We start from the raw sequence: 57,671 nt of genomic DNA, 5'->3' as shown, positions 1-57,671 counted from the left end.
CCAGCGGCAGCCGCACTGCAGATGAGGCAGAAATAAGCTGCAGCATCCGACTACAGACCGAAAACAGAATAATATATCCGCCAAGCCGGGTAATGGTTGCGAAACTGTCCATAATACAGGCATCCAGCATCGGAAATGTAAGCCGCTGCATGGGGGCCTGTTTTTTTGTACATATATTCCGGTCGTAAGGAAAATGATAAAATGGTCTTGTCAGTATCCCGTAGCAAACCGGAAGAGCATAGAATAGCAGTACAATTTTCCATGGAATCTGATGATATCCAAGCGCATACATACAGATATAGTTCATAAAAAAAGCCGGACTTACATTGTTGCAAAATCCAAGAAGATAAGTGCCTTCCTCCCGTGTAAGATGTCCTTGTCGTACCAGATCAGCGGTTGTCTTGGCACCCATTGGAAATCCACACAGAAAACCCATCAGGACAGCATAACAGCCCTCCTCGGAGATCCGGAACAGTCGTTGAAACAAAGGTGCATAGAAGCTGTTCAGGAAGTGAAAGAGGCCTGTATGGATCAGTAGGCCGGATACAATCATAAACGGAAGCAGTGAGGGCAGAACTGCCTGATACCAGAGCGTAAGTCCTGCTGTACAGCCTTCTGCTGCCAGAACCGGATGAGTAAACAGAAGAATACAAAAGCCAAGAGGCAGAATCACTGACAGTATTTTTTTCACGTACGTCCCATATAATAAACTGATTTTGTACATTTTATGGAGTTGACCGTAATTTATGCGCATTTCCAGACAACATGCCTGCTATCTGATTGCCATTTTGTTCCTCTGCTGCCTGATTCAGTCTGAAAAAGAATGGATCGAAAATCTTATAGACCGGCAGGCAGGAAACCTTTCCAAGACCACAGAGAGCCTTCTGGAGCAATATCAGAGACAGATCGAGTCTGTCTGGGAAGAGCTTATCTATTTTCCGGTACCGGATTCTGCCTTGTCCCCAAATGTATCTGTCTCCTTCCAAAATACCTGGCAGGCGGAACGAAACTACGGCGGCAAACGAAAACACGAAGGAATTGACCTGATGGCCGACCCTGATAAAAGCGGCTATTTTCCCATTGTGAGCATGACAGATGGAACCATTGAACAGGTGGGATGGCTGGAAAAGGGAGGCTGGCGGATTGGAATCCGATCTATAAGTGGCAATTATTATTACTATGCACATTTTCATTCGTATATCAAAGGTTGGAAAAGGGGAGATCCGGTGAAGGCAGGAGATGTGCTGGGATATATGGGTGACACTGGATATGGACCGGAAGGGACGACGGGGCAATTCCCGGTGCATCTTCATCTGGGGATCTATCTTCCGGCTGCGGAAAGTGGCGAGCTGGCCATCAATCCTTACTGGATGCTTCTGTATCTGGAAAGCCAAAAGCTTTCATATATATATTAATGTGACTGTATAAGAAGAAAACTTGACATCCTCACTTCATTGTCGTATAGTAAGAAAGCAAAGTGAATAGAAAATAAGTACCGGGGAGCCTGCGGAAGTGGGCTGAGATCTGACTGATACCGTCAGGACCCGTATACCTGATTTGGATCATGCCAACGTAGGAAGTAACTGTGAAAAGATAGAAAAGTGGAAGTACGTTGGTATTTCCACTTTTTTTATTTACCTGCGGCGGTACATTGGGGGCACCACCTTGCATCGCCTAACAAAAGTTATTGATGCCTGAAAGGAGAATTTTTATGAAGACAGCATTAACAATCGCCGGAAGTGATTCCAGCGGAGGCGCCGGTATCCAGGCTGACTTAAAGACCATGATTGCAAATGGGGTATATGCCATGACTGCAATTACGGCTCTGACAGCACAGAACACCACCGGCGTCCAGGGGATTTTCGAGGTAACCCCGGAATTCCTGGAACAGCAGATTGATAGCGTATTTACGGATATTCGTCCGGACGCAGTGAAGATCGGAATGGTTTCTTCTGTGGGACTGATCGAGTCCATCGCAAAGAAACTGAAACAGTATGAAGCAGAAAAAATCGTAGTGGACCCGGTTATGGTGGCAACCAGCGGATCAAGACTCATCAGCGAGGACGCCATTGGCGCATTAAAAGAGCTTTTACTGCCCATGGCGACGGTTTTGACTCCGAATATTCCGGAGACGGAAGTTCTCTCCGGAATGGAAGTAAAGACCGCGGATGACATGATTGCAGCAGCAAAATATATCAGTGAGACCTATCACTGTGCCGTACTCTGCAAGGGTGGACATCAGTTAAATGATGCCAACGACCTTCTGTACCGGAACGGCGATTATAAATGGTTCAATGGTAAACGGATCGACAACCCGAATACCCATGGTACCGGATGTACGCTGTCCAGCGCTATTGCCTCCAATCTGGCAAAAGGCTATGATCTGGACACCGCAGTGGAGCGCGCAAAAGCTTATATCTCCGGCGCTCTGGCAGCCATGCTTGATCTTGGACAGGGTTCCGGCCCCATGGATCACGGATTTGATTTTCGTGGAAAAGGATTTGCGGAGGAAAAGGCATGACCGTTACAGAACGTCTTTTAAAAGACACAGAATCTATCTGGGCAGAATACCATCAGCACCCGTTTGTACAGGGGATTGCCGACGGAACTCTGGATAAAGAAAAATTCAAATATTATATGATACAGGACTATCTCTATCTTCTTGATTATACGAAAGTATTTGCTATTGGCGTTGCAAAGGCGAAGGACATGGAGTTTATGAAACGCTTTGCAAATTCCACCCATGCTATTTTAGATGGAGAGATGGATATTCACAGAAGCTACATGGCACGCCTTGGCATCACGCCGGAAGAGGCAGAACATACGAAGCAGGCCCTTGATAATCTGTCTTATACCTCCTATATGCTCCGTGTAGCTTATGAAGAAGGTCAGGCAGAAGTAGCAGCTTCCATTCTTTCCTGCGCATTGAGTTATGAGGCAATTGCCCGCCAGATTGTAGCTGAGCACCCGGAAGCAGACAAACATCCGTTTTATGGAGAATGGGTATCCGGTTATGTGTCAGACAGCTATCATGAGGAAAATGAATCCCTTGTGGTTTTAGTTGATCGTCTGGCAGCAGACTACAATGAAGCACAGCTTGCACATCTTTCCGAAATCTTCACCGCATGCTCCCGCTATGAAAAAGCGTTCTGGGACATGGCATGGGAAATGAGGAAATAGTGTATGCTTACATTTGATAACGTAAGATTTCAGTATGACTGTGAAGATTTTTCCATCATTGACCATCTGTCCTTTACTGTCCAGGATGGAGAATTCGTGTCCGTAATCGGTCCTTCCGGTTGCGGAAAAAGTACGATTTTTCGGCTGGTCAATAAGCTTCTCCCTCCTGCAGAAGGAAATATTCTGGTAAATGGACAGAATATCAATGGTCTTAAAAACTACTGTGGTTATATGCCGCAGCAGGACATGCTGTTCCCATGGCGGACAGTAAAAGAAAATGTTATGCTTCCCATGGAAATTCAGGGGAGCATTTCCAAAGCAGAGATGGAAGAGCGGGCAGAGCAGGCATTGGAATCTGTCGGTTTAAAAGATTGGGGAAAGAAGTCTCCACGGGAGCTTTCCGGCGGTATGCGGCAGCGTGCAGCATTTGCCAGAACTGTGCTCACCGGATCAGATCTTTTGCTTCTGGATGAACCTTTCTCTGCCCTTGATTATCTGACACGCCTTTCCATGCGGGAATGGCTTTTGGAACAATGGGAACGCGAGCAGAAGACTGTTCTTTTTATTACCCATGATGTGGAGGAGGCAGTCTTTTTATCCAGCCGAATTCTGGTGGTGGAAGAAACTCCCATCACTCACTTAAAATCCATTGAAGTTCCGGCAGAATATCCGCGAACAAGGGAAGAACTGACCCGTCCTGAAATCGTGGAGTTAAAAGAGAATTTAATTGAAATGCTCAGGAGGAATCCGTAGATGAATGAGACGAAAAAACGCGGGAATGCAAATCTTCCGGCCCTGATTCTCCTGGCAGTATTACTGATGTTCTGGCAGGCTGCTGCTATGGGAATTGATGCGGCCTATATTCTGCCGTCCCCGACGCAGATTTTAGTCCGTCTCTGGGAACTGCGAGGTCCGTTATTTACAGCGCATCTTCCGGCTACCATGTCGGTAGTTGCCATCGGACTTTCCATTTCTATTGTTCTGGGACTGGGACTTGCCGTTCTTATGGATATCAGTGAGATTGCGGAAAAAGCATTATATCCGTTAATTATTGCTTCCCAGACGATTCCGACCACTGCATTGGCACCGCTTTTTGTGCTCTGGTTTGGTTATGGTATCTGGAGTAAAGTGCTGGTAACGGTATTGATTACCTTTTTCCCTATTACCATCACGGTATTTGACGGATTTAAATCGGTAAAGACAGAGATGGCAGAATTGTTATTTACCTTTGGCGCAAGTAAACGCCAGATCTTTTTTAAACTGAAAATTCCGGCAGTGCTTCCCTGCTTCTTTTCTGCCATCAAAATGGCTGTTCCCATGTCCATCATCGGAGCTGCCATTGGCGAATGGTTGGGCGCACAGAGCGGACTTGGATATTTCAGCAGACGAATGATGACGCAGCTTGACGGAGCCGGTGTATTTGCACCGATTCTCCTGCTCTCCGTGGTAGCCATGTTCTTCACCGAACTGGTAGCGATTCTGGAAAAACGACTGATCCACTGGAGAAATGACTAAACGAAAGAGGACTACGATTGTGAAAAAAAGAATATTAGCAGCTGCCCTTGCAGCAACTTTAAGTGTAACCATGCTTTCCGGATGCGGAAAAACGGAATCAGCTTCCAATACCAATCCTTCTGAAACGGCAGAAGAGGCAGTGGAGGAGGAAGCAGTCGAAGAAGATGCATTAAGAGAAGTCAATGTGGTACTGGACTGGTACCCGAATGCCATCCATGCATTTCTTTACACGGCTATCGAAAGAGGATATTTTAAAGAGGAAGGACTGGATGTACAGATCCGTTTTCCTTCCAATGCAAGCGATGCCCTGTCTTTAGTAGCAGCAGGTAAAGCTGAGATTGGTATGTATTATCAGCATGACGTAATTCAGGCCATTGCCAATCAGAAAACACCGGTGAAGGCTATCGGTGCGATCGTGCAGTCTCCACTGTGCGTTATTCTTTCTCTGAAAGATAAAAATATCACCGGACCGGAAGACCTGGCAGGAAAAACGATTGGCTATGGTGGAACTGCCCTTAGTGAAGCTTTTATTAAATGTATGATAGAAAACGTTGGTGCAGACTCTTCTGATGTGAATATGGTTGATGTAGGATTTGATCTGATGAGTTCCATGACCACTGGAAATGTAGATGCGACGATCGGCTGTCTCGTAAACCATGAAGTACCTCAGATGGAAGAAGAGGGATTTGATGTTAACTACTTTATGGTAAATGGATATGGCATCCCGAATTACTATGAAGAGGTGTTCCTTACCAACAATGATATTTTGGAAAATGAGCCGGAAGTGGCAGAAGGATTTATCCGTGCCTGCAAGAAAGGCTTTGCAGATTTCCAGGCTGATCCGGATGGATGCCTTGCGATCCTGATGGAGAACCAGAACGAGGAGAACTTCCCACTGACGCAGTCTGTGGAGGAGCAGTCCTGTGCGACCCTTCTCCCGTTGATGGCAACAGATGATGCTGCATTTTTAAGCATGACGGATGACTGCTGGCAGCAGAACATCGACTGGATGCTGGCAAACGGACTCATTGATCAGTCTGTAGAAGTATCTGATGTAATGGTAAATTTAGGCGAATAGTAAAATGAAATAGAACAGAAAGTCCCGGGATTGGATCTGGCCACCATCCCGGGATTTTTGTTTGCGCGCCATTGTTTGAGAGGTCTTAATTGTGCTATAATGAAATATACTTTTGAACATAAGGAGCAATTGGATGGCAGCCAAACGAGGAACCTGGAAAACGAAATACACGCCTGATTATGTGGTCTTTGACCTGGAGACTACAGGCATCTCCCGCGTATATGACGAAGTGGTAGAGATTTCTGCTGTGAAGGTCCGGGGAGGAAAAGTCGTGGATGAGTTCAGCACTCTGGTCAATCCGGGACGGCATATTCCGTCAGGTGCAAGTCAGGTAAACGGCATTACCGATCAAATGGTAGCTTATGCGCCGCGGTTTGTAAAAGTGCTGCAGGAATTTCTGGATTTCACGGAAGGTTATCCTCTGGTGGGTCACAATATTGCTTCTTTTGATATGAAATTTATCTGCAGGGACGCGGAGAAATATTATGGCTCTGTTCCCGTCAACGACTATATAGATACACTCCCTCTGGCAAGAAAGCATCTTCCGAATCTTTCCCATCATAAACTGACCGATCTGGCTTCTTACTATGGTCTCACAACGGACGGCGCACACCGGGCGCTGAATGACTGCCGGATGAACCAGCAGGTCTATGAGTGTATGGTAAAAGAGATGCGGGAGGCACGGACCGGGAAATCGGCATCATCAGAAAACAATGCACCGGAAAGGAATCCTGCTGTTCCGGAAAAGCCGAAACATTCAACCATGAAACTTCGTGGCGTGGTGGAACGAATTACTTATCAGAACCCGGAAAATGGCTATACAGTACTTAAATGCGCAGTGAAGAATTATAACGATCTGGTAACAGTCATTGGAAATCTTCTGGATGTCAATGTAGGTTCGGTGCTGCTCATTGACGGCAACTGGAAGGTGGACAGTAAATATGGCCGTCAGTTCGTGGCAGAGAGCTGGGAAGAAACGCTTCCGGCGACAGTTTTTGGTATTGAGAAATACCTGGGTTCCGGTCTGATCAAAGGTGTAGGACCTAAATTTGCCAAACGGATTGTGGGGCTTTTCGGGACTGACACCATGGATGTGATTGAGTGTGATATTTCTCGGCTGAAAGAAGTGGAAGGCATCGGTGAAAAACGAATCCGGCAGATTCATGAAAGCTGGGAGCGGCAAAAAGAGATTAAAAATGTCATGCTTTTTCTGCAGGATCATGGAGTGAGTACTTCTTTCGCAGCCAAGATTTACCGTCAATATGGAAATGACAGTATCGCAAAGGTAAAGGAAAATCCATTCCGGCTGGCAGACGATATCTGGGGCATTGGTTTTAAGACGGCAGATAGCATCGCGGAGAAGCTGGGTATCGGAAAAGAAGCGTTTGTGCGTCTCCGAAGCGGTATCATGTATACGTTAAGCAGTCTGGCAGATGAAGGCCATGTTTATGCCTATAAAGGACAACTCATAAAACGGGCAACCGAACTTCTGGAAGCCGAAGAAAGCAGTATCGTCATGACCCTGGACCAGATGCTGGCGGACAAAGATGTGATCTCAGAACCGGTATCGGAAGAGAAAGGGGACGCTATTTATCTGCCGCCTTTTTACTATGCGGAGGTGGGCGTTGCTGCTAAAATCCGGAAATTGTTACAGAATCCGGCACAGGATCGCCTATGGACATCTCTGATGGAAGCGCGGAAACGGACCGGAAATAGGGCTCTTTCTATTGATGTAAAGAAGATCGAAGCCAAAATCGGTATGGAATATGATGAGATTCAGGCAGATGCCATCCGACAGGCTGCAGTTTCCAAGATAATGATTCTTACCGGAGGACCCGGTACAGGAAAGACCACGACGACGAAAGGCATTATTTCTGCTTATCAGTCCTTCGGATTAAAGATTCTGCTGGCAGCACCAACTGGAAGAGCAGCCAAGCGTATGACGGAGACAACCGGGCTGGAAGCAAAGACCATTCACAGGCTTTTGGAGTGTAAGCCGCCGGAGGGCTATCAGAAAAATGAGGAAAATCCCCTGGAAGGAGATGTGCTCATTGTCGATGAGTGTTCCATGATTGATCTGGTGCTCATGAATTCACTGCTCAAAGCCATCCCGGCGGGCATGAGAGTGGTTCTGGTGGGAGACATTGACCAGCTGCCATCGGTAGGCGCAGGAAATGTATTGAGGGATCTGATTGATTCCGGGGTGGTTCCGGTGATCCGCCTGACCCGCATTTTCCGCCAGGCACAGACAAGCCGGATTATCATGAATGCCCACAGGATCAATGAGGGACAGATGCCGGATCTCTCTAATGGAAAAGAGACAGATTTTTTCTTTACGACCAAAGAAGATCCGGAAGAAGCAGTGCGGGAGATTGTCAGTCTGGTGCAGCATAAGCTGTCCCGTTATTACCGCACGCCGTCTTCACAGATCCAGGTATTAACGCCTATGCAGAAAGGTGTCGTTGGAGCGACGAATCTCAATCTGGCGCTGCAGGAGGCTTTGAATCCCCAGGGTGACGGATTACGGCGAAGCGGTTTTATTTTCCGGCGGGATGACAAAGTCATGCAGATCAGGAATAATTATGATAAAGAAGTATTTAACGGAGACATCGGTATCATTGAATCGGTGGATCTCCAGAACCGGACACTGAAAGTCAATTTTGATCAGCATGTGGTGGAATATGAGTCTTCCGAACTGGATGAACTGGTACATGCTTATGCCACCACCATTCACAAAGCGCAGGGATCTGAATACCCCATTGTGGTGATGCCGGTGCTCATGAATCATTATGTGATGCTGCAGAGAAATCTGATCTATACGGGAATTACAAGGGCGAAGAAAATTCTTGTCATGGTGGGAACCAGAAAAGCCCTGGCCTGTGCCGTGCGGAATGTGACAGTCGACCGACGGAATACGCTTTTAAAAGAACGGTTGCAGCAGTCGGTGGACAGGATAGAAACAAGAGAGGGACGATAAATGAAGACAAAACAATTATTTGCCGTCGGAATGGCAGCGCTGATGTTGATGGGATGCGGCAGCAGTGCCGGACGCATCCGATTCGGTGCAGCAGGACTGGGCGGAATGTATCAGGTATTTGGTGATGCTTTCGCAAAGCTTGCCGAAGAAGGGGAAGGAACAGATCCAATTGAAGTGCGGACGACGGCCGGATCAGCGGCTAATATCCGGTTGCTTTCCGAGGATTATGTACAGATGGCCATTGCCCAGGCGGATATGGCGGAGGATGCATATGCAGGAACCGGCGTATTTGCAGATGGGGAATCCTATGCAAACTTCAGTGCCGTGGCCGGACTTTATACGGAAGCCTGCCAGGTTGCAGTTCGCGCAGATTCAGAGATTGCATCCATAGAAGATCTGCAGGGAAAGACCGTGAGCATCGGAGAAGAAGAATCAGGAACCGAGCAGAATGCCCGGCAGATTCTGGAAGCCTACGGTCTTGGTGACCGACTGGTGGAAATGAAATATTTTACGTATACAGAAGCAGCGGACGCTCTGCAAAAAGGTGAGATTGACGCCATGTTCTGTACAGCAGGTGTGCAGACGACAGTGCTGGAAGAACTGACCCGTCAGTGTGAGATTCGTTTCCTGAATGTGGATGGAGAGGGCGCCGGCCGGCTTCTGAGTGCTTATCCGGCATATGAGACGTATGTAATTCCGGCAGATACTTATTCCGGACAGACAGAGGAAGTCTCCACGGTAGGTGTGAGAGCACTTCTTCTGGCCAGTGACAAATTGTCCGCAAAGACAGTAAAACAGATAACAGGACTTTTGTTCGGGAACAGTCAGAAATTACAGTATGCACTTCCTCTGGATCTGGTGCTTGATGAATCTTCCTCCACCGACGGAATTTCTATTCCATTTCATCCGGGAGCCGCAGACTATTATAAAGAATGCGGCATTGACGTAACCACAAAGGAAGGAAACAAATAAATAAATGAATATGATACATCTTGATATGTATCAGACCATTGCCGCAGCGGTTGTGGCTCTGATGCTTGGAAAATTTTTAAGAAAACGGGTAAATATTCTGGAACGATTCTGCATTCCTGCCCCGGTCATCGGAGGCGTGGTATTTGCAGTGCTGACCTGTGTATGTTACGTCACCGGAATTGCAGAGTTTTCATTTAATGACATTTTAAAAGAAGTCTGTATGGTATTTTTTTTCACATCTGTAGGTTTTCAGGCGAACTTAAAAGTCCTGAAGAGCGGAGGAAAAGCACTGATTGTATTTCTGGGACTGGTCATTGTACTGATCGTGTCACAGAACTTCCTGGCAGTAGGCCTTGCAAAATTACTGCACATTGATGTGCTGGTGGGCTTATGTACCGGTTCTATCCCCATGGTTGGCGGACATGGTACTGCAGGTGCATTTGGTCCGGTGCTGGAAGACTTTGGCATTGAAGGCGCATCTACGCTTTGTACCGCAGCTGCTACCTTTGGTCTGATCGCAGGCAGTATGATGGGTGGCCCTATCGGAAAACGTCTGATTGAGAAAAAGAATCTTTTGTCTACGGCAGTTACAGAGGATGACAGCCTTCTGGTAGAAGAGGAGCGGAAGCATGAGCGTCATACCAGCATGTATCCGGCTGCTGTGTTTCAGCTGATTATTGCCATGGGTATCGGCACGATTCTGTCAGATTTTCTGTCCATGACCGGCATGACCTTCCCGATCTATATCGGAGCTATGATCGCAGCCGCTGTTATGAGAAATATTGGTGAATATACTGGAAAATATACGACTTATATGGGTGAGATCAACGATATCGGTGGTATCAGCCTGTCTCTGTTTCTTGGGATTGCCATGATTACGTTGAAGCTCTGGCAGCTGGCGGATTTGGCGCTTCCGCTGCTGATCTTACTGGCAGGACAGGTAGTGCTGATGTTTGTTTTTACGTATTTTGTTGTTTTCTGGGTTATGGGACGGGATTACGATGCAGCAGTGATTTCTTCCGGTGTCTGCGGTTTTGGTATGGGTGCAACCCCAAATGCCATGGCCAATATGCAGGTGCTGTGTGAGAAATACGCTCCGTCAGTCAAAGCCTACCTTCTGATCCCGCTGGTAGGAAGTTTGTTTGCGGACTTTTTGAACAGTCTGGTGATCACACTGTTTATTAATTTTCTGTAAATACCCGGGCAAGCATGTGGCTCTGAATAGTTGTAATAGTTTCATATAAGGAGGGATGAAATCATGTTCTGGAGAAAATTCTGGGAGAAGAGAAAAGCAAAAGAAAAAGAGCCGGATTATGATGTGGAGAGCGAAAATCTGGCCATTCCGGAGGTGCATCTTCATGGGCATCACGGACATAAAGAAGAGGCGGATGTGCATCACCACGGCGAAAGTATCAGTTACGATAACGTAGCCATTCCGGAAATTCATATTAAGAAAAAGTAAAAATTGAAATCGAATCCGGGAATATCATTGAAAACAAGATACAGAACGGGTAAAATATAAATAATATCGCTAAAAGGGAGGAAAAACCTGTGAAAATCGGATTTATCGGACTTGGCATCATGGGAAAGCCCATGTGTAGAAATCTTATGAAAAATGGTCATGAAATGGTCGTATATAATCGTTCCAGTGCATCTATGGAGGAACTTGCCAAAGAAGGTGCTGTCATGGCAAAATCTCCGGCAGAGCTTGCTGCTCAGTGTGAAACCATCATTACTATGGTTCCAAACTCTCCGAATGTCAGAGACGTAGCACTTTCTGAAAATGGCATTATCAAAGGTGCAAAACCAGGAACGGTCCTGATTGATATGAGCTCCATCGATCCGACAGAAAGCCGTGCCATTGCTGCAAAACTTGCAACAGCAGGAATTGAAATGATGGATGCGCCGGTCAGCGGCGGTGAACCGAAAGCAATTGACGGTACGCTTTCCATTATGGTTGGCGGTAAAAAAGAACTGTATGACCGTTACTATGATGTTCTGATGTGTATGGGAGCCAGTGCTGTTTATGTAGGTGAAATCGGTGCCGGAAATATTGCCAAACTTGCAAACCAGATGATTGTCGCCATCAATATCGCAGCAGTTGGAGAAGCGCTGACCATGGCAACCAAGACCGGAGCCGACCCGGAACTTGTCTATCAGGCAATCCGCGGTGGACTGGCAGGAAGTACCGTACTGGATGCGAAAGCGCCTATGATGATTGATCGAAATTTCAAACCCGGATTCCGGATAGAGCTTCATATTAAGGATCTGAATAATGCTATCGCAGCGGCACATTCTTCCGAGACAGCTGTTCCGCTGACCAGTCAGGTGATGGAGATGATGCAGTCTCTGAAAGCAGATGGCTGCGCAAAAGAAGATCACAGTGCACTGGTAAAATTTTATGAAAAAATCTCGGATACCATCGTAAAACATTAAATCTGCACAAGGATGCACTGTTTGCAGGAATTACTCATGTCTTCCTGCAAACAGGAATACCAGTACAGCGCCTGCAGCGGCCATTGCAAAGCATACAGTATTCATGGCACCAACTCCTGCATTGTCAATGAGAAAGCCTCCGAAAAGGCTTCCAAAGACGCCTCCCAGGGTATTGGTGGCTGTCATGACTGCCTGCCCTTTGAATTTATCCTGATCCAGCATTGTTTCATTCACGTAATAAACAGAAGAAGGTATATACAGGGCAAAGGAACCGATCTGTAACATGGCTGCCAGATACATCGTCATCACATTTCCTGCCAGCATAAATCCGGCTGCACGGATGGCAAAAAAGGCGCTGGATACCATGAGTAAAGTACTGCTCTTAAAGTGTTTTGAGATTCTGGAGAACAGGAACATGACTGGAAGTTCCGTTACCGCTGCAATCGAGAGCATACGACCCATATCCGCGGAGGTTCCTCCTACATTTTCAATGACCTTGATCAAATAAGCATTGTTCATATTATGGAAAGTGAACAATAACGTAATGCCTGCTAAAGTTAACATAAAATTCTTATATCTACCAGCAAATACAAGAAGGCCTGCATCGTTCTGCTCCGGCTCTTTTTCTTTCGGCCGGGAAGCGGCAGAAGAGGAGAGTACCGGCATGGACAGTACCGTTACGAGCAGTACCAAAGCCACCAAAATTCCAGTCATCAGAATACTTCTGGTTCCAAATTTTTCGACCACGATTCCAAGAATATAAGAAGCCGCCGCATAGGAGAGGGAACCAATTCCTCTCGCAGAACCAAAATCAACGGATACTCCCTGATTCACATAGTAAACGCTGACGGAATTAATCAGCGGCTGAATAACCTGAAGAAAGGTATCTGTCAAAAGAAATAAAACAGCAACAGCAAGTAATCCGTTGGGTACAAAATATAATAACACCAACAGTAAAATCATAATAACAGATAACATTGCCGTTAATTTGTGCAGAGAGATTTTTTCAGAACGGTCTGCGATGGAAGCCACCATAGGCTGCAGAACCACTCCTAAAATATTTCCGGCTGCAATAATCACGCCGATCATGGAACTCTCAAATCCACGGCTTAATAAGAAGACTGTTGCAAATGCATAGATCACACAGAAAGATGCCCAATATGAGCCCTGCAGGATACAGTATTGTATCATTAGTTTTCGGGTATTCAGTTTCATACACTTTTACTCCTTTTCTCGCAGCTGCACAATATTGGCTGCTTTTCGTTTATTTTCTTCTTTCATAGCCGCATAATGCTTCCGGGTCGTATTGACGTTTTTATGACCCAGCACATCAGCTACCAGATAGATGTCGCCGGTTTCCTGGTAAAGAGCAGTACCATAGGTACTCCGTAGCTTGTGAGGCGTGATTTTCTTTACTGTTGCCGTGGAAGCATATTTCTTTACCAGACGCTCCACAGAACGCACTGTAATCCGCGTATTATTCTGGGAGATAAACAGTGCATTTTCATGTCCCGGTGCGGGCGTCATTTTCATTCGTTCATCCAGATAATTCCGCAGCATTTCTTCAGTTTCTTCGCCAAAATAGACAATATCCTCATTACCGCCTTTTCGGATCACCCGCATAGCTCCATTATCAAAATCCAGATCCGAAAGGTCCAGTCCCACCAGCTCCGTTACTCGAACACCTGTTCCAAGGAGAGTAACCACGATGGCAAGGTCCCGTGCTTTATTCCGTTCATGCCAGACTTTTTGCTGTTTGGTCAGCTTTTCTCCCGATTCAATATTATCAATGAGTTGGGCTACCTCATTAGCATCCAGACGGATGATGTTTTTTTCTTTGACCCTGGGTACATCCACAACAGAGGGAGCATTTTTCTGAATCATTTCCTTCTTATGGAAATATCCGAAAAAGGTATTCAGCGTCGCCAGCTTTCTGGCTTTGCCTTCCTCATGATTCTGATAAATCTGACCGTCCTTTTCATAGTAGGTCAGGAAGGAGAGATACTCCTCAATATCCACCGGCTGAAGATTATCCAGGATGGATACCGGAAGTGTTCGAAGATCCTTGTCACGGAAGTAAGAATTGGTTGTCCGCAGGAAATAAAAAAAGGTACTCAGGTCGTAAGCATAATTGCGTCGGGTGTTGGTTGCCTTCTTAATTTCCATGGCGCGAAAGAAATCATCTGCGAAAGCGGGGAGTTCTTTCTGTAATTCCCGGAGTTTCATGGTGTTTTTGTAATCAATTTGTTCATGATAAGTTTGGGACATAAATAGCGTCATCTCCTTATTTTAGATGTAACGCGTCGTAAAACTGCCATTTTGCGACTAGTTATTGATCTGTCTCTATACTACTCCTGAATCGGATTTTTGTAAAGAACCTATATAAAAATTATTTTCATTTTATTTTTGCATTCTTCTCTCTTCATTTATGGTAAGATACTTTATAAGAATCTTATTATTTTAAGGAGTGACTACTTTTCATGAAATCATCCAATGATCTGCATGCGTCTCTGCGTGCCATAGACCATAAAGGTTATCCGGCATACAAATCCCTGGCCGGAAGTTATCAGTTTGAAAACTTCATTCTCTGTATTGATCATGTACAGGGAGATCCTTTCGCATCACCTTCCAGTCTTCATATCGAGGTGCTTCATAGCTATGCTAAGTTTCCAGAAGAATATTATGTAAATCAAAATTATCGCATCGCTCTTCAGGATCATCTGATCAGACTCTTTGCAGCCAAATTTGAAGCTTACCAGTTCAAGGTAAAAGGTTCCGGAAAAAGTGGTCTGATGTCCATCACCCGATGTGGACAGGAAGTTCTGGAACGAAGCGCCTGTCAGATTACCAATGACCGGATCATTGTCCGTTTTCATGTTGGATTCCCTGCCTTTGGCCGCACCATCAGTGCCGGAGAGCTGGAAAAGATCCTGTTTGATTTTCTTCCGGATTGTATCGAACATACATTCTTCTATCAGAATATTAACCAGCAAAAAGTGAAACAGGCCCTCTTCCTCTATGACGATCAGGAAGCACTTCGGCGGATTCTGAAACAGGAAAAACTGGCTGCTTTTGTGGCTGATGAGGCAGTCCTTCCGCGAAAAAGCGGTGTCTCAGATCTTCCCATGAAAAACAGCGTGCCCTTCTCTTCTCCTACTTCCATGAGGCGAACATATATTCTTCCCCATAAAGGAGCACTTACCGGTATGGCGATTCCCGTGGGCATTACTTTAATTGTAGGTGGTGGTTATCACGGAAAATCTACTCTCCTGGAAGCACTACAGACCGGTGTTTATAACCATATTGCAGGGGATGGCCGGGAATATGTCATTACAGATAATACCGCTGTTAAACTTCGGGCAGAAGACGGTCGTGGGATCCGTAATGTGGATATTTCCATGTTTATTAAGGATCTTCCAAATAAAAAAGATACCACGGCATTCTCTACACCGGACGCCAGTGGAAGCACTTCACAGGCTGCCGGTGTTATAGAAAGTCTGGAAGCAGGTTCCCGCTTATTCCTAATTGATGAAGATACTTCTGCCACAAATTTTATGCTTCGGGATGATTTTATGCAGGAAGTTATCAACCGGGAGAAAGAACCGATTACGCCTTTCCTGGAACGTGCAAGAGACCTTTATGAAAAAGCCGGTGTTTCTACGATTTTAGTTGCCGGAAGTTCGGGAGCCTTCTTCTATATTGCAGATCAGATTTTGCAAATGGACAATTATCTGCCTGTCGATATTACAGAAAAAGTAAAAACTCTGTGCCTGAAGCACAAGGCACCTCGAACACAGGCACCTGGATTTCAGATTCCGGACTTTCACCGCACTCTCCCACCTTTCCGACGGGAAGCATCTGATATGAGTCGTCGCGGTGGTCGTGGAAATAGATCCCAACATGAGCATATGAAGGTAAAAGTGTTCGGGAAGGATTCCTTCTCCCTCGATAAAGAAATGATTGACCTTCGTTATGTGGAACAGCTGGCAGACTCCGAGCAAACCTGTGCTCTCGCCTATCTGCTGCGCTATGCTCTGGAACAGTCAGAAGCAAATCTTACGGTGCAGGAAACGGTAGAGCATCTCATAGATTTGTTTACTGATAAAGGCTGGACTCCATTCTGCAGCTCCTATGTACCCTGTGGACTGGCAAGACCCCGTGTTCAGGAGATTTATGCCTGCCTGAACCGGTTTCGGGGTTAATCATATTTCTGAAAAAAACAACGAGACAGCAATTTACGGTCTCGTTGTTTTTCCTGTAATTATTATTTTTCAAATACAGAAGTAAACATCCACTTCTTATCCATCTGCTCTCCAACCATTCCAATCACTTTACCTAACGTAAATGCAGCCAGAACGGTTCCGATTCCCAATCCCTTTACATGTCCAAGGAAACAATAGGTCATTAAGAATGTTACTGCAAGACATATCACATCAAAACAAACCTTCACTTTGGAATAAGGAACCTTAATGATAGAGGACAGTTCTCTCGGAAAAAGATCTGTTGGAACAATAGGCATCTTACAACGGTTGGAAAGAGCAATTCCAATGCTGATCAGCAAATAGCTGATGCAGAAGTATAAAACTCTAAGTGGAAGTGTCTGAGGAAGGACTGATATCCATGCCTCATGTACATCCACCAGAATTCCAAAACAGAATCCCACTACAAAACTGAACAGATATATCGGAACAAATCTTTTTCGAAGAATCATCAGGCTTAAAACCAGAAGACCTTGAAAAAGGTATGTCCAGGTGCCAAGTGTTAACCATGGAAATACTTCTGAGAATGCGTAGGGCACACTGGAGATTGCTGAAATTCCGGAACCAGAATACAGCATCAAAACAACCCCAAAACTGTTAATAATTACTGCAACAATCAGTGCCAGTTCTCCACGCAAACTTGTCTTTTCTGTCGTATTTACTTTCATAATTTTGAACACTCCTTTGCTTTACCATCAAAGGATAGTTCGGTTTTATTATTTAATCAACTACTTTTTTTCTATCAATCAATAGATATTATCTATGATTCGTTCAAAACTTCATTAATCTTTTCAATCATCTCATCCTCTTTCAGACGAAACTTGATCTCTACTCTTCTGGATGCCGCCATATCTACTTCAGAAGTGCCTTCCTTATATACCGGGCTACTGTAAGAACGTCCGTTTACAGTCAGAACATTCTGAAGTGCCGTGATCTGATCATCCGTCAATCCATTCTTTGAGTTCTGGCAAAACGTTGCTACAGCATTGGCACGGGCAAAAGATAATTCCATATTACTTGCATATCCGCCTTCTGTATCAGTATGTCCTTCAACAATAATTTCCGCAATATATGGACGGTAATCAGCCTGTAAAAGGACACTTAGATAGGTAGGAATAACCTCCCTCAAAGTATTTTTACTGTTTTCCGTCAATACTGCGCTGTTATATCGGAACAGAACATCAGAAGAAAAAGTGATCGAACCATTCTGTGCATCAACCGTCATGGAAGAGCCATCCAGACTTTCCTGCAATGCACGGATAATATCTGTTCTGACACCGACGATATCCTGCAGCTGACTTTTTGTTGCACGCAGTTCTTCCTGTGTGGCATCAACTTCCTCCTGCTTGGCAGCAATCGCATTATACGCTGCCTGCAGCTCTTCTTGCGTCATCGATACTTTGGTATTTGCATCGTCCAGCTGTGCCATATAATTCTTCAGTTCTTCCTCTGACATGGCAAGATCTGCCTGGGTACTGCTGAGCTGCTGTTTTGTAACCTCCAGATCTGTCTGCTTCTGCTTATAAATTGCAAGGGTAATTGCAATAATCAGAATAAAGATCAGAAGCAGCGCTGCCATCATATCAGAATAGGACTGCCAGTAACTAGGTGAATGGAAGGCATTCCGTTCTTTACGATTATTTCTCATACAAATCCCTCATTCTGTGAAAGGTATATAATTCATTACTCAGGCCGTCACATGTCTCTGATAATTTTTCCGCCACTTCATCCTGACGGTTCAATGCCAGATTCATCGTATCATTCATAGCACGGCTTGCTTCCAGAAGAAGTTTTGTGCTTTCTTCAAGTCGCTGGAAATTACGGGCATATGTACTCTGTGCTTCACAGGCTGCAGTAAGATTCTTTCCGAGCTTTTCCATGTCCGTACCCATTATATCATTCATCTGATTTACGAACTGCTGTACGATCGTTGAAAGCCCTTTTGTCTGCTCTGCAGCCTGGCCTTTCATCAGTTCCATCATGGTCTTCAATGAATTGGACATATTAGCCTGATAGATCAGCATGGCACTGGTATTTTCATCTATCGTACTGATTGGTGGTTCCGCACATTCATGGAAAGTTTCCAGAAAATCGGTCAGTTTTTCATAAGCATCCGCCATAATACTGCGGTATACAAAGTTAAATACTAAGGAGAAGAAAATGCCATACACAGAAGTATGGAATGCTACTTTCATACCTTCCAGAAGCGGTCCGATGTTATCGGAAATTGTAAAAATATCATTTCCCGAGAAATGAATCATTCCAAGTGTCAGACCCAGGAATGTTCCAAGAATACCGAGTCCGGACATTGTCGCCGATACTACACCATTATAATGGGCACTTCCAATGCGATCCAGAAGATCTTCGTTCAGATAATCTTCAATCGGGCATATGCTGGTGACAGATCCTTTTGGAGTCGTATGTGCAGCAATTCTTCGCTGATATTTGGAAAACTGATCATCCAATACCGTATGATGGAACACATCCTTTTTATCTTTATAACGGTTCCAGAGATTCTGCTGATCGGCAGAGTAATTTTTTTCCATATCATCTGCCGCATCCAGAAGTGCATCTGTAGCCTTGTTCAGACGGCCAAATGATATGGCTGAAATTACCATCAGAATACCAATCAGAAGCAGGAATGAAATATTGATCACCAGATTACTCCGGGAAGTTATCTGCCCTGTAAATACACCGTTAATATAAAGAATAAATCCAAACATCAAAAGATACAGTACAAAGAGAAAATAGTAAGCTTTGTTCTTCATGAAGAACCTCCTTTGCAAAATTATGTATTACTACTCTAGCATATTTTGTTGGAGGCTACAATGGACATACCGGAATCTTAATGGAATCTTAAAACATTATTCTATATCTTCCTCATAATAAGGAATGATCAGTGTCTGTCCTGAGATAATCTGACCGGTCGGAGAAATATGGTTGATCTCTCTGATCTCTTTCATATACTCTGCATGAGATGCATAATACACAGAGTCCATATATTCAGAGGCAATATCCCATAGAGTATCTCCTTTCTCCACACAGATACTGCGATAATATTTCTCGGATGTCGACTTCTCCGGCTCCTGTGCTTTTGCAAGCATTGTTCCGAAACCAACTCCGATAATAAAAATAGAAATCAGAGTGACAAGAAGAATCAGTGCGGTTCTTCTTCTTTCACGCTGCTTACGGGCTGCATGTACTCTGTGAGCTTTTCTTACCTGCTCTCTTTTTGCCATCTCTGCTGCATACATTTCACTTGACCTCCTTCGAACAAGCATTCCGAACATTCGTTCTTTATTGATCTCATTATATTACCAGAACAAATGTTTGTCAACGATATTTTCGAATATTTGTTCGATCTTTTTCTTTTTGCTTTCAATCGGCTTTCATGGTATAATAAGCATTCACTTGTGAGAATTTTTAACAGAAATGAATGATAAACGGAAGGAACGAAAACAAAAGATGGCAGTAAATAAAAATGGTATTGTAGTATTGGGCGCGGTATTTGTGGATATCAAAGGATTTCCGGAAGACGTGTACATCCCGGACGGGAGAAATGCAGGAAAAGTAGAATATGTTCACGGCGGTGTCAGCCGCAATGTGGTAGAGGACATTGCAAACATCGAGCTTCGCCCCACCTTTCTTGGTATTGTAGATAATTCTGCTCTCGGTGAGGAGGTCATCCACAAACTGCAGAGACACAAGGTAAATACTGAATATATGCAGACTGTTCCCGGCGGCATGGGCACCTGGCTGGCTGTATTTGATCACAATGGTGATGTAGCCGGTTCTATCTCCCAGCGTCCGGATCTTACCCCGATCCTCACGATTCTGGAGGAAAAGGGTGACGAGATTATCTCTCAATGTGATTCGGTTGTCATCGAAGTGGATATGGACAAAGAAATTGTGAAAAAGGTAGTTCTGCTTTGCGAAAAATATAATAAAAAATTATATGGTGTGGTCAGCAATATGAGTATTGCTATGGAACGCCGGGACTTCCTTCAGAAATTCGACTGCTTTATCTGCAATCAGCAGGAAGCCGGCATGTTCTTTTCTAATGACTACAATGATAAGACTCCGGATGAAATGCAGGCCATTCTGGCAGACTGCCTGAAACACGCCAATATTTCGTCTATGGTTGTTACTATGGGTGGCCAGGGAGCTGTTTTTGCAGATAAAAACGGTCTTCGAGGCTTCTGTCCGGCCAGAAGCGTACAGGTGAAGGATACCACCGGTGCGGGTGATTCCTTCTGTGCCGGTGTAGCCAGCGGTCTTACCTATGGAAATACCCTGGAAGAAGCAGTTGCCATCGGCACCCGCCTGGCTGCTTCCGTGATTACTTCTTCTGAAAATGTATGTCCCCGATTTCTTCCGGCAGAATTAGGAATCACAGAACAGGTGTAATTTTATTTCCGGGCACAATTAGTCGCTGCCCCTGTCAGAATTTCCAGTCCGTGCTGCAGGGAAGGCAGAATATATTCCAGTGACTCTTTCACCGCTTTCGGACTGCCCGGAAGATTGATAATCAGAGTCTGTTTTCGGATACAGGCTGTTGCCCTGCTCAGCATAGCTCTCGGCGTAATGGTCATGCTGTAGGCACGGATGGCCTCCGGGATCCCCGGAACCATCCGCTCCGAGATGTCCATGGTTGCCTCCGGCATACAGTCCCTCGGCGAAAATCCCGTTCCCCCTGTCGTCAACAGAAGCTCTGCAATCCCCTCATCAGCAATACGAGCCATCTCCGCCGCCAGCATATCCCGGTCATCCGGCAGGAGAATGGTATGCACCACTTCATATCCATTGTTTTCCAGTATTTTCCTGATTGCCGGACCACTTAGATCCTCTCTTTCTCCTGCATAACCGGAATCACTGGACGTAAGAATCGCTGCCCGGAAAGGCCTTTTTACCACGTTAATCTCATCTCCCTCAGAAATGACACCACCCTTCAGAACTCTTGCAAAAATTCCTTCTCTTGGCATAATGCAGTCCCCCATGACCTTAAAGATCTCACAACCGCTGTGACACTGCTTACCAATCTGAGTTACTTCCAGAAGGACCTCATTGCACTGCAGACGCGTCCCTATGGGAAGTGTCTTTAAATCAATTCCCTGCACCGTCAGATTTTCGCCAAATGCGCCATCTACAACCGGTGCGCCTTTCTTCTTAAAATCTTCTATTTTTTCATAAGATAAAAGACTGACCTGGCGATGCCATTTTCCGGCATGAGCGTCGTGCTCCACGCCCCAGTCTTCAATAAGGTTTGCGGAATGTATATTTTTTTTGGGTGTCCCCTTCTCTTCACTTATATTTACAGCAATAATTTTCCCCATACTGCCAGTTCCTCCTCATGCGTACTGTAAGTAAATCTACTTCTATGGTACCTTATCTTCGATGGAAAAGCAACCGCCACAAGTTTGACAGAAAAGAATGCCAACGGTATAATAAATCCCAGAAATCCCTCATTTTTCTATCAACTGTGGGATTATATAAGGAGAATCACATGAGTGAATTTACACATTTTAACCGGCAGGGCGAAGCCGTCATGGTCGATGTAAGCGAAAAATCCGATACCGCACGGGAAGCGATTGCGGAAGGCCGCATCTGCATGAGCCAGGAGTGTTTTGAGAAAGTAAAAGAAGGATCTATGGGAAAAGGAGATGTGCTCGGTGTGGCAAGGGTGGCCGGTATCATGGCTGCTAAGAAAACCTCAGAGCTCATTCCCCTCTGTCATCTTCTGAACCTGACAAAAGTGGAAATTCATTTTGAAATGGAAGAACCGGAATCTTCTATCCGTGCCATATGTACTACCCGCACCACGGGAAAGACCGGTGTGGAGATGGAAGCATTAACCGGTGTGCAGATTGCCCTTCTGACCATCTACGATATGTGCAAGGCCGTGGACAAACGGATGGAGATGAGCGATATCCATCTTTGCGAAAAAAAAGGTGGAAAAAGCGGGGATTTTGTACGATGAAGGATCACTACGGACGAACCATCGATTACCTGCGTGTCTCCATCACAGACCGCTGCAATTTGAGATGCCGTTACTGTATGCCTCATGGAATTGAATGGGTTCCTATGGAAGAGATCCTGACGCTGGAAGAAATCACAGAAGTCTGCAGACAGGCATCTGCCCTTGGTATCCGAAAAATCAAAATCACCGGCGGGGAACCATTGGTGCGGAAGGGATGCATCGATCTCATTGGTATGCTGACCTCCCTTCCGGGGATTGAGCAGGTAACTCTGACCACCAACGGTATTCTGCTTAAAGAATATGCAGCAGACCTGAAGCGTCAGGGACTCCATGCAGTTAATGTAAGCCTTGATACCCTGAATCCGGATACGTATACAAAGATTACCGGAGCTTCTGAACTTTCCCGCGTACTGGAAGGTATCCGCACCATGGAAGCCTTACACATTCCACTGAAAATTAACGTGGTATTGCAACAGAATGTCAATGCTGGAGAGTGGAAAGATCTTGTTTTACTTGCAAAAGAGCATCTGCTGGATGTTCGTTTTATCGAGCTAATGCCCATTGGATACGGAAAAGAACTGTCTCCCATTTCTAATTCAGAACTTTTGGAAAAGCTGACTTTTACATTCGGTTCGTTGATACCAGAAGAACGACCTCATGGAAACGGACCTGCCCGCTATTATCGTATCGAAGGATTTCAGGGCAGCATCGGCTTTATCAGTGCCATTCATGGAAAATTCTGTAATCAGTGCAACCGTATCCGCCTGACTGCGACAGGAGAACTCAAACCATGTCTTTGTTACGGCGACCATATTTCCATAAAAAAAGCCCTCAGAACCGGAAGTCCTGAGGACGTCAGGCAGCTGCTCACACAGGCTATCTATCAGAAACCTGCCGCTCACTGCTTTGAAACTATTTCTGCTGTAACGGAAACGAATGAAATGTCCCGTATCGGCGGTTAATGTTTATTTTAATACCATCACATCCGCAGGATTTACATGGAGCCATACAGTATCCTGCGGGTGTTCTTTTTCACAGAACTCCTGCCAGAATTCCTTGGTTATCTCCACACGGATTTTATCAAAATGCTGTTTTCGGCTCTTTTCTGAGCTTTCTGCATGCTCAGGACGTACCATGAGCACCGTTGAAAATACATCATCAATGACCTTTTCCATATGACATGGAAATGTATTTTCCGGATGAGCAGCCGCTTCCTGCTCAGTGACAGGATGAATATAATGACTACGGACTCCAATATAATGGATTTCTCCTGAAGACATTCCCGTATAGGAAAGTGTCTCGCCCCAATCCGGTACATAAACGTTGCCCGGTTGTTCTGCGGAAGCTGCTTTTGTAACTTTTGCTCTTGCAAAATTTTTGCAGCCGGATAACAATGCCGCAGCTCTTGACTCCGGTGCTTCAAACAGCTGTTTTACAGGAATTACCGGACTGGAAATGCCATGATCCATGACACACACACGGTCACAGATTCGATAAACTTCATCTCTGCTATGAGAGACAAAGAGAGTTGGTCCCGCAAAATCCTTCAGCACATCCAGCAGTTCCTGTTCCAGATTCCACCGAAGATAACCATCAAGGGCCGAAAAAGGCTCATCCAGCATCAAAATATCCGGACTGGACAGAAAAATACGCGCCAGTGCGACTCTCTGCTGCTGTCCGCCTGATAATTCAGAAGGTTTATGCCGTTCCAGACCGTTCAGTTCAAATTTCTCCAGGATTTCCCGAATCTTCTGACTGGCTGTATTTTTATTTTTCTCACAGGCCATAAGCCCCGCCATCAGGTTCTGCTGTACCGTCATGTTCGGAAACAATGCATAATTCTGAAATAAAAGGCCCACATGGCGGTCCTGGGGGCGGACGTTGATCTTCATGGAAGAATCGAACAGTACTTTACCATTCAGTTCAATATGTCCCTCGTCCGGTTTCATAATACCGGCGATACAACGAAGGGTCATGCTCTTTCCGCATCCGGAGGCACCTAAGATACCCGTCACACCATCCTGAACCTCAAACTTCGTCTCCAATGTAAAGTCGCCCAGCTTCTTTCTGATATCTACATATAATGACATGATCTCCTACCTCCCGGCTGACCGTCTCTGCTTCTTTTCCAGAAGGTTTACAGCCAACAGTACCACTGCAGAAATCGCTACATTTACCAGCACCCACTTAAATGCAAGGACATCGTTGTCGGTCCGCCACAACTGATAGACCGTTGTCGAAATTGTGGCAGTCTTGCCGGGGGTATAGCCTGCTATCATGCTGGTTGCACCATACTCGCCCAATGCTCTTGCAAAGGCCAGTACCGTTCCTGCCAGGATTCCCTGTCGGCAGGCCGGCATCCGGATATGCCAGAAAATAAATGTATTGGAAAGTCCCAGCGTCTGACCAGAATAGGCAAGGGTCTCGTCAAAACTCTCAAAAGCACCGCGGACTGTCCGGTACATAAGCGGAAATGCCACTACTGCCGCTGCAAAAATCCCGGAATACCAGGTCATGACCATTTTTGTACCAAACGTCTCCAGCACCCATGCACCAAAAGGCCGTCTGGGTCCCATGAGCATAAGTAGAAAATACCCCACAACCGTAGGCGGCAGTACCAGCGGCAATGTCAGTACTACATCCAACACACCCTTTACCGCCGGTGGAAGCTTCGCTATATAGTAGGCCGAAAAAATGCCCGAAAAAAACACGATCACACTGGCAATCAGCGCAATGCGCAGAGAATTATACAGTGGAAACCAGTCCATACATGCCTCCCGATTCCATTATTCCGCTGCCGTAAATCCCACAGCTTCAAATACCTGCATACAAGTATCTGTCTGCAGATATGCAAGGAATTCCTTTGCTGCCTCAGGGTTCTTGGAAATATTCAGAACTGCTGCAGGATAAATCACCTGTTTGCACAAGTCTCCCTCAGCCTGATCAACAACTGTCAGTCCTGCTGAAAATGCATCTGTCGCATAAATAATACCTGCATCAGCAGCTGCCTCAGATACCTGGGTAGTTACCTCCTTTACATTAGAACCATAGGTAATCTTGCCCTCCGCCTCCAGGCTGTCCAGAATACCAAGATTCGTCAGAATCTCGGTAGAATACTGTCCTACCGGAACATCTTCATTTCCAAGAGCCAACAGGGAAAGCTTGTCGGTTCCCAGATCCTCAAAAGACTCAATATCCTTCGGATTGCCATCTGGAACAGCCAGAACTACCTTATTTTCAAGAAGATTCACTCTGGTTCCTTCCAGGACATAATCAAGCTCTTCTGTGTTCACTTCCGGATCTGCATCCTTATCAAGCTGATTCATCTGTTTCTGTGCTGCGGAAATAAAAAGATCGCAGTCTGCTCCCTCCTGAATCTGGGTTTTCAGAGTTCCTGAAGAATCAAAATTAAAAACCAGTGTTACATTCGGAGCAACGTCCTTATACATTTCCTGAATCTCGGTCAGGGTTTCGGTCATGGATGCAGCTGCAAATACATTTAAAGTTACCGGTTCTGCCTCTGCTGCAGAATCGCCTGCTGCCGGAGCCTCTTTGGTCTTTGATGCACCGCAGCCTGACAGAGATACTGCCATCGCACCTGCCAGTAAACCTGCAATCAATCTCTTCTTCATAATCTATTCCTCTCTTCTTACGCCTTTTGTTATCGTTATTTTTTTCAAAGAATAACGATGCGTATATTATAACGAAAAGGTACGGATGGTACAAGGGATTCGTCAACATTTTCTAATTACACCAGTACCTGTATCCGCTCCCGTATTAATTGTTTTACCATTAACTTTTGATCTTCTGACAAATAGGAACTATCCACCTGTGTCAAAAGCTTTTTCTCCATGAGACAGATTCTCTTTATCATATTCTCTGCCGCTTTTGGCGCAATTTCACAGGACTCTGCCAGTTTCCGAAATTCTTTCTTATGTATATTTCGTTTTTTACCATTAATAGTAAGTGCTAGTTGTTCTTTATCCTCCGGCATAATCACATTTACAGGAAGCATGTCATACGCTTTTGATAACTGGAATTTTCGATTTCCTGGCTCTGTCTCCTTTAAGGAAAAATTTTTTAAATGCATATCAGAATTTCCCATAACAAAAGAAGCTGTCACTCGCAGAAACATTTCTGACAGATCTAATCCTGGCATAATCGAATATTTTTTTATAATTCGTCCGCAGTTTTCATATGAACCTTTATACTTATCCTGCGTTAATCGCCTCGACAACTGACAAAAATCTTCCATTGCATACAGCTTAACTTCTTTGTCTGTTATTTCCCGGTCAATTCTTTTGGTAATATAAGCGTATTCATTTCCAATTTTAATCAAAGCATGTGGCACCGTCTGAATTCCCATAAGTTCAGCAAGGCGCATAGCAAGGTCTTCATATTCTGGCATATTCTCGAATTCTTCTGTCTGAGGCTTCAAAATATATCCCGTAGGATAATCCACCATAGTAAGACGATTCTGCAATTCTTTCGATAAATGTAAGGACAATTTTTTCTGAACTCCAGGTACCGTAAGTCCTTCATTTACAGTTTCCCGTGCCAGAGTTTCCAATTGTTCTTTTGTGATGTCTAAAATAGGCAGCGTATCGGTCTGAAAAAACTTTTTCACACATTTCTTATGCCACTGCCATTCCTTTTCCGCACTCGATGCGGCATCTGTAATCGTTTTTCCGCAGCATAAACAATTCATATCTTTTCCCCTCTGATGTATACATCTCCAATACAATCTTTGCATGCAAGTAGCAACAGTCCAAAACGATCTTTCTGATTAATTTTCCAATTTCTACTGACAATCCCAAGAAGCCATCCTTCCGGAATCAGACCATCGAAAAACGGAAACAAAATAGTCGTTTCATATGGCTCTTCACGTAAAGGCAACGTCAAACTGACCGCTGCTGCATCTTCTCGCTCAAGGTAATCTTTATCATAAGAAAATGAATAGCCTTCTTCTGTTTCAGCAATAATTCCGGCGAAATGATTTTGAATATATACATAGCCCTTTCTATATTCTGACTCCACCTGTTACTCCTCCTTCTCCCCCGGTACAGCTTCTTTCCCGAACATTGCCAATGCCTGATTCACTTTATCCAGACGCACGGTTTCCTTTCCCTGTTCCAATTCTCGTACAAAACGAAGACCTAATCCGGAACGTATTGCAAATTCTTCCTGCGTCAATCCAACTCTTTTTCTTTCTTGTTTTATATAATCTCCAATAATACTCATATATTATATAATACTCCCGTTCGGGTATAATTTCAATGTTCTTACGAAAATTATTCCCGTTCGGGTATAATTTATTCATCAACATTCAAAATACTCCCGTTCGGGTATAAACATTTTACTGAAACTCTCCAAAATACACATCAAAGAAGTTCTGTGTAATCCTCCGCATATCCTCTACCATGGCATGATATCGCTCCATAAAGACCCTTCCTTCCGGTGTGATGGTCGAGCTTCCACCATTCTTTCCACCATTACACCGATTAAGAAACCGAAAGCCCAGTTCTTTTTCTGCCCGGTTAATGATCTTCCATCCTTTGGAATAGGACATATTCATTTTTGCCGCAGCAGCCTGGATAGAACCTGTCTCATCAATATATTTCAGAAGATCATAGACGCCAGGACCGAAGAAATCTTCTTCTCTGGAAATGACCAGCTTATTCCGAAAATGAAGGGTAGTGGCATTCCAACGATCTTTTAAATATTGACTGATATGGTCGACCCCATTTTCCTCTAACAGAGAATAGGTAATGCCTGGATCATCAGTGAACAAATGTTCTGTATTTAGTTGTGTCCATAGATCCTCTGCATTCTGTTGTTCATCCAAGTCAGCATCCATCACAATGCTTCGTGGCCATCCAGGCTGTTCCTCATACGCCGGCACCGCTGAATGTTCACAGTCAAGCAGCTGCTCCAGTGTTTTATCTGCAAAAGCCGGATATTCCACCGGAAGTACCAGTACCCGATCCATCTGTTCCTTTGCTTGAAGAAGCCCAAGAGCCAGTGCATCCGTAAAACTGTGCCTCTGATAATCCTCATCCTCTATGATGACCACATTATTATGACTCAGATGCAGTTGCAATGTCTCGCTGTGGCATCCTGTCAATACCAATATGGGTGAAATCTTTGCCTTCCGCAGTTTCGCAATCTCTCCCTTAATAACCGTCGTCCCATCCAGCGGATACATGGGAAGAAATACGGGAATTCCTTCGTTGTCCTGCTGCCCTTCTCCATAATCACCGGAGGCAATGATTAAAGCTCCTGTTTTCATGCTGTTCTTTCTCCACAATCCATGTAAATAATTCTTGTCTTGTCATCTCTTAAATTTATTTTTTGAGTCTATATCTACGGTTTGTATTTGTACCAATAGCTTCAATGCCATCCATCTTTGCCAAAATCACTCTTGTTCGCGGAGCACTTAATCCAAGATAAGCTGCTATGTCATTAGTTTTTGCCTCGTCATTTTGAGTGAGATATTCGTATATCTTTTCGATACTATCACTAAGCATTGCGTCAATATCTACAACCTCTTCTGTCAAATTATTTGAAAATTCACAGATTGCCTGCGCCCATTTCCAAGCGCCACCCTTTGGCATAACATTTTCAATTCCAGAAATCGTTCTGAATTTGTAGATATTTCTAAAAACCAAATACTGCTGATCAAATGTATCCAAAAGTCTGTAGTTTTTTTCAGTCTTGTATACTCTAAGTGATCTTTAATAATGCGAAGGCATAGAGAATGAAATGTTCCCACGTACATTTCATTGACATTCACTGTAATATTTCTGCTTGTCAGTTCATTTGTGATACGTGTAATCAGTTCCTTCGCCGCTTTTTCCGTAAACGTAGCAATAAAAATCTCTTCTGGTTTAACGCCTTGTTCTTCAATTAAATAAATAGCTCTTTGCACCAAAGTATAGGTTTTTCCGGTACCAGGACCCGCCGTAATAAGAACAGGTCCTTCTGTAGTAGAAATAGCTTGTCTTTGGCCATCATTTGCATTACCAAAATCAAACATTTATTTTTCCTCTATATTCCTTATTTTTCCAGTTTTTTCGCTACTATCTTCACCCGGGACTATTTCCATAATATCTGCAATATCACATTTCAAATATTCGCATATCTTTACTAGTACATCTGTAGTGATATTTGCACCCTTACCAAGCTTCGCTATGGACGCAGAACTGATTCCAACCTTCTTAGCAAATTCCGTTTTCTTCATATCCATCTCTACAAGCTTTACCCATAATTTTTTGTATGATAATTTCATTTTCTCTGCTCTCCTTCGAGAAGTCTTGCCTCTAATTCCTTTTAAAATTATATCACGCTTTTCACCGGACAACAATATTTCAAGTGCTAACATGCAGAATAAATTTACATTCGCAAATATTTTCTTTTCTCATCAACTACAATGGTGGAGTGAAAAATTGACTTCCAGTTTGCAAAAGTAAATCCCTGTTCTTAAAAGTTCTTGTGATTTCCCTTCATCTCGCATATAATAAAAATGTGATTGTAATCACATAAATACGTATAATAATGTGATTTTTTACACATAATTCTTAATAATTATGTGAAAGGAGCTTTTTATGGAACGTTTTATTCTGGATAACCTTTTGAAATGGAAGAATTCCCACTACCGCAAGCCCCTGATTTTGAAGGGTGTTCGTCAGGTAGGAAAGACCTGGATTCTGAAAGAATTTGGAAAACGGTACTACGAAAATACTGCCTATTTCAACTTTGATGAAAATGAAGAGTACAAACAGTTTTTTGAAACCACGAAAGATGTAAACCGCATATTACAAAACCTTATGCTTGTCAGTGGTGAAAAAATTGTCCCGGAAAAGACTTTGATCATTTTTGATGAAATACAGGACTGTCCTAAAGTAATCAATGCTATGAAATACTTTTGTGAAAATGCTCCGCAATATCACATTGCCTGCGCCGGGTCTTTATTGGGTATTGCTCTGGCAAAACCATCTTCTTTCCCTGTTGGCAAAGTCAATTTTATGCAGATTGATCCCATGACTTTCAAGGAATTTCTGATTGCCAATGGTGATGAAAACCTTGTTAAATATCTGGACAGCATAAATACAATTGAACCAATTCCAGATGCATTTTTTAATCCGCTCTATGAGAAATTAAAAATGTACTACATTACCGGTGGAATGCCGGAGTCTGTATTAATGTGGACCGAAGCCCGGGATGTTTCTGCCATGCAGGATGCCTTATCCGGAATCATCAATGCCTATGAAAGAGATTTTGCGAAACATCCGGATACACATGAATTTCCAAAGATCTCCATGATCTGGAAATCCATTCCTTCTCAGCTCGCAAAAGAAAACAAAAAATTTCTTTATAAGGTTGTCAAAGAAGGAGCCAGAGCCCGGGAATACGAGGATGCTTTGCAATGGTTAGTAGATGCCCGACTGGTGCACAAAGTTTATCGAAGCAGTGCTCCGCGTCTTCCTATTGCTGCTTATGATGATTTGTCTGCCTTTAAATTATATTTAGTAGATGTTGGTTTACTCCGCCGTCTGGCACAGCTGGCTCCCACCGCCTTCGGAGATGGGAACCGTCTTTTTACTGAATTCAAAGGAGCATTAACTGAAAATTACGTCCTTCAGACTTTGACTACACAGTTTGAAGTCACACCTCGCTACTGGAGTCAGGCAAATCCTCCCTATGAAGTGGATTTTCTTATTCAACGTGAAAATGATATTTTCCCAATTGAAGTAAAATCCGAGGATAATACAACCAGCAGAAGCCTGAAAAAATTTAAAGAATTATTTCCGGACCAGGTCAAACTTCGTGCCCGCTTCTCACTGGATAACCTCAAACTGGACGATGATCTCCTGAACATTCCTTTATTTATGGCTGATTACACAGATCAACTGATTGGATTTGCCCTGGAGCAGAAAAAGACCTCCATTTCGCTTTAATTAAACTTTTGGCGTGGGTCTATATGAAAATAGTCCCACGCCAGTTCCTGTTTTTCTTATCCTCAATAAGTTTTTACACGCAAAATGGGTCTAATAATCGCTCCATTGAGCAAAGTTCCACGCTTTTTGAAAAAGGCAGGAACTTTTGAGAGCAAATGAATGCTATAGACCCACAGCTCCGCAGCATACCCGCTAATGCTATGGACCCACAGCTCCGCAACACACCTGCTTTTTTCTATATTCCCTTTCCAAACCCACAATTCGGGTAATGGCAGGGCTTACATCCCAGGCAGAAGCCTCCATTTCCCATATGGGCCAGTTCTTTCTTTGTGATCTCTACGCCTGCCGCAATGCGTGGCAGAACCAGATCGAAGATTGTGGCTTTGGCATACATGACACAACCGGGCAAGCCAAGAACAGGTGTTCCATCTTCAAAATAGGCCAGCAGGAACATAGCTCCAGGAAGTACCGGTGCACCGTAGGATACAATTCTCGCACCGGTATTTTTAATAGCACCCGGTGTCCGGTCATCCGGATCCACGCTCATGCCGCCGGTGCAGAGAATGAGATCGGCTCCTTCTTCCTTCAGCTTCAGAATCGCATCGGTAATGCGCTCCATATTGTCGTCGCAGAGAACATGTCCACAGACTTCAATTCCATAAGCTGCCAGCTTCTCGATAATAACCGGTGTGAAGGTATCTTTGATTCTTCCATAATAAACTTCATTTCCGGTGGTAACGATGCCCGCCTTCATTGGTTTAAAGGGAGTCAGGGAAACCAACGGTTTTTCACCTGCTGCCTCTTTGACCCGTTCCATTTTCTCTTTTACAATGACCAGAGGAATGACGCGGGTACCAAGAAGACGGTCTCCTTTTTTCACTGCTGTATTGGTATGCCGGGTGGCAATCATCACCTCGTCAATCTCATTGATCGTATCCAGCCTCGGCACATCCACCCGAAACAGGCCATCGCAGTCTGCCACCAGTTCGATCTTTCCTTCTTTTACATCCGTTGGATGCATATGCTCATTGATACAGACATTTTTCAGGATCTCCGCTGCCTCATTTTCATGGAGAGTGTTTTCATCCTTTTCCCATACATAGAGGTGATCCTTTCCGAGGGACAGCAGAACCGGAATATCCTCCTCTGTCACAATATGTCCTTTCCGGAATGCTGTGTCCTTTACCACATCCTTCACAATTCTTGTAATATCATGGCAGAGCACATGACCTACCGCATCCGTTGTATTAATACATTTCATGATTATTTCCTCCGAGTGTGTTTCTTGAGTGCACACCAGCAGATAAATCCAAGAAATACGATTGCCGCAGTCATCCAGCATACCAGCGTTACAGTTCCCTGACCGCTGAATTTATCATAGTAACCTTTCAGGTAGATAAATGCGATCAGCGCCGGGATTCCCCAAGCCACATAGGCTTTTAATCCTGCCGGGAATTTCAGTCCGTCTCCGGAATTAGCCTCCTTAATGAAGGCATCCCAGCCCCAGCCGTTTCTGCTGGTACAGAAGAGAAGATAACCCAGGCTTCCCAGCGGCAGCAGGTTATTGGATACAATGAAGTCCTCCAGATCCATAATCGTGCTTCCTTCACCAAGGGGTTGAAGGAAGGACAGTACATTAAATCCAAGAACCGCCGGCATGGACAGGATCATCACCAGGACTGCACTCACCAGAACGCTCTTCTTTCTGGTCCATCCGAACAGGTCCATATCAAATGCAATGATATTTTCAAATACCGCAATAATCGTGGACAGTGCTGCAAAGGTCAGAAACAGGAAAAACAGTGCGCTCCATAAAAATCCTCCCGGCATCTGTGCAAAAATATTTGGCAGTGTAATAAATACAAGACTTGGACCTGCGCCCGGCTCAATTCCGTAAGCGAAGCATGCCGGAATAATGATAAATCCTGCGGTCAGTGCCACAAAGGTATCCAGAATCGTAATATTAATGGCCTCACCGGTCACACTTCTGGAATGATCCAGATAGCTTCCGAAGATCATCATCGCGCCGATACCGAGAGACAAAGTAAAAAATGCCTGACTCATAGCACCGAAAACTACATTTCCAATACCGGTCTCTACCATCTTTTCAAAATCCGGAACCAGATAAAAACGGATTCCGGCTCCAGCGCCTTCTAAAAATACGGAATGGATGGCAAGTACCACCATCACGACCAGAAGCGCCGTCATCATAATTTTCGATACTTTCTCCACACCTGCCTGCAGACCAAAAATACAGACTGCAAAACCGATGATGCAGATCAGAACCGTCCAGAAAATCATGGTCGGATAATCTACCAGCATATTGCTGAAGGCCTGCGTGATAGCCTCCGGTGAAGTACCTGCAAAATCACCGCACAGACTCTTGAAGCAGTAATACATCATCCAGCCGCCAACCATGGTGTAGAACATCATGAGCAGGTAACAGCCAAAAATACCAATATATTTCATGTTGTGCCATGAAGTGCCCTCCGGTTCAATCTGATCAAATGCCAGTGCTACACTTCGTTTACTTCCACGTCCGATGGTGAACTCACAGACCATGGCTGGAATGCCCATAATAAGCAGGAAAATCAGGTAAATCAGAATAAATGCTGCTCCACCGTAAGCTCCGCACATATATGGAAATTTCCATACGTTCCCGATTCCAATCGCACATCCTGCTGATACCAGGATGAATCCCATACGGGAACTGAATTTTTCTCGTTTCATTTCTTACCCCTCCGTATATATCATAACAATTAATCATTATAATTTGCTCTTATTCTCATTGCAAGCATATATTAAAAAAAGCCGCATATTTATGCGACTTTTTTTAGCAATTAATTCATTTCTTTTGGGAAAATACGGCTTCCATAGTGAGCAGCATACACATGACCTTCTTCATCCCGAATTGCAGTAAGATAAATGTCAGAATATTTCTTCCGAACCATTCCCTGCCATGGGTAAACAGCCTGAAGATCTGTCGGATTTCCGTTAACTTTCATGGACAATGTTCCGTTTTCCTCTGTAAGCTCAAAGGTATCACCTTCTCCAGATACATAACGTCCTGCAAGTTCTTCCACTTCCTGTCTGCTCCAGCTGCGTATATTATGATTCTGACGTACTTCCTGTACATCCAGACCACAATATGCTCTTAATGCTGCATCGGCAATTGCTGCCACAGAGACATCCATTGTGTTGCAAAGTACTACGATTCCAACTTCTTCCTGCGGACAGAAAGAGAAGTTGGAAGATACCCCAGGAAGACTTCCGCCATGCTCATAAACAGCACGGTCTTCCAGCTGTTTCGTTTCCAGTCCATAACCATAATAGATTCCTGGCTTCATAAACTGACGTGGTTTTCCCATTTCCTGAATGGAATAACGATCCACAATCTGGTTCCCATTTTCGGCAGTTCCTTCATTTAGATACATAACAGCATATTTCAGCATATCTCCCATCGTAGACTTCATACCACCACCGCCATGAAGGACAAACGCATCATTCTGGTAATCTCTGTCAGCTCTCCATTCACCATTTTCAAAGGAATATAAGGTGGCGGCATTGTCATCCAGTGTATTGCGGATGAAACTGATATTACTGCGGTCCATACCAAGCGGTTTCAAAATTTTCTTATCGAGATATTCTGCAAAAGAGCCGTATCCGGAATGACGGCGTACAATATCGGAAAGGAGACCAAAACCGTCATTGCAGTAACTCAGACGCTGTCCTGGACGTCCGGTAAAACGAGTCTGTTCATCAAGGCGTTCAGCCACTCTGCGGACACCTTCCTCCGCAAAGTCTTCACGATAAATCAACTCATCTTCCAAAGAATCTTCAATTCCCATTTCCTGTGCAGTTTTGTTAATGACAATACGCGGAAGAGGGAAAAATCCTCCGCTATGACACATCAGATGCCAGAGTTTTACTGGCTCTTTCAGGTTTTTATTCGTAAATTCCGGAACATATTTGGATACCGGATCATCTACCGACAAAAGTCCGTCTTTCTGCATCTGCATAATAGCCAATGCCGTAAAAGATTTTGTAACAGACGCCATTCCGAAAATCGTATCACGCGTAATCGGTAATTGATTTTCTTCATCCCGGTAACCAAAGTAGTTTTCATACTGAATCTGTCCATCAGAATCAACAATTCCAACTGCAATACCTCGAGCCTGGCCATCCTTCATGACCTGAGCAATCAGCTCTTCTAATTGTTTTCTGCCTTCCTCTGTCATGCGGTTCATGAGAGCATCTCCTTTTTCAGACCTTTAATACCAAGTCCCGGATCATCAGAAAGAATCAGATGTCTGGTATCTTTTACTGTCAGACCGCCTTCAAATGGAAGTTCTTTCAAAGAGAAGGTTGCATCCAGATCTGCACGTGTAATATTTTTTAATGCAGCACCTAAAGATGCAGCCGCTGTAATACCAATTCCACTTTCCTCTGCCATGCATCCTAACATAACTTCTACACCTGCAGCTTCTGCAATAGCAGTAATCTTCTTGGCTTCATAAAGACCGCCGCATTTCATAAGCTTGATATTAATCAGATCTACAGCACGATGAGAAACCAGATGAAGTGCATCCTTGGAGTCCCAGCAGCTTTCATCTGCCATGATCGGTACAGAACTGTTTGCGGTAACGTATTTCAGTCCCTCAAAATCAAAACGTGGAACCGGCTGCTCAACTAGTTCAATATCATATTCATTCAGACGGCTGATCAGTTCAACGGCTTCTTTTGCCTTCCATCCCTGATTGGCATCAAGACGAATCTTCGCTTTGTCTCCTACTGCTTCACGGATTGCGCGTACTCTCGCAAGATCCGTTGCAAAATCAACGCCGACCTTCGTTTTAATTACATTGAACCCTGCTTCTACGTGTTCTCTTGCACGCTGTGCCATAACCTCCGGATCATCAATTCCAACAGTCATATCAGTCTCGATTTCATTGGAAAGTCCGCCAAGAACCTTATAAAGCGGAAGACCTGCTTTCTTTCCCAGAATATCATGACAAGCAAGATCAATTGCTGCCTTGGCACTGCCGTCATAAGCAACCGCACGGTTCATTACAGTCCAGATAGCTTCCATATCACAAGGATCCATGCCGATCAGCTTCTCTTTAAGCCGTTCAATGGTTGCAACCGTTCCTTCCAGATTTTCACCGGTAATCAGCGGTCCCGGTGAGCCCTCCCCATAACCTGTAATTCCTTCATCGGTCTCGATCTCAACCAGGCAGCTGACTGCATGAGTAATCAGACCAAGTGCGATACGAAATGGCCGTACAAGCGGAACCTGCATTTTGTAGGTTCTAATCTCTGTAATTTTCATGATATTTCCCCCTCCCCATGATTAATTTTCTTTTTTATCGTTTTCTGTGCAGGAACCACCACAAAAATGGCATGCACATAAATGTCCGTTTCCAACATCTTTCAGTTCCGGTTTCTGACTGGAGCAAATCTCCTGTGCCATAAAACAGCGTGTATGGAAGATACAGCCAGACGGCGGATTTGCCGGACTTGGAAGATCTCCCTGCAATAAGATTTTCTTTCTTTTTGAATGACGCTCCGGAACAGGAATTGCAGATAACAATGCCTGTGTATATGGATGTGACGGATGATCAAAAAGCTCATTCTTATCTGCAAGCTCTACCACATGACCAAGGTACATGACCATCACACGGTCAGAAATATGTTTGATAACACTTAAGTTATGAGAAATGAAAATATATGCCATTCCCATGGACTGCTGCAGCTGACGCAGCAGGTTCAGTACCTGAGACTGAATAGAAACATCCAATGCAGATACCGGTTCATCACATACTACCAGTGACGGGTTCAATACGATAGCACGGGCGATACCGATTCTCTGACGCTGTCCGCCGGAAAATTCATGCGGGTACCGATTATAATATTTGGTATTCAGGCCAACCACTTCCATGACCTTCAGCACATGTGCCCGTGTTTCTTCCTTTGTTTTATACCGTTTCTGGATATTCAGCGGTTCAGCAATAATCTCACCGACCGTCATTCTCGGGTTTAAGGATGCATACGGATCCTGGAAAATAATCTGCATATCCGCACGCATTTTGCGAAGTTCCTGACCGGATGCTTTCGTAAAATCTTTTCCTTTATAAAGAATTTCACCCTCTGTTGGCTCAATCAGACGAAGGACTGACCGGCCCATCGTAGATTTACCGCATCCGGATTCACCTACGACTCCCAGAGTTTCTTTTGCGTCCAGCTTAAACGATACTCCGTCTACTGCCTTGATCCATGCTTTGTCTTTCTTCATAAATGAAGATTTTCCCGGGAATAATTTCCGCAGGTTCCGGACCTCCAGAAGCGGAGTTTTTTCATTCAGTTCACTCATTAGATGTTTTCCCCCCACTCCTTTGTGTATTTAAAGCAACGCACTTTACGGCCTTCAGCTTCCACAAGCTCCGGCATCTTCTGACGACAAATCTCCCGTGCTTCCGAACATCTCGGACAGAATGCACATCCTGCCGGCATATCATCAAAACTCGGAACCATACCTTTAATGACACTCAGTTCTTTTGTATCATCGTCGTCCAGTTTCGGAATACATTTCATCAGTCCATCTGTATATGGATGCATCGGCTTATCAAAAATCTGATCACAGGTTGCATGCTCTACTACTTTTCCAGCATACATGACCATAACATCATCTGCAACTTCTGCAATAACCCCCAGATCATGCGTAATCATCATGACGGAAGTACCGGTCTTCTCTTTCAGCTCATTGATCAGATCCAGAATTTGTGCCTGAATTGTCACATCCAGAGCAGTAGTCGGTTCGTCACAGATCAGCATATCCGGATTACAGCAAAGTGCCATAGCAATCATAACACGCTGACGCATACCACCGGAAAGCTGATGTGGATACTCATCAAAACGACGCTCTGCAAGCGGAATTTTTACAAGCTTTAACATTTCAATGGCGCGCTCTTTTGCTTCAGACTTTGTCATGTTTTCATGAAGTAAAAGTGCCTCAACCAGCTGCTGTCCAATTGTATATACCGGATTCAAAGATGTCATCGGTTCCTGAAAGATCATTGCAATTTTCTTTCCACGGATCGCACGCATCTGAACTTCTGTCTTCTTCAGAAGATCCTCTCCCTCAAAGAGAATTTCGCCGCCTTCAATGTTCCCCGGTTTTTCTACCAGTCCCATAATAGATAATGAAGTGATACTTTTTCCACATCCTGACTCGCCTACAATACCGAGAGTCTTTCCTTTCTCCACGTCAAAAGAAACTTCATTTACCGCTTTTACCAGACCTGCCTCGGTATGAAAATAGGTTTTCAGGTTTTTTACCTGTAAAATTTTTTCTGCCATCTCCCATACCTCCTAATTTTTCAGTTTCGGGTCAAGAGCATCTCTTAGACCGTCACCAAAAATGTTAAATGCAATTACTGTAATCATAATAGCCACACCAGGCATAATACTGTATACCGGACGGAAACTGATAAATGTCTGTGCTGCACTAATCATGTTACCCCATGACGGAGTTGGCGGCTGAATACCAATGCCAAGGAAGCTTAAAGAAGCTTCATACATAATAGCATTCGGAATACCTAATGTTACCAGTACGATAATCGTAGAAAGACAGTTCGGAACAAGTCCTTTCATAATAATCCAGTAAGTGGATGCTCCACATGCACGGCTTGCTTCAATATATTCTTTTTCCTTCAGCTGTATCACAGAACCTCTGATCATTCGGGCTGTACGTACCCATGTCAGAAGTCCGAGTGCTATAAACAGATTCAGGACCCCTTTTCCCATGAAAGTCATAATTGCCATTGCAAAAATCAGATCCGGGAAAGCCTGGAAAATCTCCATTACACGGGAAATTAAACTATCAACCCAGCCGCCATAATATCCAGCCAGAGACCCCAGTGCTACACCTACAATAGATGCAATAATCTGAGCTACGATACCGATACTGATAGATACTCTGGAACCGTAAATAATACGGGATAAAATATCACGGCCATATTCATCTGTTCCGAAAAGATGAGCTTTGCAAGGCCCTCCAAGGACTGCACTGTAATCCTGATAATTAGGGTCATATGGTGCGATAAGTGGTGCAAAAATTGCAATCAGTACAAGCAGTCCTAACAGGCATGCACAAAACATTGCCATCTTATTTCTCTTCAGACGACGCAGACTGTCTCCATAGAAACTAGAATACTGCATGCCGCCATCCATAATATTCTGTTCGAACTGTTTCTGTTTATTAAAAAATCCAAGTATTTTTTTTGCCATCTCTTATGCTGCTCCTTTCCCGTAACGAATTCGCGGATCCAGAAATGCATAGGAAACATCGACGATCAGATTTACAATAACGAAGACAAATGCAATATACATAACCGTACCTTCCAGCAGTGGGAGGTCACGGTTTGACATAGCATCTACTGCCAGTTTTCCAATTCCAGGAATAGAGAAAACTTTTTCAATCAGCATAGAACCAGTCAGCATGTAACCAAAATCCGTTCCTACCAGTGTAACAATCGGAATCATGGCGTTTTTCAGTGCATGTTTCATAATAACTGCCCAGCGTGTAGCTCCTTTTGCTTTTGCTGTACGGATGTAATCCTGTCCAAGGACTTCCAGCATACTGGTTCTGGTAATACGGGCAATATTTCCTGCATAACGTGCACCCAGCGCAACGCTTGGCAGAATGTAAGATGCTACACCGTCAAATCCAGATATCGGAAGAATATTCAGTTTTAAACCAAAAATAATCTGAAGAATAATGGCAACCCAGAATGCCGGGGCAGAAACACCAATGATGGAAAGAAGCATAACAACAGAATCAATGCCCTTTCCTCTTTTAACTGCTGCAAAAATTCCGCACGGAATACCGATTGCAGATGCAAACACAAAAGACATACATGCCAGTTTTACTGTTACTTTAAAGCAGCGAAATAATGCATCTGTCACTACTTCCTTTGTAAAATAGGAAGTTCCAAAATCAAGGTGAACTGCACCTTTAATAAAATTCAGATACTGCACATAATAAGGCAGATCAAGCCCTAGCTCACTCCGCACTTTGGCAATCGTTTCCGGATCTGCACGTTTCTCCAGCATCAGGGCAACCGGATCTCCCGGTACTACCTGAAGAAGAATAAACGTGATCAGGCTGATACCGAACAGTACAAATACCGTCTGAAGCAAACGTTTTCCTGTGTATGAAAGCATGGTTTTTTCTCCTATACATGAGAACAGAGGAGCCGCCAATGATCTCAGTCCTCTGTTCTCCATAACATTTTTATTTTATTCTGTATTAATTACTGAATATCTGCATTCTTCCAGAACATACGGAATGTGGCGTCCATCTGGAAACCAGTGATGCTCGGATTCAGCAGGTAGAATTTAGTCTCATTATATAACGGAGTAGTTGCCCAGTCTTCTCTGGTCATAATGTGCTCTGCTTTTGCATAAATTGCCTGACGTTCTGCTTCATCGGTGGTAGCAATACCATCTTCCATAAGCTGGTCAAATTCTGCATTGTGCCAGAAACTAGAGTTTGTTTCTGTCTTGGTCATCGGATACAGCATACTTTCCGGATCAGAATAATCTACATACCAGTTACTAATACCGCAGTCGACACCACCACTCTTCTTCATATCAGACCATGCTGCGGAGTCAACCTGCTCAACCTCTACCCTGATACCTGCTGCCAGAGCCTGCTGCTGGAAGGCAGTTGCAATTGCAACATTTCCTTTATACTTGGTATTTACAGTTACACGAAGATCAATGCCATCTGCATATCCTGCTTCTGCAAGCAGCTGTTTTGCTTTCTCCGGATTATATTCAAACTCCGGAAGACTGTCATCATGACCAATAATGCCTGCCGGAATATAAGAAGTCGGAACCGTTGCAGTACCATGAAGAATACTATCACAGATAGCTGCGCGGTCAACGGAAAGAGCAATTGCTTCTCTTACCTTTGCGTCCGGATAAGTCTTGCAGTTCATAAGCAGGCTGTAATTTCCAGTCGGCTGGAAACCATGCATCTGATCTTTCAGCTCCGGATTGCTGGAGTATACCGGATAAATAGACGGGTCAACATCCACATAATCTACATTTCCCTTCTGATACTCAAGAACCTGGGTGTTTACATCTTCAATAAACTTATAGCTTACACCATCCAGTTTTACTGCACCGCCATGATAGTCATCAAAACGTGACAAAGTCACACCAACACCATTCTGATAGCTGTCCATCTTGAACGGGCCAGTACCTACCAGAGTTGTCATACCCCAGCTGTCTCCAGCAGCTTCGCATGCTTCCTGCGGATAAATTGCACAGTATGCAGTAGACAAAACAGACAGGAATGGTGAATATGGTTTTTTCAGGGTAATGGTGAAATGGGTATCGTCCTGAACCTGAACACCAGACAATTCCTCTGCCTCGCCATTGCTCATCTCGTCATATCCAACTACATTCTCAAGCAGAGTAGCCATCTTTGCCATTTTGATCAGACGCTCATAAGAATATTTTACGTCAGAAGCCTTTAATGTCGTTCCATCATGGAATTTCACATCCGGCAGCAATTCAAAACTATAAGTCATGTTGTCATCAGAAATGGACGGCATACCAGTCAGGAGTGTCGGTACCAGACCATCTGCTGTAGTAGTCAACAAAGATTCCGTAACATTATCGGTGATCTTCATTACAATACTGTAAGTGAACTGCTGCGGATCCAATGCTACCTGAGGATCTACTGCTGCGACACGTACTACCTTGCCGCCTACCTCGGTCGTTGCAGAAGCTGTGGTAGAATCTGCAGCTGCAGCAGAATTATCAGAGCCTCCACCGCATGCAGTAAGAGATACTGCAAGAATGCAGCTCAGCAGAATTCCTGCTAATCTTTTTTTCATTTGTGTTTCCCTCTTTCTTCTTTTTTCTCTTTTTTAGGATTCTGAATTTATAAAAATAAATTTTTTACTTTAATTCAATAAATCACTAAACCCTTAAAATTATATCTATTTTTTTATATAAATGCAAGGAATATTTTCAGTTTCTGCACATTTTACCGAATACCTCAAATTGCTTTGTTCCATTCTTCCACAATCATCTGGTATATTTGCTGGTATGATTTTCCAGATTTTCGGGACAGATCGATAATGCTTTCATATTCAGGATAGCATCTTTTCACTGATTCTGAATTTTCTCCGTCTAGAACAGTACAGATTTTTACTCTTGCTGCTCCATAAAACGTCTCCACGATTTGTATTTCCCGTGTCAGCACCGTACGTTCCATCCGGCATCGCCGAATTCCAATCGTTGTGGTGTTGGAAAAAATAATCTGTTCCATAATTGGAATTTCTTCTTCCAGACACAGAACGCACAATTCATACGCAGGACGATTTTTTTTCATTTGTACAGGAAGGTAATGTACTTCTCTTGCACCTGCATCCAGAAGGCATTCCATGGTATATCCAAGCACCTCCCCACTGCAGTCATCAATATCACTTTCCAGTTTCCATATAGAATCCATCTTCACATGACTGGGCATAACAGGCGTATTAATGAGAAATGCCCTTAAAATTCCAGGTCGTTCATATTCTCTTTTTCCGGCTCCCAGCCCAATTTTTTCTATATTAAATGCATCTGGCAGAACTTCTGAAGTCCGGATCGCTGCTGCTATCGCAGCTCCTGTCGGAGTCACATACTCTCCTTGTTCTCCTGTCAGATGAAGTTTTAAATGATGTGCGGCAGCAATGTTGGCAACTGCCGGCACAGGTACTGGCAGTATTCCATGCTGGCACCTGATCGTTCCCCCTCCCTCATAAAGGAAAGGAATGATTACCTCACTTATATCCAGATTATCAAGGCACACGGCAGCAGCTACAATATCCACAATAGAATCAATAGCACCAACCTCATGAAAATGAACTTCTTCCAGCGTGGTTCCATGAGCTTTTGCTTCTGCCTCTCCAAGAATTGTAAAAATTTTTACCGCTATTTCATATGCCCGTCTGGTCATATCTGTTTTTTCAAGAATTTCCATTACTTCCTTCATTCCCCGATGACTATGACTGTGTGCTTCGTGAGCAGTATGCCCGTGAGAATGTTTTTTCCCCTGATGAAGATATGCCATATCATGATCATGGTTCTCAAATTCCGCATTCAGTAACACATCAAAGTCACACACATCAAGTCCCGATTTTTTTACGCGGCTGATGCGAATATCAAATTCCTGGATCGGAAGACTCTTAAGTACCTTCCTCAGCACCTTCTGATCTGCTCCCAGATCCAACAATGCGGCTACCATCATATCTCCACTGATGCCAGAATAGCATTCCAGATATAATTTTTTCATATTCAAGTTCTCCTTTAAATCTGCTTCGTATGCGTCATATCAAATACAAGCTGGCACCGGTCTTCTGGTTCAAAACTGGAAAAGTAATGTTCTTCCAGAGGAATCCAGCGATTTCGAAACATCTCTGCTTTTTCCGGCCCATTTCTTTTTAAAATTCTGCGCATCTGTTCTTCCTTATCCACGGTAAGAAATATCCGAAGGTCATAATATTTAAATAAAGATGGATGACATGCATAAGATCCCTCAATTACAGTAATCGGGGTTGCTTTTACCGTAACAGGCGTTCCAAGATCCCAGATGCGACAGTCAAAAGGCCTATAAGAAAAATCCTTGTTTCTCTGCAAAGGCTGTATCACGTCCGTAAAGAATCGTTCATAATCTACATTTCCACCAGGTTCCTGAAAACGGGCTTCTGTTCGCTGTTCCATCCTTAGATAGAAATCATCCATATGAATCAGGCTTGCATGAAGTCTCTTTGCAAGAGCCTCTCCAAGCGTTGTTTTTCCGGAACCGCAGCGTCCATCAATGGCAATGAGCAAAGGAATCGTAGTTTCGTGTATCTTCTCTATTCGTCCTAATATACCGTTTAACACTTGTTCCATATCATCTAGTTCTCCGATCCTGCTGTATGATGGACATCCATTTTGTGAAACGGGACAATCTTTGCCTTATTTAAAGCAATCATCAATACTGGAATCATGACCAGCTGAAGGATAATGCCAGGAATCGCATTGAAGAACGCACCTGCCAGGAACAGCTGCCACCCGAAAGGAACACTGCCGATTCCCAGAAGAACAATTCTCACAACGCCCCATACAATACGGCCAGCCAGCATTGCTCCGACGAGGGAACGATACAGCGATTTTACGCACTTCCATCTGGAATGTCCATAGAGATAACCAATTACCAGTCCGTAGGCAGCTAGTTCAAATGCCATGGACACTGCATTGGGGAACATGGCAGGCATTCCAAAAAGAACACTTCTTACCAATGGAAGGAAAAATCCGACTGCCAGTCCATACTGCCATCCAACAATCAGTCCGCAGAGCAGAACCGGTATATGCATAGGAAGAAGCATCTGTCCGATCATGGGAATTTGTCCGATAAAAAACGGCAGAATCAGTCCGACAGCAAAAAACATGGCGGACAAAGTCAGTTTTTTTGTGCTTTCATATATCATACTAAAGTCTCCTTACAATTTTCTTTTGCTCATCATAACATTTAACCCAGGTATACGGTCAATCCTTTTTTTACATTTCTTCTATTTTTCATTCATTTTCATACCAAAGTAATATAGTTATCATACTTTGTGTATATACTAACGAATATTCAAAAAGTTGTATGGTATTCTATTGTGATAAAAATTAAAAAAATATAAACTTTATAAATTTTTTTTGTGCAAAACTATTTTAAAAAAGAGGAAGATGTGATATGGTGATGGTGTTAAGAATTGATGGCAGAATGCCATCAGAAGGAGGGAATGTATGATTACATTTTTTGTGTGCCTTGCACTGCTTCTCATTGGTTATGCAACCTATGGTGCATTCGTAGAGAAGGTATTTCACCCGGACGACAGAGAGACTCCCTGTACACGTCTGGAAGACGGAGTTGACTATGCTCCGATTGCTCCTTGGCGAGCATTCCTGATTCAGTTACTGAACATTGCAGGTCTTGGACCAATTTTCGGAGCTCTGTCAGGCGCTATCTGGGGTCCGAGCGTTATGCTTTGGATCGTATTTGGTACCATTTTCGCAGGTGCTGTCCACGATTTCTTAAGTGGTATGCTTTCCATGAGAAATGACGGTGCAAGTATTGCTGAGATTACCGGTATCTATCTTGGGCCAACAATGAAGACTGTTATGCGTATCTTTTCCGTTGTTCTGCTTGTTATGGTAGGCGTTGTATTTATGGTAGGTCCGGCAGGTCTTCTGGCTCTGTTGACTCCGAACGTACTGGATGTTAAATTCTGGACAATCATTGTTCTGGTTTACTATTTCCTGGCTACACTTCTTCCGATCGATAAGATCATCGGAAAGCTGTATCCGATTTTCGGTATCTGCCTGATCATTATGGCAATCGGCATCGCAGGCGCTACTATTGTAAATAATGTAAACGGTTCTGCTCCGATGCTTGAAATGACATTACAGAACCTTCATCCGGACGGAAAACCGATCTGGCCATTCATGTTCATTACCGTTGCATGTGGTGCAATTTCCGGTTTCCATGCTACTCAGTCACCGATGATCGCAAGATGTCTGACCTCTGAAAAAGATGGACGTAGAATCTTCTATGGTGCTATGGTTGCTGAAGGTATCATTGCTCTTGTATGGGCTGCAGCAGGATGTGCATTCTACGAGAAAACCGGCGGACTGATGACCGGTCTTGCAGCTGCTAACGGCGGAAACTCTACTACCGTATATCAGATGTCCATCGGACTCCTTGGACCTGTAGGTGGTGTTCTGGCTATGATCGGTGTTATTGCATGCCCGATTACTTCCGGTGATACCGCATTCAGAAGTGCCCGTCTGACTATCGCAGACTGGTTCAAGATTGATCAGAAAGACCCGAAAAAACGTCTTGCACTTTCCTTCCCGCTGCTGCTGGTTGGTTACTTTATCTCCTTCCTTGATTACAATGTTGTATGGAGATATTTCTCCTGGTCCAACCAGACACTTGCTATGATCGCTCTGTGGGCAGGCGCTACTTATCTTGCTAAATTTGTCAGCAAGAATGCAAGCTTTATCGCAGCTGTACCGGCAACCTTCATGTCTGCAGTTTCCTGTACATACATTATGATGGCCGGTGAAGGTCTTGGATTGAGCGCTTCTATCAGCTATCCTGTAGGTATTGTATTTGCAGTTGCCATGCTTGGTATCTTCCTGTTCAAATGCATTTTGAAATCAGATACAAAAACAGCTTAAGTAAATCTACAGTATCACGACGAAAAGGGATGCCGGAAAACCGACATCCCTTTCTTTAAATTTTATTCTACATCTTTCAGAGCATCCAGATCTTCTTCACCAGTTCTTACTTTAACAACCTTATCTACATTGTAAACAAAGATCTTACCGTCACCAATATGACCGGTGTAAAGAGCTTTCTTAGCTGCTTCAATTACTTTATCAACCGGAATATTTCCAACGATGACTTCTACTTTTACCTTCGGCAGCAGGGTCGCATCCATCTCAACTCCACGATACTTCTCTCCTGCTCCTTTCTGTACTCCGCAGCCCATAACCTGGGTAACGGTCATACCGGTAACTCCAATATCATTCATGGCTTTCTTCAGCTGATCATAACGGGACAGTCTGGAGATAATAGATACTTTGTAAATACCAGTTGCAGCAACTGCTGTATTGACAACTTTGACTGCAGCCTCTTTCTGAGCTTCGGAAGCATCTACATAGCTGTCCTGCCCAAGATCTGTGTTTTCATTTACGTCCATGGTCATGGTATTGGATACATCCATGATACTGAATCCTGCATATGCACTCGGAAGACCATGCTCACATGCATCCAGACCAACAATCTCTTCTTCCTCACTGACACGAAGTCCAACGGTTGCTTTGATCATAAGAAAAGTCAACGTAATAGTTACTGCTGTCCATGCACATACACTGACAACACCTAAGATCTGCAAGCCAAGCAGCTGGAATCCGCCGCCATAGAACAGACCAGTCAGAGTATCATTGCCTGGTGCAGAAGTAGTTGCAAAAAGACCTACTGCAAGAGTACCCCAGACACCGTTGCAGAAATGAACAGCAACTGCACCAACCGGATCGTCGACTCTTAGTACATAATCAAGGAACCATACACCGAAGACTACCAGGACACCGGATACAGTACCGATAACCAGTGCACCGAAACAATCTGTCACATCGCAGGGAGCGGTAATGGCTACCAGACCTGCCAGTGAAGCATTCAGGCACATGGACACATCCGGTTTGCCATATCTGATCCAGGTAAAGATCATGCAGACAACAGTCGCAGTTGCCGGAGCTACGGTAGTGGTCAGGAAAATAGAACCAAGCTGTTCTACAGAAGTTGCTGCAGCTCCGTTAAATCCGTACCAGCCAAGCCAGAGGATAAAACATCCAAGACAGCCAAGGGGAAGGTTATGTCCCGGAAATGCATTGACCTTTGTGATTCTTCCGGATTTGTCTTTTACAAATTTTCCAATACGGGGTCCGAGCATTTTGGCACCGATGAGTGCAGAAAGGCCACCTACCATATGGATGGCACAGGAACCTGCAAAATCATGGAATCCTATTTGTGAAAGCCAGCCGCCTCCCCAGATCCAGTGAGCCTCAATCGGATAAATGACTGCAGAAATGACACCGGAATAAATACAGTAAGATAAAAATTTGGTACGCTCTGCCATAGCACCGGATACAATCGTTGCGGTAGTTGCACAGAACACTAAATTAAATACAAAATTGGACCAGTCAAAATTTGCATAGCTGGTAAAAATATCGAATCCCGGTCTTCCAATAAGACCGACCACATCTTCACCTAACAGTAATCCAAAACCAATCAGAATAAATACGATGGTTCCAATACAGAAGTCCATCAGGTTTTTCATCAAAATATTACCGGTATTCTTTGCTCTGGTAAATCCTGCCTCTACCATTGCAAAACCAGCCTGCATCCAGAATACCAGGGCAGCGCCGATCAGAAACCAGACGCCAAAGACTATACCGTTTACGGATTCTAAAATTTCTCCACTCATAAACGTTCCTCCTCATTTTTCCTTCGTTAGCATTTCTTCCGGGCCCACCGCATATTTATTGCGGATAAAAGAAAAAGGCACCGAATCTTCTGATTCAGCGCCTTTGCTTGACAATAATTATAAAGATAATCCATTCTTTCGTCAATCAACGAAAAACACGAAAGAAAATAAAGACAGTGTTAAAATTTCGTTAATTTTTACAAAATTGTATCATTGTATGCAATTATTTCTTTTTAAGGCTGCTCAAGGTCTGCTCAAGTGCCTGAAGCGTCTCTGTTACATCCTGCTCATTCGCATTCTCACCCATATGTCCGATACGGATGACCTGTCCGGTGAGCACGTCAAAGCTTCCTGCAATCATAATATTATGATCTTTCTTCATAGTTTCCAGAATATCTGCAGCTGTCATTCCTTCCGGAATGCGGATAACGGTAACCGTGTTGGAATAGCCGTTCTCCAGATAAAGGGACAGCCCCATCTTCTGAACTGCCGTTCTGGTCATCTCGCCATACTTCTTATGACGGTCATAACGTTCAGTATCTGCTTTTACATTTTCCAGCGCCGCACGAAGTCCGTAAATATCACTGATGGGCATCGTATATGGGAACCACAGATTCTTATAATAATCCTTGAACACCAGAATATTGGCATAGAAAGACGCAATCGGTGTTTTCCTCTCTTCCATGGCTTTCATGGCTGCATCACTGACTGTCACAAAGGTCAGTCCCGGAGGTGCCGAAAGAGCTTTCTGGGAACCTCCACAGGCAATATCGATCTGTCCCTCGTCCACACGAAGCGGCTCACCAAACATAGCAGAAACAGAATCCACAATCGTCATAATGCCGTATTCATGAAGAGCACGGCTTAACTCCTCTACCGGATTCAGAACTCCGCTTGGTGTATCACAGTGTACCAGTGTTGCATATTTAAAATCATGATGCTCTTTTAAATATGCACGGAAAGCATCTACATCCAGTGCCCGGGTGTAAGGGGCTTCATAAAAAGTGACCTGTCCGCCATACATCGTTACAAAATCTGCAAATCCTTTTCCATAGACACCGTTATCCAGAACAAGGACCTGATCTCCTGGTTCTGTCAGAGACGCACAGGCTGCCTCCAGACCAAGGATTCCTTCCCCATCCAGAATATAGGCTGTATTTTTCGTTTCCAGGAGCTCACTGATCAGTTCACAAGTCTCCTTATAATAATCGTAAAATGCCGGATCCAGATCCGGATTCGTGCAGGCAAGACTTCTTGCATTGCGTACATTTTCCCGTACCTGTGTCGGTCCGGGAGTCATAATCTTATACATTACTTCTTATTCCTCTCATGCAATTCTTTCTTATCTGCGGATAGCTCTTCTGACTACTTCTGCAATCGGAAGAACCAGAACAGCTGCCACACCAATCTGAACCAGGTTGCCCGGAATGGATGCTGCCGGTGCAATCCAGTTTCCATAAATGATACCTTCTGCAATATAGTATCCTACGATTTTTAACACACAGGCAACAACAATGGCCAGCACATTCCAACGGAATCCATGATGTTTCTCGGTAATTGCGCCTACGCTGTATCCCATCAGACCTACAACTACAAAAGTAAACGGTGCCCACAGCACCCAGCCGCCCATCAGATCGAACAATGCCATTCCAATCGAACCAGCCAGTGCGCCAGTACGTTTTCCAAAAATAATTGCTGCCAGAAACAGCGGTACATTTCCCAGATGAACCAGTCCGCCATTAGCTGCAATCGGAAGCCGGATATTGATAAATCCTGTCGCAATAAAGGTAAGTGCAATGCAGACTCCGGTGATTGCGATCTCCGATACAGAAATTGTCTGTTTTTCATTCGTAAGTTCTTTCGTGCTCATAATATGTTGCCTCCTCGTCGTTCGTTGAGCACTATACTACTCCTTATCTGGATGTATGAATATATCCAGTTTTTTACAATTTGATAAGGTCAGATTAACGAACCCTTGGAAGATTCCAGCGATATTTCGCTGCCAGCAGGCGGATCATAAAAACGAGCATCGAAGAAATTATCATTGCCGGAAGTTTTCCAAACTGTCTATACAAGAAAATACAGCTCATTGCCCCCATCACCGAAGCGCATGCATAAATATGCTTTACAAAAATATAGGGTGGATTCCCGGCCATCATATCTCTGAGCAGACCACCGCCCACACCTGTAACCGTGCCGAGGAATGCGAGCAAAAATGTATTGTCTGTATAGCCCTGTTTGATTCCTGTCATGACTCCAACTGCAGTGAAAATACCAAGACCTATTGCATCCATGAGCTGCATCACCCTGTCATAGCTGTTATGAAATCTGGCAGCATTTTTATCTGCTTTAAAATAGAGAAATCCAAAGATTAAAAGTGCTGTTATTACAGATGTTTCCACATAAATCGGTTCCAGCAACGCCGACGGTATCTGGCAAAGCACAATATCACGGATCGTTCCGCCTCCCACCGCCGTCACAGTTCCCAGCACACAGACTCCAAACAAATCCATATTCTTACGAATCCCTACCATTACGCCGGAAGCTGCAAAGGCAATGGTCCCGATCAGTTCCATAAGAAATAAAAGCAAATTCTGAATATTCATAAATCATAATCCCCCGTGTCATTGAAATTTGACATATCACAGGAGAAGATTTCTGAGTCTGTCCAAATCATCTGCATCGGGATGTGACAGGGCACTATCAAAATTTTCAATCAGTGCATCAATATTAGCCGGATGCTCTGTCTGTTCCTTCATCTTCAAATAACGATTTTTCACAGATTCCGGCATTTTTCCCTGGCACATATATTCACCTACAATCGTATTGCTTTCATCGATAGATTGTCTGACATGCTCAAGTACCTTTTGAAAATAGGTATCACTTCCACCAAAACCAGCGGTTCCGAACAGAAAGATCTTTTTATTTCTCAGACTGGACAGCAGTTCCAGCGTAGATTGATCTGCGTTTCCTTTGTCTGTCCAGAAACCAATATAAAGCATCTCTGATAGCGGCTGTCCTGTTTCTTTTACACCAAAATAATCACAGTTTTCTTTTGGCAATGTTTCATAAATCGCATCTGCAAGCTGTCTGGTGTTACCTGTCAGACTACTGAATATAATCGAATATCTTTCTCTGTTCATTCCCTGATCTTCCCTTTCATTTCCATTTACTCGATTGATTTCCAACCTTATGAAACAGTATAACACAGGTAGCTTCTTCTTTTCCAGTCTCCCATCAGCTCTATTTCTTATCCAAGTGCCACATCGAGAACCATCATTAAGCTGAATCCGATCGCAAAGAAGACCGTGCCAACATTGGAGTGCGACCCCTGCGACATTTCCGGAATCAGTTCTTCTACTACAACATAAAGCATTGCTCCTGCTGCAAAGCTCAATAAATAGGGCAATGCCGGAATGATCAGCTGCGCAGCAATGATTGTAAGTACTGCACCAACTGGCTCAACCACTCCCGAAAGCACACCGCCAAGAAATGCTTTTCCTTTACTTTCTCCCTCGGCTCTAAGCGGCATGGATATAATCGCCCCTTCAGGAAAATTCTGAATCGCAATTCCAAGGGATAAAGCCAGGGCACTTGCTGCTGTGATTTGTACGTTTCCGGCAAGAAGTCCTGCATACATTACACCGACTGCCATACCTTCAGGAACATTATGCAGTGTAACCGCCAATACCATCATTGTAGTGCGGCCAAGTTTGCTTTTCGGTCCCTCTGCCTGGTCACTTCCTACATGAAGATGTGGAATTAGGTGATCAAGTGCAAGTAAAAACAATATGCCAATCCAGAAGCCAGCAAATGCCGGGAAAAACGAGAAAACTCCCATATTTTCAGATTGTTCTATGGCTGGAATCAGAAGACTCCAGATTGAGGCAGCAACCATCACACCTGCTGCAAATCCAGCAAGTGCCCGCTGCACCGATTTGCTCAGAGTTTTGTTCATAAAAAATACGCATGCTGCACCAAGCGTCGTTCCAAGAAATGGAATCAGTATACCAAAAAAGATTTTCATTTATTTTATGTTTTCCTTTCTATTGATTTTATATCATAATACTATTCTGCAGAACAGCATTACATGTGTGAATAATAAAGTTAGCTTATACTAACTTATATTTATAAAGAAACTATGTAAAACATATGCCGTAATCATATTGGCGGCAGTAGATTTTCCAAAACAGCGTGGACGGCTGATACAAATAAATTCCCATTTGCATGCCCTCCCGCTTTTCATATTTTTTATTATACCCTATTTTTGATCTTCGGGAAACATGAAACTGCTTTTTTCATCCTCACGCAACTTCCAGTATAAGTAAACTGTGCCAGCATCCAGATCACCGCCAGGACAATTACTGCAAGCATGCCGGTATCAAAATAGAGATTTGCAAGCATGACCAGAATGAGAATCACCGGGATCGTGCGATTAACGGTCATATACGCTTTATAAGCGCTGCGGTAAATCACCTCTTTTTCCGCTTCATCACAGCTATCCAGCCACTGCTCCTGGAATTTCGGGGAAGACGGATCACCTTTCTTCTCCGGATGTGTTTTCTGAAGCAGCTTCACATACCGGATCTGCCAAAAATAGAGATATACATAAATAGCAATAAATACCACACATGCCACAAGGAATGAATACGCATGGTTCTCTGCCTCAATATATTTCATGGAATAACCGAAAGTCAGGAAGAAAATACTCAACACCTGTGAAAGTACACTCAGATTCGTCGCAAAAGCTCCAACTTTTTCTTCCTCATATTCCAACCGATCACATTCTTCATCATCCGCCGCCGGCTGACACACGCAGATTCCTTTCAGTTTCCGCATACAGATTTCCTCCAGCAACACAGTCACTGCAAAAATGACCCCCAGAATTGGAATCAGCATGCTTCTGATCTGCTGCAACGCCCAGGCACTGTTCAATATAATTCCACGTGACAGTAATACAAAACGAAGCATTCCTGTTCCTCCGCCGATCACACTGCCAATCACACAGGCGATCGCAATAATCTTGACGCCTCTAAGATAACTGTTGACTTTCATTTCCTGTTTCATGACTCATCCTCCTCATACTGAAAAATATCTTCCACCTGAACCCCACAGATTTTTGCCAGCTTCAATGCCAACGCCACTGACGGTGAATAGTCCCCCCGCTCGATTAAACTGATGGTCTGTCTTGATACTCCTGCCAGCTTTCCAAGCTCAGTCTGATTGATACCGAGCCTGGAACGATATTCTTTTAACTGATTAAGTAATGACATATGCATTTACTCCTTTGACAACTTTTCTTGTCATCTTCACTATAGCATTGACAACTATCCTTGTCAATATATTTTGACAATTTTACTTGTCATTTAAGAACAGATACAAAAAATACGCATGCAGGACAACTCCCACATGCGTGTCTTCTTCAATAATGCAATGAAGGAATGTTTTATTCCAGCCGCTTTTTAAAATATCCCTCTGCACAGTAGATAGCACCGCAGGGATTATGAGCCAAAACACGATCCTTGGCCACCAGTGTCGTGACCATTGCATCCGAATATTTATAAAACATCGAGTCATGTCCGACGCACAGACCGATCTCAATGTTAAACTCGGTCTGCTGCTCGTTCAACAGCTTTGCCTGTGCGATGGGATTGCACATGGCCTCAAATTCACCCGGATGTATTTTGACCTCTTCCGGAATACCGACTTCTTCTTTTGAGATGCCGCCCGTCTTGCAGATGACTGACACTACCTCAAAGCCCTGTGCCCGGAGTAAATCGGCCACGATGCGGGCTTCTTTCCGCAGCCCTTTGCAGAATGCGAGACCAAGCTTGTGGTAATTCATCCGCTTACAGAACTCTATCGTTTCTTTCAGCCGAGGCCACTGACAGTAACCAAGTCCTTCGATAGACGAACAGTTGATATAGAAATCGTGGTTTTCGGGCAGATCATATCCGTCACGGGAGTTCTCCATGACGGAAGTGTTCCGCATCGGGCAGTTTTTTGGCATCTTATCCGGCTCATTGTTGGCACAGGCTAGAACCGTACAGCTGGCACAAGTATACATATCTATTTCTCCTTCGTTATAAGCATATTTTAGCTTGATTTTACTTAATTCTACAGAGTTTGTGAACCTCACATGACTAGAAGTCACATGCTTCTCAGCCGCTTTAAGCGGCAAGACTAAATATCGGCGGATACGCCTGTAACTTAGTTGCACAGATATGTGCAATTACTCAGGCCGGATACGGCATGAATCCCACATCACAGGTAGTCCTCTGTATATCTGCCTGTATCTATGCCGCCTGCATACTGCCCAGTTCTGCACTGAGCAAAAGCAGATCTGCATAAACACATGAGGTTCTACGCTTCACAGAAGGAACTTTTGCCTCCAGTGAAGACCTTACCGTTGCCGATAAGGGTTTTAATCGTTCTCTTATAAAATATCTTGCTCCTATGTTATAGGCTGCTGACAGGTCACAATGATATCGTTTTCCTGTCGTAAATGTGCAAAGGCTGTGATTTTTAGAATCACGAACAACTTCACCAGTTCCATCATATGCAAGTCTGCTGGTATTCCATGCACATACTCTGGATACCCGCATTCCTGTCCTGTGCGCCTGATGTTCGCATAACTTCTGAATATCCCGTTTTCTCCACAAACGAAGCTTCTGCCTCTTTTTCCCGGTTACTTTCCCTTTCATTTTCAGATACTCGAAGACTATCACATCCGCATGGTTATTTTGGGCATATGTGGTAATCGCAGATGCCACTTTGCGGGACAGCTCTATGTTCAGTCTCCTTGCATAATTCCATCTGCTCTGTACCTGTCCGGAGCCATGTTCCCGCTGAAATCTGCTGATTCGTCCCAGCACACTGTACATCTGGTCTTTTTCACTGGGGAAATTGATAAATTTTCTTCCCAGGACAGTTCCATCTGAACGCATAATGGTACAAACCGCATCTGTGTTGATTCCAAGATCCACACTGCAGATAATCTGCTCATTTACTTCCTTCTTAGATAAAGAAACTTCCTCTGTATATGAGAACCGCAAAAAATATTTATGATGTCTCTTTTCCAGTGTAGGGGCAGAAGATTTTACCCCTGACCAATTTTTCCGCAGATACTCCATGTCCGTATGCAGCAAATTTACTGAAAACCATTTCCAGTCATGACCATCATATAATTTCAGAAAAGCCATATCTTCATGATTTTCTGCTTCTTTGTACATCACATCCCTGTAGAATACCGGCATTGCATGATTTTCATATACAAGCTTTGGCTTACCGTCCAGTTTCTTTTGTTTCCACAATTCCAGTCTCGTCTCATATGAAGACACGCTTCCAAGCGCATGCTGAATCGCCGATCTGCGAAGATAAGATGGCATCTTTGGAAATTTCTGGTCAAAGTCATATCTCGCCCGGTTTTTCTTTGTGCTATGAACCAGATGCTCCGCTGCATTAAACCGTTTTTGCGGATTGACAATCCGAGAAAGCTCCTCCCAGCTCTCTTCACATACACGGATCAAATATCCGACTGCCTGGCGATAGATATACAGCGTATGGCGAATCGGTATATTCTGTTTTTTTATTTTCACACCATAGCTGGATACTACCTTCATCAAAAACCTCTTTACTTTCCTGCTTCTTTTTCTTTCTGTCCTCTGATATAAGTAAGAACCTGTTCTTTACTTCGGTCACTGACTGTTACTGCACAATATGACGGATTCCACAAATGTCCTCCCCACAATTCCCGTTTTAATTCCGGATGAGAAAGGAAAAGCTGCCGTGCAAGATTTCCTTTCATAATTTTGATCATATCCGAAATATAAAACTGTGGTTTGCAGTCGACCAACAAATGAATATGATCTGGCATAACCTCCATAGCCACAATCTGAAATTTGTATTCATCTGCAATCTCATACAACATCTTTTTACACTCTTCATCTAATCCATTCTGTAAAACCTTTTTTCGATATTTGGTACACCAGACCAGATGATACTGTAAAGAATAAACATATCCTCGACCATATGATAGGTCATTTTCTTTAATAATAAATATATTTTTCTCCATATTTATAATATACCATATGTTCCGCCAAAAGTAAACATATGTTCTTTTTTCTATCAAAAAAAATTGCACACCTAACTCATCACTGAAGTAACGAGAATGCGGTGTGCATTTATTCAATTCTTCCACTTGCACTCTTTCCAGAACACGTAATCTGATAAATCCTATCTTCTTGAAAGAGTCTGGGATATTACGCAAAGATTGGCACGATGCCCATGTAGAATCAATAACGCCGGTACGGAATATCAAAATCCCACACCGGCATTATTAATTGTTGTTATCTTATTTTCCAATCACAGAATGCCTGATTGTCAACTCGGCAAACGGGAATTAATCAGTTTCTTGTAACCTTTCGAATAGTTGGCTATCAATTTTATAAATTCCTTGATAAGGCTGTTCAATATAGTATTTACCACTATCCTCATACGCAAAGATAGTACTTGTTCCTGTCTCAAACTGGAAGTCAATTTTGATATAACTTTCCACTTGTGGACAGTCTTGAACACTTTCCTTCTTAGTCGGTTCAGAACTGGAAATATCGGCGATTATTTCACTTATCCAAGTTTTGTCTGAATGACTTACTGTATTTTCCCCAAAAGTTATATCAATAAATGTAATCTCGTCGGTTTGAGGTAACGTAATAGGAGCTACCTTTTTTCCACACGCAACTAAAGTCAGCACACAAATAAGACACAAAAACAAAGAAAGAAATTTTTTCATAAGCATATTACCTCCAAATCCCGATTTGCTTGTTCCATAAAATTCATTTTATTCGCCTTCAAACTTGCTGGCGGCGAACAGCATTTTATGCTGTTTGCGGACGGCAAGTCCACAGGGGATAGCCGCTTTAGCGGCGCAAGGGGGTGTAGCCACCTTGACGGAACGAAGTGACGAAACATTCCCGGTCGGGCAGTTTTCTTCTGCCGACCGGGAGTGAAGCTCCGCAGGACGCACATACTCCCGATAGGAGAGTATAGAAGTGCGCCCTTTAGTTCCTAAAGGGTTTTTATCAGTGCGACAAACTTGAATTTGAGCAAAAGCCCAAGGGACTAATGTCTCCTATGCTTTTCTCTTTTCTTTTGCTGTTTCAATTCAAACATTCGCAGTTCGTCCGCTTCTTTTTTCTCACGGCTCCTCACTTTACGCTCCTGTTTATTCTGTTCCTGCT

The 57,671-nt window shown here is 43.9% G+C and carries 58 protein-coding genes, 1 pseudogene and 1 riboswitch (1 of these 60 running past the window's edge); of the genes and pseudogenes, 17 read left to right on the top strand and 42 right to left on the bottom strand.

Annotated elements, in window-relative coordinates; translation table 11 throughout:
• A protein-coding gene (locus tag LKD36_RS07815; protein WP_308459248.1) for a nucleoside recognition domain-containing protein crosses the window boundary here: on the bottom strand, positions 1–691 show its 5' portion. Its footprint begins 263 nt before the window's first position; the window shows 691 of its 954 coding nt (coding positions 1–691); its start codon is at positions 689–691; its stop codon lies off the left edge, out of view.
• Positions 692–746: 55 nt separating this feature from the next.
• Here LKD36_RS07815 and LKD36_RS07810 point away from each other — a divergent pair, with 55 nt between their 5' ends.
• From LKD36_RS07810 to garR, 11 genes are all read left to right on the top strand, one after another.
• Entirely contained in the window at positions 747–1,415 is a 669-nt protein-coding gene (locus LKD36_RS07810; RefSeq protein WP_308459247.1) for a M23 family metallopeptidase, read from the top strand.
• Between the two features lie 71 nt (positions 1,416–1,486).
• Positions 1,487–1,596: riboswitch (TPP riboswitch) on the top strand.
• Positions 1,597–1,711: 115 nt separating this feature from the next.
• Entirely contained in the window at positions 1,712–2,521 is an 810-nt protein-coding gene (thiD, locus tag LKD36_RS07805) for a bifunctional hydroxymethylpyrimidine kinase/phosphomethylpyrimidine kinase (RefSeq protein WP_308459246.1), read from the top strand.
• Complete coding sequence (gene tenA, locus LKD36_RS07800) at positions 2,518–3,180, top strand: thiaminase II (RefSeq protein WP_118770029.1); 663 nt, start codon at positions 2,518–2,520, stop codon at positions 3,178–3,180. The genes thiD and tenA overlap by 4 nt, the downstream gene beginning before the upstream one ends.
• A 3-nt stretch (positions 3,181–3,183) precedes the next feature.
• A complete protein-coding gene (locus tag LKD36_RS07795; RefSeq protein WP_308459245.1) occupies positions 3,184–3,933 on the top strand; it encodes an ABC transporter ATP-binding protein in 750 nt (249 codons plus the stop codon).
• Positions 3,934–4,695 (top strand): ABC transporter permease, encoded by a 762-nt coding sequence (locus LKD36_RS07790; RefSeq protein WP_308459244.1) that lies wholly within the window; start codon positions 3,934–3,936, stop codon positions 4,693–4,695.
• A 19-nt stretch (positions 4,696–4,714) separates the two neighbouring features.
• Positions 4,715–5,773, top strand: a complete 1,059-nt coding sequence (locus LKD36_RS07785) for an ABC transporter substrate-binding protein (protein WP_331465194.1) — start codon at positions 4,715–4,717, stop codon at positions 5,771–5,773.
• 133 nt (positions 5,774–5,906) lie between these two features.
• Positions 5,907–8,750, top strand: coding sequence for an SF1B family DNA helicase RecD2 (gene recD2 / locus LKD36_RS07780; protein ID WP_308459243.1), 2,844 nt, complete (start codon positions 5,907–5,909; stop codon positions 8,748–8,750).
• A complete protein-coding gene (locus LKD36_RS07775; RefSeq protein WP_308459242.1) occupies positions 8,751–9,722 on the top strand; it encodes a TAXI family TRAP transporter solute-binding subunit in 972 nt (323 codons plus the stop codon).
• A 4-nt stretch (positions 9,723–9,726) separates the two neighbouring features.
• On the top strand, positions 9,727–10,917 hold the full coding sequence (gene gltS / locus LKD36_RS07770) for a sodium/glutamate symporter (protein ID WP_331465193.1): 1,191 nt from the start codon (positions 9,727–9,729) through the stop codon (positions 10,915–10,917).
• 63 nt (positions 10,918–10,980) lie between these two features.
• Positions 10,981–11,184 carry a hypothetical protein gene (locus LKD36_RS07765; RefSeq protein WP_308459241.1) on the top strand — a complete coding sequence of 68 codons (204 nt, stop codon included), beginning with the start codon at positions 10,981–10,983 and terminating at the stop codon, positions 11,182–11,184.
• Positions 11,185–11,273: 89 nt separating this feature from the next.
• Positions 11,274–12,158, top strand: coding sequence for a 2-hydroxy-3-oxopropionate reductase (gene garR / locus LKD36_RS07760; RefSeq protein ID WP_308459240.1), 885 nt, complete (start codon positions 11,274–11,276; stop codon positions 12,156–12,158).
• Positions 12,159–12,188: 30 nt separating this feature from the next.
• Here garR and LKD36_RS07755 read toward each other — a convergent pair whose 3' ends face one another.
• Both LKD36_RS07755 and LKD36_RS07750 read right to left on the bottom strand, forming a co-directional pair.
• Positions 12,189–13,373, bottom strand: coding sequence for an MFS transporter (locus tag LKD36_RS07755; protein WP_308459239.1), 1,185 nt, complete (start codon positions 13,371–13,373; stop codon positions 12,189–12,191).
• A 6-nt stretch (positions 13,374–13,379) separates the two neighbouring features.
• A complete protein-coding gene (locus tag LKD36_RS07750) occupies positions 13,380–14,426 on the bottom strand; it encodes a tyrosine-type recombinase/integrase (RefSeq protein ID WP_308459238.1) in 1,047 nt (348 codons plus the stop codon).
• A 212-nt stretch (positions 14,427–14,638) separates the two neighbouring features.
• On the opposite strand from LKD36_RS07750, the gene LKD36_RS07745 reads away from it, so the two are divergent.
• Positions 14,639–16,360: an ABC-ATPase domain-containing protein gene (locus tag LKD36_RS07745; protein ID WP_308459237.1), complete on the top strand. Its 1,722-nt coding sequence runs from the start codon at positions 14,639–14,641 to the stop codon at positions 16,358–16,360.
• Positions 16,361–16,422: 62 nt separating this feature from the next.
• Here the strand turns inward: LKD36_RS07745 and LKD36_RS07740 are convergent, their stop codons facing one another.
• From LKD36_RS07740 to LKD36_RS07725, 4 genes are all read right to left on the bottom strand, one after another.
• Positions 16,423–17,085 (bottom strand): DUF6198 family protein, encoded by a 663-nt coding sequence (locus LKD36_RS07740; RefSeq protein WP_118770040.1) that lies wholly within the window; start codon positions 17,083–17,085, stop codon positions 16,423–16,425.
• A gap of 92 nt (positions 17,086–17,177) precedes the next feature.
• Positions 17,178–18,065 carry an OmpA family protein gene (locus LKD36_RS07735; RefSeq protein WP_118770041.1) on the bottom strand — a complete coding sequence of 296 codons (888 nt, stop codon included), beginning with the start codon at positions 18,063–18,065 and terminating at the stop codon, positions 17,178–17,180.
• Positions 18,055–19,185 carry a hypothetical protein gene (locus LKD36_RS07730; protein ID WP_118770042.1) on the bottom strand — a complete coding sequence of 377 codons (1,131 nt, stop codon included), beginning with the start codon at positions 19,183–19,185 and terminating at the stop codon, positions 18,055–18,057. Before LKD36_RS07730 ends, LKD36_RS07735 begins: the two co-directional genes overlap by 11 nt.
• A 96-nt stretch (positions 19,186–19,281) precedes the next feature.
• Entirely contained in the window at positions 19,282–19,671 is a 390-nt protein-coding gene (locus tag LKD36_RS07725; RefSeq protein ID WP_308459236.1) for a LysM peptidoglycan-binding domain-containing protein, read from the bottom strand.
• A 211-nt stretch (positions 19,672–19,882) separates the two neighbouring features.
• Between LKD36_RS07725 and LKD36_RS07720 the strand changes: the two genes are divergently transcribed.
• Positions 19,883–20,824 carry a carbohydrate kinase family protein gene (locus tag LKD36_RS07720; protein WP_308459235.1) on the top strand — a complete coding sequence of 314 codons (942 nt, stop codon included), beginning with the start codon at positions 19,883–19,885 and terminating at the stop codon, positions 20,822–20,824.
• 2 nt (positions 20,825–20,826) lie between these two features.
• Here LKD36_RS07720 and LKD36_RS07715 read toward each other — a convergent pair whose 3' ends face one another.
• Positions 20,827–21,750: a molybdenum cofactor synthesis domain-containing protein gene (locus LKD36_RS07715; RefSeq protein WP_308459234.1), complete on the bottom strand. Its 924-nt coding sequence runs from the start codon at positions 21,748–21,750 to the stop codon at positions 20,827–20,829.
• 170 nt (positions 21,751–21,920) lie between these two features.
• Between LKD36_RS07715 and moaC the strand changes: the two genes are divergently transcribed.
• Both moaC and moaA read left to right on the top strand, forming a co-directional pair.
• Positions 21,921–22,394 carry a cyclic pyranopterin monophosphate synthase MoaC gene (moaC, locus tag LKD36_RS07710; RefSeq protein WP_308459233.1) on the top strand — a complete coding sequence of 158 codons (474 nt, stop codon included), beginning with the start codon at positions 21,921–21,923 and terminating at the stop codon, positions 22,392–22,394.
• Positions 22,391–23,356, top strand: coding sequence for a GTP 3',8-cyclase MoaA (moaA, locus tag LKD36_RS07705; RefSeq protein WP_308459232.1), 966 nt, complete (start codon positions 22,391–22,393; stop codon positions 23,354–23,356). Before moaC ends, moaA begins: the two co-directional genes overlap by 4 nt.
• A gap of 3 nt (positions 23,357–23,359) precedes the next feature.
• On the opposite strand, the gene LKD36_RS07700 is transcribed toward moaA, so the two are convergent.
• The 9 genes from LKD36_RS07700 to LKD36_RS07660 form a co-directional block, all read right to left on the bottom strand.
• Entirely contained in the window at positions 23,360–24,484 is a 1,125-nt protein-coding gene (locus LKD36_RS07700; protein WP_308459231.1) for a sulfate/molybdate ABC transporter ATP-binding protein, read from the bottom strand.
• A 6-nt stretch (positions 24,485–24,490) separates the two neighbouring features.
• On the bottom strand, positions 24,491–25,162 hold the full coding sequence (gene modB, locus LKD36_RS07695; RefSeq protein WP_308459230.1) for a molybdate ABC transporter permease subunit: 672 nt from the start codon (positions 25,160–25,162) through the stop codon (positions 24,491–24,493).
• Between the two features lie 18 nt (positions 25,163–25,180).
• A complete protein-coding gene (gene modA / locus LKD36_RS07690; protein WP_308459229.1) occupies positions 25,181–26,026 on the bottom strand; it encodes a molybdate ABC transporter substrate-binding protein in 846 nt (281 codons plus the stop codon).
• A 116-nt stretch (positions 26,027–26,142) separates the two neighbouring features.
• Entirely contained in the window at positions 26,143–27,102 is a 960-nt protein-coding gene (locus LKD36_RS07685) for a HipA domain-containing protein (protein ID WP_118770049.1), read from the bottom strand.
• Complete coding sequence (locus LKD36_RS07680; protein ID WP_308459228.1) at positions 27,099–27,431, bottom strand: HipA N-terminal domain-containing protein; 333 nt, start codon at positions 27,429–27,431, stop codon at positions 27,099–27,101. The genes LKD36_RS07685 and LKD36_RS07680 overlap by 4 nt, the downstream gene beginning before the upstream one ends.
• Before the next feature lie 3 nt (positions 27,432–27,434).
• Positions 27,435–27,635 (bottom strand): helix-turn-helix transcriptional regulator, encoded by a 201-nt coding sequence (locus tag LKD36_RS07675; RefSeq protein ID WP_118770051.1) that lies wholly within the window; start codon positions 27,633–27,635, stop codon positions 27,435–27,437.
• 115 nt (positions 27,636–27,750) lie between these two features.
• Entirely contained in the window at positions 27,751–28,683 is a 933-nt protein-coding gene (locus tag LKD36_RS07670) for an NTP transferase domain-containing protein (protein ID WP_308459227.1), read from the bottom strand.
• A 264-nt stretch (positions 28,684–28,947) separates the two neighbouring features.
• The gene (locus tag LKD36_RS07665; protein WP_308459226.1) at positions 28,948–29,430 is read right to left on the bottom strand and encodes a UvrD-helicase domain-containing protein; all 483 of its coding nucleotides are present in this window, start codon (positions 29,428–29,430) and stop codon (positions 28,948–28,950) included.
• Positions 29,431–29,682 (bottom strand): helix-turn-helix domain-containing protein, encoded by a 252-nt coding sequence (locus LKD36_RS07660; protein WP_308459225.1) that lies wholly within the window; start codon positions 29,680–29,682, stop codon positions 29,431–29,433.
• 316 nt (positions 29,683–29,998) lie between these two features.
• Between LKD36_RS07660 and LKD36_RS07655 the strand changes: the two genes are divergently transcribed.
• On the top strand, positions 29,999–31,351 hold the full coding sequence (locus LKD36_RS07655; protein ID WP_308459224.1) for an ATP-binding protein: 1,353 nt from the start codon (positions 29,999–30,001) through the stop codon (positions 31,349–31,351).
• A 235-nt stretch (positions 31,352–31,586) separates the two neighbouring features.
• Here the strand turns inward: LKD36_RS07655 and LKD36_RS07650 are convergent, their stop codons facing one another.
• The 12 genes from LKD36_RS07650 to LKD36_RS07595 form a co-directional block, all read right to left on the bottom strand.
• On the bottom strand, positions 31,587–32,612 hold the full coding sequence (locus LKD36_RS07650; protein ID WP_308459223.1) for a molybdopterin-binding protein: 1,026 nt from the start codon (positions 32,610–32,612) through the stop codon (positions 31,587–31,589).
• A gap of 2 nt (positions 32,613–32,614) precedes the next feature.
• On the bottom strand, positions 32,615–34,081 hold the full coding sequence (locus LKD36_RS07645) for a sodium-dependent transporter (RefSeq protein WP_308459222.1): 1,467 nt from the start codon (positions 34,079–34,081) through the stop codon (positions 32,615–32,617).
• 110 nt (positions 34,082–34,191) lie between these two features.
• Entirely contained in the window at positions 34,192–35,598 is a 1,407-nt protein-coding gene (locus tag LKD36_RS07640) for a serine hydrolase domain-containing protein (RefSeq protein ID WP_308459221.1), read from the bottom strand.
• Positions 35,595–36,680, bottom strand: coding sequence for a mandelate racemase/muconate lactonizing enzyme family protein (locus LKD36_RS07635; protein WP_308459220.1), 1,086 nt, complete (start codon positions 36,678–36,680; stop codon positions 35,595–35,597). Before LKD36_RS07635 ends, LKD36_RS07640 begins: the two co-directional genes overlap by 4 nt.
• 21 nt (positions 36,681–36,701) lie before the next feature.
• A complete protein-coding gene (locus LKD36_RS07630) occupies positions 36,702–37,721 on the bottom strand; it encodes an ABC transporter ATP-binding protein (protein WP_308459219.1) in 1,020 nt (339 codons plus the stop codon).
• Positions 37,721–38,707, bottom strand: a complete 987-nt coding sequence (locus LKD36_RS07625) for an ABC transporter ATP-binding protein (protein ID WP_308459218.1) — start codon at positions 38,705–38,707, stop codon at positions 37,721–37,723. The genes LKD36_RS07630 and LKD36_RS07625 overlap by 1 nt, the downstream gene beginning before the upstream one ends.
• A 12-nt stretch (positions 38,708–38,719) precedes the next feature.
• Positions 38,720–39,637, bottom strand: a complete 918-nt coding sequence (locus tag LKD36_RS07620) for an ABC transporter permease (protein ID WP_308459217.1) — start codon at positions 39,635–39,637, stop codon at positions 38,720–38,722.
• Between the two features lie 3 nt (positions 39,638–39,640).
• Positions 39,641–40,573, bottom strand: coding sequence for an ABC transporter permease (locus LKD36_RS07615; protein WP_308459216.1), 933 nt, complete (start codon positions 40,571–40,573; stop codon positions 39,641–39,643).
• Positions 40,574–40,662: 89 nt separating this feature from the next.
• On the bottom strand, positions 40,663–42,258 hold the full coding sequence (locus LKD36_RS07610; protein WP_308459215.1) for an ABC transporter substrate-binding protein: 1,596 nt from the start codon (positions 42,256–42,258) through the stop codon (positions 40,663–40,665).
• Between the two features lie 164 nt (positions 42,259–42,422).
• Positions 42,423–43,703 carry a nickel pincer cofactor biosynthesis protein LarC gene (gene larC, locus LKD36_RS07605; RefSeq protein WP_308459214.1) on the bottom strand — a complete coding sequence of 427 codons (1,281 nt, stop codon included), beginning with the start codon at positions 43,701–43,703 and terminating at the stop codon, positions 42,423–42,425.
• A 14-nt stretch (positions 43,704–43,717) separates the two neighbouring features.
• Complete coding sequence (locus tag LKD36_RS07600; RefSeq protein ID WP_308459213.1) at positions 43,718–44,305, bottom strand: uridine kinase family protein; 588 nt, start codon at positions 44,303–44,305, stop codon at positions 43,718–43,720.
• A 5-nt stretch (positions 44,306–44,310) separates the two neighbouring features.
• The gene (locus tag LKD36_RS07595) at positions 44,311–44,883 is read right to left on the bottom strand and encodes an ECF transporter S component (protein ID WP_308459212.1); all 573 of its coding nucleotides are present in this window, start codon (positions 44,881–44,883) and stop codon (positions 44,311–44,313) included.
• Between the two features lie 304 nt (positions 44,884–45,187).
• Between LKD36_RS07595 and LKD36_RS07590 the strand changes: the two genes are divergently transcribed.
• Positions 45,188–46,624, top strand: coding sequence for a carbon starvation CstA family protein (locus LKD36_RS07590; protein WP_308459211.1), 1,437 nt, complete (start codon positions 45,188–45,190; stop codon positions 46,622–46,624).
• 62 nt (positions 46,625–46,686) lie between these two features.
• Here the strand turns inward: LKD36_RS07590 and LKD36_RS07585 are convergent, their stop codons facing one another.
• The 13 genes and pseudogenes from LKD36_RS07585 to LKD36_RS07525 form a co-directional block, all read right to left on the bottom strand.
• Entirely contained in the window at positions 46,687–48,432 is a 1,746-nt protein-coding gene (locus LKD36_RS07585; protein ID WP_308459210.1) for an ammonium transporter, read from the bottom strand.
• A gap of 223 nt (positions 48,433–48,655) precedes the next feature.
• Positions 48,656–49,744: a pyridoxal-phosphate-dependent aminotransferase family protein gene (locus LKD36_RS07580; RefSeq protein ID WP_308459209.1), complete on the bottom strand. Its 1,089-nt coding sequence runs from the start codon at positions 49,742–49,744 to the stop codon at positions 48,656–48,658.
• Positions 49,745–49,774: 30 nt separating this feature from the next.
• Complete coding sequence (locus tag LKD36_RS07575; RefSeq protein ID WP_118770071.1) at positions 49,775–50,302, bottom strand: ECF transporter S component; 528 nt, start codon at positions 50,300–50,302, stop codon at positions 49,775–49,777.
• Between the two features lie 94 nt (positions 50,303–50,396).
• On the bottom strand, positions 50,397–51,038 hold the full coding sequence (locus LKD36_RS07570; RefSeq protein WP_308459208.1) for a trimeric intracellular cation channel family protein: 642 nt from the start codon (positions 51,036–51,038) through the stop codon (positions 50,397–50,399).
• A 36-nt stretch (positions 51,039–51,074) separates the two neighbouring features.
• Positions 51,075–51,575: a flavodoxin family protein BilS gene (bilS, locus tag LKD36_RS07565; RefSeq protein ID WP_308459207.1), complete on the bottom strand. Its 501-nt coding sequence runs from the start codon at positions 51,573–51,575 to the stop codon at positions 51,075–51,077.
• Between the two features lie 107 nt (positions 51,576–51,682).
• On the bottom strand, positions 51,683–52,459 hold the full coding sequence (locus tag LKD36_RS07560; protein WP_308459206.1) for a ZIP family metal transporter: 777 nt from the start codon (positions 52,457–52,459) through the stop codon (positions 51,683–51,685).
• Between the two features lie 227 nt (positions 52,460–52,686).
• Positions 52,687–53,499 carry a DUF3169 family protein gene (locus LKD36_RS07555; protein WP_308459205.1) on the bottom strand — a complete coding sequence of 271 codons (813 nt, stop codon included), beginning with the start codon at positions 53,497–53,499 and terminating at the stop codon, positions 52,687–52,689.
• Positions 53,496–53,705, bottom strand: coding sequence for a helix-turn-helix transcriptional regulator (locus LKD36_RS07550; RefSeq protein WP_308459204.1), 210 nt, complete (start codon positions 53,703–53,705; stop codon positions 53,496–53,498). Before LKD36_RS07550 ends, LKD36_RS07555 begins: the two co-directional genes overlap by 4 nt.
• A 173-nt stretch (positions 53,706–53,878) precedes the next feature.
• Positions 53,879–54,499, bottom strand: coding sequence for a DUF1847 domain-containing protein (locus LKD36_RS07545; RefSeq protein ID WP_308459203.1), 621 nt, complete (start codon positions 54,497–54,499; stop codon positions 53,879–53,881).
• Between the two features lie 229 nt (positions 54,500–54,728).
• Positions 54,729–56,054: a transposase gene (locus tag LKD36_RS07540; RefSeq protein WP_308459202.1), complete on the bottom strand. Its 1,326-nt coding sequence runs from the start codon at positions 56,052–56,054 to the stop codon at positions 54,729–54,731.
• 11 nt (positions 56,055–56,065) lie between these two features.
• Positions 56,066–56,506 (bottom strand): IS200/IS605 family transposase, encoded by a 441-nt coding sequence (gene tnpA, locus LKD36_RS07535; RefSeq protein WP_308459318.1) that lies wholly within the window; start codon positions 56,504–56,506, stop codon positions 56,066–56,068.
• 327 nt (positions 56,507–56,833) lie between these two features.
• A complete protein-coding gene (locus tag LKD36_RS07530; protein ID WP_308459201.1) occupies positions 56,834–57,223 on the bottom strand; it encodes a DUF5301 domain-containing protein in 390 nt (129 codons plus the stop codon).
• Between the two features lie 329 nt (positions 57,224–57,552).
• Positions 57,553–57,671 (bottom strand): annotated as a pseudogene (locus LKD36_RS07525) (DUF2992 family protein); the annotation flags it as partial.

It is taken from the genome of Hominiventricola filiformis, from assembly GCF_020686965.1.
In the GTDB taxonomy this organism is placed as follows: Bacteria; Bacillota; Clostridia; order Lachnospirales; family Lachnospiraceae; genus Hominiventricola; species Hominiventricola filiformis.
The sequence above is the reverse complement of the archived record's forward strand: the minus strand, read 5'-3'. Positions and strand labels throughout refer to the sequence as shown.

Bases quoted from the DNA above. Each gene is read 5' to 3' on its own strand.
- LKD36_RS07615 (WP_308459216.1), bottom strand. From the start codon at position 40,573: ATGCTTTCATACACAGGAAAACGTTTGCTTCAGACGGTATTTGTACTG.
- LKD36_RS07670 (WP_308459227.1), bottom strand. From the start codon at position 28,683: ATGAAAACAGGAGCTTTAATCATTGCCTCCGGTGATTATGGAGAAGGG.
- LKD36_RS07635 (WP_308459220.1), bottom strand. From the start codon at position 36,680: ATGAAAATTACAGAGATTAGAACCTACAAAATGCAGGTTCCGCTTGTA.
- thiD (WP_308459246.1), top strand. From the start codon at position 1,712: ATGAAGACAGCATTAACAATCGCCGGAAGTGATTCCAGCGGAGGCGCC.
- LKD36_RS07585 (WP_308459210.1), bottom strand. From the start codon at position 48,432: ATGAGTGGAGAAATTTTAGAATCCGTAAACGGTATAGTCTTTGGCGTC.
- LKD36_RS07550 (WP_308459204.1), bottom strand. From the start codon at position 53,705: ATGTCATTACTTAATCAGTTAAAAGAATATCGTTCCAGGCTCGGTATC.
- LKD36_RS07685 (WP_118770049.1), bottom strand. From the start codon at position 27,102: ATGAATTGTTTATGCTGCGGAAAAACGATTACAGATGCCGCATCGAGT.
- LKD36_RS07765 (WP_308459241.1), top strand. From the start codon at position 10,981: ATGTTCTGGAGAAAATTCTGGGAGAAGAGAAAAGCAAAAGAAAAAGAG.
- LKD36_RS07600 (WP_308459213.1), bottom strand. From the start codon at position 44,305: ATGGAACAAGTGTTAAACGGTATATTAGGACGAATAGAGAAGATACAC.
- LKD36_RS07750 (WP_308459238.1), bottom strand. From the start codon at position 14,426: ATGTCCCAAACTTATCATGAACAAATTGATTACAAAAACACCATGAAA.
- tenA (WP_118770029.1), top strand. From the start codon at position 2,518: ATGACCGTTACAGAACGTCTTTTAAAAGACACAGAATCTATCTGGGCA.
- LKD36_RS07660 (WP_308459225.1), bottom strand. From the start codon at position 29,682: ATGAAATTATCATACAAAAAATTATGGGTAAAGCTTGTAGAGATGGAT.
- gltS (WP_331465193.1), top strand. From the start codon at position 9,727: ATGAATATGATACATCTTGATATGTATCAGACCATTGCCGCAGCGGTT.
- LKD36_RS07775 (WP_308459242.1), top strand. From the start codon at position 8,751: ATGAAGACAAAACAATTATTTGCCGTCGGAATGGCAGCGCTGATGTTG.
- LKD36_RS07745 (WP_308459237.1), top strand. From the start codon at position 14,639: ATGAAATCATCCAATGATCTGCATGCGTCTCTGCGTGCCATAGACCAT.
- modB (WP_308459230.1), bottom strand. From the start codon at position 25,162: ATGGACTGGTTTCCACTGTATAATTCTCTGCGCATTGCGCTGATTGCC.
- LKD36_RS07735 (WP_118770041.1), bottom strand. From the start codon at position 18,065: ATGAGAAATAATCGTAAAGAACGGAATGCCTTCCATTCACCTAGTTAC.
- LKD36_RS07650 (WP_308459223.1), bottom strand. From the start codon at position 32,612: ATGAAATGTATTAATACAACGGATGCGGTAGGTCATGTGCTCTGCCAT.
- LKD36_RS07755 (WP_308459239.1), bottom strand. From the start codon at position 13,373: ATGAAACTGAATACCCGAAAACTAATGATACAATACTGTATCCTGCAG.
- larC (WP_308459214.1), bottom strand. From the start codon at position 43,703: ATGAAAAAATTATATCTGGAATGCTATTCTGGCATCAGTGGAGATATG.
- LKD36_RS07810 (WP_308459247.1), top strand. From the start codon at position 747: ATGCGCATTTCCAGACAACATGCCTGCTATCTGATTGCCATTTTGTTC.
- LKD36_RS07740 (WP_118770040.1), bottom strand. From the start codon at position 17,085: ATGAAAGTAAATACGACAGAAAAGACAAGTTTGCGTGGAGAACTGGCA.
- LKD36_RS07630 (WP_308459219.1), bottom strand. From the start codon at position 37,721: ATGAGTGAACTGAATGAAAAAACTCCGCTTCTGGAGGTCCGGAACCTG.
- LKD36_RS07725 (WP_308459236.1), bottom strand. From the start codon at position 19,671: ATGTATGCAGCAGAGATGGCAAAAAGAGAGCAGGTAAGAAAAGCTCAC.
- LKD36_RS07575 (WP_118770071.1), bottom strand. From the start codon at position 50,302: ATGAGCACGAAAGAACTTACGAATGAAAAACAGACAATTTCTGTATCG.
- LKD36_RS07700 (WP_308459231.1), bottom strand. From the start codon at position 24,484: ATGTCATTATATGTAGATATCAGAAAGAAGCTGGGCGACTTTACATTG.
- LKD36_RS07540 (WP_308459202.1), bottom strand. From the start codon at position 56,054: ATGAAGGTAGTATCCAGCTATGGTGTGAAAATAAAAAAACAGAATATA.
- tnpA (WP_308459318.1), bottom strand. From the start codon at position 56,506: ATGGAGAAAAATATATTTATTATTAAAGAAAATGACCTATCATATGGT.
- LKD36_RS07655 (WP_308459224.1), top strand. From the start codon at position 29,999: ATGGAACGTTTTATTCTGGATAACCTTTTGAAATGGAAGAATTCCCAC.
- LKD36_RS07790 (WP_308459244.1), top strand. From the start codon at position 3,934: ATGAATGAGACGAAAAAACGCGGGAATGCAAATCTTCCGGCCCTGATT.
- LKD36_RS07580 (WP_308459209.1), bottom strand. From the start codon at position 49,744: ATGTATAAGATTATGACTCCCGGACCGACACAGGTACGGGAAAATGTA.
- LKD36_RS07620 (WP_308459217.1), bottom strand. From the start codon at position 39,637: ATGGCAAAAAAAATACTTGGATTTTTTAATAAACAGAAACAGTTCGAA.
- bilS (WP_308459207.1), bottom strand. From the start codon at position 51,575: ATGAACAGAGAAAGATATTCGATTATATTCAGTAGTCTGACAGGTAAC.
- LKD36_RS07675 (WP_118770051.1), bottom strand. From the start codon at position 27,635: ATGAGTATTATTGGAGATTATATAAAACAAGAAAGAAAAAGAGTTGGA.
- LKD36_RS07590 (WP_308459211.1), top strand. From the start codon at position 45,188: ATGATTACATTTTTTGTGTGCCTTGCACTGCTTCTCATTGGTTATGCA.
- moaA (WP_308459232.1), top strand. From the start codon at position 22,391: ATGAAGGATCACTACGGACGAACCATCGATTACCTGCGTGTCTCCATC.
- LKD36_RS07640 (WP_308459221.1), bottom strand. From the start codon at position 35,598: ATGAACCGCATGACAGAGGAAGGCAGAAAACAATTAGAAGAGCTGATT.
- LKD36_RS07545 (WP_308459203.1), bottom strand. From the start codon at position 54,499: ATGTATACTTGTGCCAGCTGTACGGTTCTAGCCTGTGCCAACAATGAG.
- LKD36_RS07665 (WP_308459226.1), bottom strand. From the start codon at position 29,430: ATGTTTGATTTTGGTAATGCAAATGATGGCCAAAGACAAGCTATTTCT.
- LKD36_RS07570 (WP_308459208.1), bottom strand. From the start codon at position 51,038: ATGAATATTCAGAATTTGCTTTTATTTCTTATGGAACTGATCGGGACC.
- modA (WP_308459229.1), bottom strand. From the start codon at position 26,026: ATGAAGAAGAGATTGATTGCAGGTTTACTGGCAGGTGCGATGGCAGTA.
- LKD36_RS07795 (WP_308459245.1), top strand. From the start codon at position 3,184: ATGCTTACATTTGATAACGTAAGATTTCAGTATGACTGTGAAGATTTT.
- LKD36_RS07645 (WP_308459222.1), bottom strand. From the start codon at position 34,081: ATGAAACGAGAAAAATTCAGTTCCCGTATGGGATTCATCCTGGTATCA.
- recD2 (WP_308459243.1), top strand. From the start codon at position 5,907: ATGGCAGCCAAACGAGGAACCTGGAAAACGAAATACACGCCTGATTAT.
- LKD36_RS07610 (WP_308459215.1), bottom strand. From the start codon at position 42,258: ATGAAAAAAAGATTAGCAGGAATTCTGCTGAGCTGCATTCTTGCAGTA.
- LKD36_RS07720 (WP_308459235.1), top strand. From the start codon at position 19,883: ATGGCAGTAAATAAAAATGGTATTGTAGTATTGGGCGCGGTATTTGTG.
- moaC (WP_308459233.1), top strand. From the start codon at position 21,921: ATGAGTGAATTTACACATTTTAACCGGCAGGGCGAAGCCGTCATGGTC.
- LKD36_RS07625 (WP_308459218.1), bottom strand. From the start codon at position 38,707: ATGGCAGAAAAAATTTTACAGGTAAAAAACCTGAAAACCTATTTTCAT.
- LKD36_RS07530 (WP_308459201.1), bottom strand. From the start codon at position 57,223: ATGAAAAAATTTCTTTCTTTGTTTTTGTGTCTTATTTGTGTGCTGACT.
- LKD36_RS07595 (WP_308459212.1), bottom strand. From the start codon at position 44,883: ATGATATATGAAAGCACAAAAAAACTGACTTTGTCCGCCATGTTTTTT.
- LKD36_RS07560 (WP_308459206.1), bottom strand. From the start codon at position 52,459: ATGAAAATCTTTTTTGGTATACTGATTCCATTTCTTGGAACGACGCTT.
- LKD36_RS07715 (WP_308459234.1), bottom strand. From the start codon at position 21,750: ATGGGGAAAATTATTGCTGTAAATATAAGTGAAGAGAAGGGGACACCC.
- LKD36_RS07730 (WP_118770042.1), bottom strand. From the start codon at position 19,185: ATGAAGAACAAAGCTTACTATTTTCTCTTTGTACTGTATCTTTTGATG.
- LKD36_RS07555 (WP_308459205.1), bottom strand. From the start codon at position 53,499: ATGAAACAGGAAATGAAAGTCAACAGTTATCTTAGAGGCGTCAAGATT.